At 70.0% G+C, this 57671-nt stretch carries 45 protein-coding genes and 2 pseudogenes (1 of these 47 running past the window's edge); 26 read left to right on the top strand and 21 right to left on the bottom strand.

Annotation, left to right across the window (positions count from 1 at the left end; all coding sequences use genetic code 11):
• The 3 genes from sucB to OP79_RS33175 all read right to left on the bottom strand — a co-directional run.
• A protein-coding gene (gene sucB, locus OP79_RS33185; protein ID WP_033325473.1) for a 2-oxoglutarate dehydrogenase, E2 component, dihydrolipoamide succinyltransferase crosses the window boundary here: on the bottom strand, positions 1-928 show its 5' portion. Its footprint begins 881 nt before the window's first position; 928 of the gene's 1809 nt are visible here — the first part of the coding sequence; it begins with the start codon at positions 926-928; its stop codon lies beyond the left edge, outside the window.
• 57 nt (positions 929-985) lie between these two features.
• Positions 986-2374 carry a dihydrolipoyl dehydrogenase gene (gene lpdA, locus OP79_RS33180; protein WP_033325471.1) on the bottom strand — a complete coding sequence of 463 codons (1389 nt, stop codon included), beginning with the start codon at positions 2372-2374 and terminating at the stop codon, positions 986-988.
• A gap of 284 nt (positions 2375-2658) precedes the next feature.
• On the bottom strand, positions 2659-4203 hold the full coding sequence (locus OP79_RS33175) for a leucyl aminopeptidase (RefSeq protein WP_033325470.1): 1545 nt from the start codon (positions 4201-4203) through the stop codon (positions 2659-2661).
• A 549-nt stretch (positions 4204-4752) separates the two neighbouring features.
• Between OP79_RS33175 and OP79_RS33170 the strand changes: the two genes are divergently transcribed.
• The 4 genes from OP79_RS33170 to OP79_RS33155 all read left to right on the top strand — a co-directional run bounded on the left by OP79_RS33170 (position 4753) and on the right by OP79_RS33155 (position 10520).
• On the top strand, positions 4753-6732 hold the full coding sequence (locus tag OP79_RS33170) for a hypothetical protein (RefSeq protein ID WP_051745107.1): 1980 nt from the start codon (positions 4753-4755) through the stop codon (positions 6730-6732).
• A gap of 103 nt (positions 6733-6835) precedes the next feature.
• Entirely contained in the window at positions 6836-8356 is a 1521-nt protein-coding gene (gene pelF / locus OP79_RS33165) for a GT4 family glycosyltransferase PelF (RefSeq protein WP_033325468.1), read from the top strand.
• The gene (locus tag OP79_RS33160) at positions 8353-9876 is read left to right on the top strand and encodes a hypothetical protein (RefSeq protein ID WP_033325467.1); all 1524 of its coding nucleotides are present in this window, start codon (positions 8353-8355) and stop codon (positions 9874-9876) included. The genes pelF and OP79_RS33160 overlap by 4 nt, the downstream gene beginning before the upstream one ends.
• Positions 9873-10520, top strand: coding sequence for a spherulation-specific family 4 protein (locus OP79_RS33155; protein ID WP_033325466.1), 648 nt, complete (start codon positions 9873-9875; stop codon positions 10518-10520). The genes OP79_RS33160 and OP79_RS33155 overlap by 4 nt, the downstream gene beginning before the upstream one ends.
• Positions 10521-10773: 253 nt before the next feature.
• Here the strand turns inward: OP79_RS33155 and OP79_RS33150 are convergent, their stop codons facing one another.
• Complete coding sequence (locus tag OP79_RS33150) at positions 10774-11589, bottom strand: adenosylcobinamide-GDP ribazoletransferase (RefSeq protein ID WP_033325465.1); 816 nt, start codon at positions 11587-11589, stop codon at positions 10774-10776.
• A gap of 57 nt (positions 11590-11646) precedes the next feature.
• On the opposite strand from OP79_RS33150, the gene OP79_RS54315 reads away from it, so the two are divergent.
• Positions 11647-12414, top strand: a complete 768-nt coding sequence (locus OP79_RS54315) for a hypothetical protein (protein WP_033325464.1) — start codon at positions 11647-11649, stop codon at positions 12412-12414.
• A 114-nt stretch (positions 12415-12528) separates the two neighbouring features.
• Here OP79_RS54315 and cobT read toward each other — a convergent pair whose 3' ends face one another.
• Positions 12529-13650 carry a nicotinate-nucleotide--dimethylbenzimidazole phosphoribosyltransferase gene (cobT, locus tag OP79_RS33140; RefSeq protein WP_033325463.1) on the bottom strand — a complete coding sequence of 374 codons (1122 nt, stop codon included), beginning with the start codon at positions 13648-13650 and terminating at the stop codon, positions 12529-12531.
• A gap of 219 nt (positions 13651-13869) precedes the next feature.
• Between cobT and OP79_RS33135 the strand changes: the two genes are divergently transcribed.
• Complete coding sequence (locus tag OP79_RS33135) at positions 13870-14838, top strand: class I SAM-dependent methyltransferase (RefSeq protein ID WP_033325462.1); 969 nt, start codon at positions 13870-13872, stop codon at positions 14836-14838.
• Positions 14839-15019: 181 nt separating this feature from the next.
• Here the strand turns inward: OP79_RS33135 and OP79_RS33130 are convergent, their stop codons facing one another.
• Positions 15020-16228, bottom strand: a complete 1209-nt coding sequence (locus OP79_RS33130) for a bifunctional adenosylcobinamide kinase/adenosylcobinamide-phosphate guanylyltransferase (protein WP_033325461.1) — start codon at positions 16226-16228, stop codon at positions 15020-15022.
• 156 nt (positions 16229-16384) lie between these two features.
• Here OP79_RS33130 and OP79_RS33125 point away from each other — a divergent pair, with 156 nt between their 5' ends.
• The gene (locus tag OP79_RS33125) at positions 16385-16600 is read left to right on the top strand and encodes a hypothetical protein (RefSeq protein ID WP_033325460.1); all 216 of its coding nucleotides are present in this window, start codon (positions 16385-16387) and stop codon (positions 16598-16600) included.
• A 71-nt stretch (positions 16601-16671) separates the two neighbouring features.
• Here OP79_RS33125 and OP79_RS33120 read toward each other — a convergent pair whose 3' ends face one another.
• Positions 16672-17373 (bottom strand): class I SAM-dependent methyltransferase, encoded by a 702-nt coding sequence (locus OP79_RS33120; protein WP_033325458.1) that lies wholly within the window; start codon positions 17371-17373, stop codon positions 16672-16674.
• An 83-nt stretch (positions 17374-17456) separates the two neighbouring features.
• Positions 17457-18083 carry a DUF3043 domain-containing protein gene (locus OP79_RS33115; protein WP_033325456.1) on the bottom strand — a complete coding sequence of 209 codons (627 nt, stop codon included), beginning with the start codon at positions 18081-18083 and terminating at the stop codon, positions 17457-17459.
• A gap of 301 nt (positions 18084-18384) precedes the next feature.
• On the opposite strand from OP79_RS33115, the gene OP79_RS33110 reads away from it, so the two are divergent.
• The 5 genes from OP79_RS33110 (at position 18385) to OP79_RS33090 (ending at position 24985) form a co-directional block, all read left to right on the top strand.
• Positions 18385-19191, top strand: a complete 807-nt coding sequence (locus OP79_RS33110; RefSeq protein ID WP_033325455.1) for a PspA/IM30 family protein — start codon at positions 18385-18387, stop codon at positions 19189-19191.
• 40 nt (positions 19192-19231) lie between these two features.
• On the top strand, positions 19232-19519 hold the full coding sequence (gene pspAA / locus OP79_RS33105; RefSeq protein WP_033325453.1) for a PspA-associated protein PspAA: 288 nt from the start codon (positions 19232-19234) through the stop codon (positions 19517-19519).
• 195 nt (positions 19520-19714) lie between these two features.
• On the top strand, positions 19715-21010 hold the full coding sequence (locus OP79_RS33100) for a sensor histidine kinase (RefSeq protein WP_078492160.1): 1296 nt from the start codon (positions 19715-19717) through the stop codon (positions 21008-21010).
• Positions 21007-21690, top strand: coding sequence for a response regulator (locus tag OP79_RS33095; RefSeq protein ID WP_033325451.1), 684 nt, complete (start codon positions 21007-21009; stop codon positions 21688-21690). The genes OP79_RS33100 and OP79_RS33095 overlap by 4 nt, the downstream gene beginning before the upstream one ends.
• 175 nt (positions 21691-21865) lie before the next feature.
• Entirely contained in the window at positions 21866-24985 is a 3120-nt protein-coding gene (locus tag OP79_RS33090; protein WP_033325449.1) for an efflux RND transporter permease subunit, read from the top strand.
• 47 nt (positions 24986-25032) lie between these two features.
• On the opposite strand, the pseudogene OP79_RS58630 reads toward OP79_RS33090, so the two are convergent.
• Positions 25033-25131 (bottom strand): annotated as a pseudogene (locus OP79_RS58630) (DUF397 domain-containing protein); the annotation flags it as partial.
• 62 nt (positions 25132-25193) lie between these two features.
• Here OP79_RS58630 and OP79_RS33085 point away from each other — a divergent pair.
• Positions 25194-25370 (top strand): hypothetical protein, encoded by a 177-nt coding sequence (locus OP79_RS33085; RefSeq protein WP_211270911.1) that lies wholly within the window; start codon positions 25194-25196, stop codon positions 25368-25370.
• 66 nt (positions 25371-25436) lie between these two features.
• Here OP79_RS33085 and OP79_RS33080 read toward each other — a convergent pair whose 3' ends face one another.
• From OP79_RS33080 to OP79_RS50660, 6 genes are read right to left on the bottom strand one after another with little or no spacing between them, the layout of a single operon-like run.
• Complete coding sequence (locus OP79_RS33080) at positions 25437-26882, bottom strand: purple acid phosphatase family protein (RefSeq protein ID WP_169786231.1); 1446 nt, start codon at positions 26880-26882, stop codon at positions 25437-25439.
• Between the two features lie 23 nt (positions 26883-26905).
• Positions 26906-28075 (bottom strand): endo-1,3-alpha-glucanase family glycosylhydrolase, encoded by a 1170-nt coding sequence (locus OP79_RS33075; RefSeq protein ID WP_078492158.1) that lies wholly within the window; start codon positions 28073-28075, stop codon positions 26906-26908.
• Positions 28072-29061, bottom strand: coding sequence for a hypothetical protein (locus OP79_RS33070; protein WP_157857395.1), 990 nt, complete (start codon positions 29059-29061; stop codon positions 28072-28074). The genes OP79_RS33075 and OP79_RS33070 overlap by 4 nt, the downstream gene beginning before the upstream one ends.
• Positions 29058-30320 (bottom strand): alkaline phosphatase family protein, encoded by a 1263-nt coding sequence (locus OP79_RS33065; protein WP_033325443.1) that lies wholly within the window; start codon positions 30318-30320, stop codon positions 29058-29060. Before OP79_RS33065 ends, OP79_RS33070 begins: the two co-directional genes overlap by 4 nt.
• Positions 30317-31840: an ArnT family glycosyltransferase gene (locus tag OP79_RS33060; protein WP_078492157.1), complete on the bottom strand. Its 1524-nt coding sequence runs from the start codon at positions 31838-31840 to the stop codon at positions 30317-30319. The genes OP79_RS33065 and OP79_RS33060 overlap by 4 nt, the downstream gene beginning before the upstream one ends.
• Entirely contained in the window at positions 31837-34296 is a 2460-nt protein-coding gene (locus OP79_RS50660) for a glycosyltransferase (protein WP_051745105.1), read from the bottom strand. The genes OP79_RS33060 and OP79_RS50660 overlap by 4 nt, the downstream gene beginning before the upstream one ends.
• Positions 34297-34716: 420 nt before the next feature.
• Between OP79_RS50660 and OP79_RS50655 the strand changes: the two genes are divergently transcribed.
• Entirely contained in the window at positions 34717-35091 is a 375-nt protein-coding gene (locus tag OP79_RS50655; RefSeq protein WP_157857394.1) for an ANTAR domain-containing response regulator, read from the top strand.
• Positions 35092-35488: 397 nt separating this feature from the next.
• On the opposite strand, the gene OP79_RS33045 is transcribed toward OP79_RS50655, so the two are convergent.
• The gene (locus OP79_RS33045; RefSeq protein WP_245685539.1) at positions 35489-36979 is read right to left on the bottom strand and encodes an AAA family ATPase; all 1491 of its coding nucleotides are present in this window, start codon (positions 36977-36979) and stop codon (positions 35489-35491) included.
• Positions 36980-37213: 234 nt separating this feature from the next.
• On the opposite strand from OP79_RS33045, the gene OP79_RS33040 reads away from it, so the two are divergent.
• Positions 37214-39421, top strand: a complete 2208-nt coding sequence (locus tag OP79_RS33040; protein WP_033325439.1) for a protein kinase domain-containing protein — start codon at positions 37214-37216, stop codon at positions 39419-39421.
• Positions 39422-39439: 18 nt separating this feature from the next.
• Here the strand turns inward: OP79_RS33040 and nadA are convergent, their stop codons facing one another.
• On the bottom strand, positions 39440-40624 hold the full coding sequence (gene nadA / locus OP79_RS33035) for a quinolinate synthase NadA (protein ID WP_033325437.1): 1185 nt from the start codon (positions 40622-40624) through the stop codon (positions 39440-39442).
• Between the two features lie 436 nt (positions 40625-41060).
• Between nadA and OP79_RS33030 the strand changes: the two genes are divergently transcribed.
• A complete protein-coding gene (locus OP79_RS33030) occupies positions 41061-41417 on the top strand; it encodes a HesB/IscA family protein (protein ID WP_033325602.1) in 357 nt (118 codons plus the stop codon).
• Between the two features lie 125 nt (positions 41418-41542).
• Here the strand turns inward: OP79_RS33030 and OP79_RS33025 are convergent, their stop codons facing one another.
• Both OP79_RS33025 and OP79_RS33020 read right to left on the bottom strand, forming a co-directional pair.
• Positions 41543-43324, bottom strand: coding sequence for a hypothetical protein (locus OP79_RS33025; RefSeq protein ID WP_245685538.1), 1782 nt, complete (start codon positions 43322-43324; stop codon positions 41543-41545).
• 320 nt (positions 43325-43644) lie between these two features.
• Positions 43645-43872 carry a hypothetical protein gene (locus tag OP79_RS33020; RefSeq protein ID WP_033325434.1) on the bottom strand — a complete coding sequence of 76 codons (228 nt, stop codon included), beginning with the start codon at positions 43870-43872 and terminating at the stop codon, positions 43645-43647.
• Positions 43873-44006: 134 nt separating this feature from the next.
• Here OP79_RS33020 and OP79_RS33015 point away from each other — a divergent pair, with 134 nt between their 5' ends.
• On the top strand, positions 44007-44981 hold the full coding sequence (locus tag OP79_RS33015) for a carbohydrate kinase family protein (RefSeq protein WP_033325432.1): 975 nt from the start codon (positions 44007-44009) through the stop codon (positions 44979-44981).
• Between the two features lie 35 nt (positions 44982-45016).
• Here the strand turns inward: OP79_RS33015 and OP79_RS33010 are convergent, their stop codons facing one another.
• Positions 45017-46399 (bottom strand): cysteine desulfurase/sulfurtransferase TusA family protein, encoded by a 1383-nt coding sequence (locus OP79_RS33010; protein ID WP_033325430.1) that lies wholly within the window; start codon positions 46397-46399, stop codon positions 45017-45019.
• Between the two features lie 384 nt (positions 46400-46783).
• On the opposite strand from OP79_RS33010, the gene ctaC reads away from it, so the two are divergent.
• The 4 genes from ctaC to OP79_RS32990 all read left to right on the top strand — a co-directional run bounded on the left by ctaC (position 46784) and on the right by OP79_RS32990 (position 51412).
• Complete coding sequence (gene ctaC, locus OP79_RS33005; RefSeq protein ID WP_425428640.1) at positions 46784-47782, top strand: aa3-type cytochrome oxidase subunit II; 999 nt, start codon at positions 46784-46786, stop codon at positions 47780-47782.
• A complete protein-coding gene (gene ctaD, locus OP79_RS33000; protein WP_033325429.1) occupies positions 47779-49512 on the top strand; it encodes an aa3-type cytochrome oxidase subunit I in 1734 nt (577 codons plus the stop codon). Before ctaC ends, ctaD begins: the two co-directional genes overlap by 4 nt.
• Positions 49509-49907, top strand: coding sequence for a cytochrome c oxidase subunit 4 (locus OP79_RS32995; protein ID WP_033325427.1), 399 nt, complete (start codon positions 49509-49511; stop codon positions 49905-49907). The genes ctaD and OP79_RS32995 overlap by 4 nt, the downstream gene beginning before the upstream one ends.
• A 212-nt stretch (positions 49908-50119) precedes the next feature.
• Positions 50120-51412: a L,D-transpeptidase gene (locus OP79_RS32990; protein ID WP_425428639.1), complete on the top strand. Its 1293-nt coding sequence runs from the start codon at positions 50120-50122 to the stop codon at positions 51410-51412.
• Positions 51413-51527: 115 nt separating this feature from the next.
• On the opposite strand, the gene OP79_RS32985 is transcribed toward OP79_RS32990, so the two are convergent.
• Positions 51528-51926: a response regulator gene (locus tag OP79_RS32985; RefSeq protein ID WP_033325425.1), complete on the bottom strand. Its 399-nt coding sequence runs from the start codon at positions 51924-51926 to the stop codon at positions 51528-51530.
• 209 nt (positions 51927-52135) lie between these two features.
• Here OP79_RS32985 and ctaE point away from each other — a divergent pair, with 209 nt between their 5' ends.
• The 5 genes and pseudogenes from ctaE to trpD all read left to right on the top strand — a co-directional run.
• Positions 52136-52756 carry an aa3-type cytochrome oxidase subunit III gene (gene ctaE / locus OP79_RS32980; protein ID WP_033325423.1) on the top strand — a complete coding sequence of 207 codons (621 nt, stop codon included), beginning with the start codon at positions 52136-52138 and terminating at the stop codon, positions 52754-52756.
• A gap of 65 nt (positions 52757-52821) precedes the next feature.
• Positions 52822-53631, top strand: coding sequence for a cytochrome bc1 complex diheme cytochrome c subunit (gene qcrC / locus OP79_RS32975; RefSeq protein WP_033325421.1), 810 nt, complete (start codon positions 52822-52824; stop codon positions 53629-53631).
• On the top strand, positions 53628-54689 hold the full coding sequence (qcrA, locus tag OP79_RS32970; RefSeq protein ID WP_033325419.1) for a cytochrome bc1 complex Rieske iron-sulfur subunit: 1062 nt from the start codon (positions 53628-53630) through the stop codon (positions 54687-54689). The genes qcrC and qcrA overlap by 4 nt, the downstream gene beginning before the upstream one ends.
• Positions 54686-56314 (top strand): cytochrome bc1 complex cytochrome b subunit, encoded by a 1629-nt coding sequence (gene qcrB, locus OP79_RS32965; protein ID WP_033325417.1) that lies wholly within the window; start codon positions 54686-54688, stop codon positions 56312-56314. Before qcrA ends, qcrB begins: the two co-directional genes overlap by 4 nt.
• 130 nt (positions 56315-56444) lie before the next feature.
• Positions 56445-57416: pseudogene (gene trpD, locus OP79_RS32960) on the top strand (anthranilate phosphoribosyltransferase); the annotation flags it as partial.
• Positions 57417-57671: the final 255 nt, after the last annotated feature.

Genomic DNA, 57671 nt, shown 5'->3' with positions numbered 1-57671 from the left:
GGTCGACGCCGTTCTCGGCGGCGAGCTTGCGCACCAGCGGGGTGACGTACGCGCCCTCGTCGGCGGGCTGCGCGGCGGCCGGAGCCGCCGGAGCCGGAGTGACGGGAGCGGGCGCGGCCGGCGCGGGAGCGGCCGGAGCCGCTGCCTGGGCCGGAGCGGGGGCGGGGGCGGGTGCGGCCGGAGCCGGAGGGGCCGGAGGCGCAGCCGGGGCAGCGGGCTGGGCCGGAGCCGGGGCGGCAGCGGCCGGGGCGGGCTGGGCCGGAGCCGGAGCGGCGGCCGGAGCCGCGCCCGGGGCGCCGATGACGGCGAGCTTGGCGCCGACCTCGGCGGTCTCGTCCTCGGCGACGGTGATCTCGAGGAGCACACCGGAGGTGGGCGCCGGGATCTCGGTGTCGACCTTGTCCGTGGAGACCTCGAGCAGCGGCTCGTCGGCCTCGACGCTCTCGCCGACCTCCTTGAGCCAGCGCGTGACGGTGCCCTCGGTGACGGACTCGCCCAGCGCCGGGAGGACCACGTCGGTGCCCTCGGCGGTGCCGCCACCGGCGGCGGCCTCGGCCGTCGGGGCCGGAGCCGGAGCTGCGGCCTCGGCGGACGGGGTGGCCTCGGGGGCGGGAGCGGCCGGGGCCGGGGCAGCCGGAGCCGCGGGGGCCTCGGCGGCGGCCGGGGCCGGAGCGGCAGCGGGCGCACCCGTGCCGTCGTCGATGACGGCCAGCTCGGCGCCGACCTCCACCGTCTCGTCCTCGGCGACCTTGATGGACGCCAGTACGCCGGCGGCGGGCGAGGGGATCTCGGTGTCGACCTTGTCGGTCGACACCTCCAGCAGCGGCTCGTCGGCCTCGACGCGCTCGCCCTCGGCCTTCAGCCAGCGGGTGACAGTGCCCTCGGTGACGCTCTCGCCGAGCGCCGGAAGGGTTACGGAAACCGCCATGGTTTCTGTTGCTCCTTAACGAATTGCGGAAGTCTGTGTCGTCGCGCCCGAGGGCTGTCAGTCGTGCGAGTGCAGCGGCTTGCCGGCCAGGGCCAGGTGGGCCTCGCCGAGCGCCTCGTTCTGCGTCGGGTGAGCGTGGATGAGCTGCGCGACCTCGGCGGGCAGCGCCTCCCAGTTGTAGACCAGCTGGGCCTCGCCGACCTGCTCGCCCATACGGTCGCCGACCATGTGGACGCCGACGACGGCACCGTCCTTGACCTGGACGAGCTTGATCTCGCCCGCGGTCTTGAGGATCTTGCTCTTGCCGTTGCCCGCGAGGTTGTACTTGAGAGCGACGACCTTGTCCGCGCCGTAGACCTCCTTGGCCTTGGCCTCGGTGATACCGACGGAGGCGACCTCCGGGTGGCAGTACGTCACCCGCGGCACACCGTCGTAGTCGATGGGAACGGTCTTCAGACCGGCGAGACGCTCCGCGACCAGGATGCCCTCGGCGAAGCCGACGTGCGCGAGCTGGAGCGTGGGGACCAGGTCACCGACGGCCGAGATGGTCGGCACGTTCGTGCGCATGTACTCGTCGACCAGGACATAGCCGCGGTCCATCGCGACGCCCTGCTCCTCGTAGCCCAGGCCCTGCGAGACCGGGCCGCGGCCGATGGCGACGAGCAGCACCTCGGCGTCGAAGGTCTTGCCGTCGGCGAGGGTCACACGGACGCCGTCCTGCGTGTACTCGGCCTTCTCGAAGAAGGTGCCGAGGTTGAACTTGATGCCGCGCTTGCGGAAAGCGCGCTCAAGAAGCTTGGAGCTGTTCTCGTCCTCGACCGGTACGAGGTGCTTGAGGCCCTCGATGACCGTGACGTCCGTACCGAAGGACTTCCAGGCGGAGGCGAACTCGACGCCGATGACGCCGCCGCCGAGGATGATCGCGGACTGCGGGACGCGGTCCAGCGTCAGCGCGTGGTCCGAGGAGATGATGCGGTTGCCGTCGATCTCCAGTCCCGGCAGCGACTTCGGCACGGAGCCGGTCGCGAGGAGCACGTGGCGGCCCTGGACGCGCCGGCCGTTCACGTCGACGGAGGTGGGGGAGGACAGTCGGCCCTCGCCCTCGATGTACGTCACCTTGCGGGAGGCGACGAGACCCTGCAGGCCCTTGTAGAGGCCGCTGATCACGTCGTCCTTGTACTTGTGGACGCCCGCGATGTCGATGCCCTCGAAGGTGGCCTTCACGCCGAACTGGCCGGCCTCACGCGCCTGGTCGGCGATCTCGCCGGCGTGCAGCAGGGCCTTCGTGGGGATGCAGCCGTTGTGCAGGCAGGTACCGCCGAGCTTGTTCTTCTCGATCAGGGCGACGTCAAGGCCCAGCTGCGCTCCGCGCAGGGCCGCGGCATAGCCGCCGCTACCGCCGCCGAGGATCACTAGGTCGAAAACGGTGCTGGCGTCGTTCGCCACGTCACGTCCTCCATGCATGTGCGCCGTACGCCGGTCTCCCGACCGGGCGGCGGCTGGTGTCCGGCCGCTCTTTCTTCGGCCCTGTGGTGGGGCCCTGTCCTGCCGAGACCCCATCTTTGCACTTGTCCGCGGGAACGTGGACGCCGGGCCGGTGTGTGAGACGTCCCACGCTCACTTGTGAGGGGGCGGTAGGGCAGCCCACCCAGGGGCGCGGGGAACTGCGCGATCAACCACATACAACCCGCAGTCGCGCAATACCCCGCAGCCCCGAGCTCTCAGGCGCTTCAGCCCAGATCCCCCGAAGCTGCCAGCTCGGCAACCCGCACCAGCGTGCGCACAGCCGACCCCGTGCCCCCCTTCGGCGTGTAGCCAAAGGGACCGGACTCGTTGAAGGCCGGGCCCGCGATGTCGAGGTGCGCCCACGTGATCCCCTCGCCCACGAACTCCTTGAGGAACAACCCGGCGACCAGCCCACCCCCCATCCGCTCACCCATGTTGGCAATGTCGGCGGTCGGGGAGTCCATCCCCTTCTTCAGGTGGTCCGGCAGCGGCATGGGCCACGACGGCTCACCGGCCTCCTCCGCGGCCTCGACGATCGCGGAACGGAACGCGTCGTCGTTGGCCATCACACCGAACGTGCGGTTGCCCAGAGCGAGAACCATCGCCCCGGTCAGCGTCGCCACGTCGATGATCGCGTCCGGCTTGTCCTCGGACGCCTTCCACAGCGCGTCGGCGAGGACGAGGCGGCCCTCGGCGTCGGTGTTCAGCACCTCGACGGTCTTGCCGCTGTACATCCGCAGCACATCACCGGGCCGGGTCGCCGACCCCGACGGCATGTTCTCGGCGAGCGCCAGCCACCCGGTGACGTTGACCTCAAGACCCAGTCGCGCGGCGGCGACGACCGCCGCGAACACGGCCGCGGCCCCGCTCATGTCGCACTTCATCGTCTCGTTGTGCCCGGCGGGCTTCAGCGAGATGCCGCCGGAGTCGTACGTGATGCCCTTGCCGACGAAGGCCAGGTGCTTCTTCGCCTTGGAGGAGGTGTACGACAGCTGCACCAGGCGGGGAGCGGACGCGGACCCGGCACCCACGCCGAGGATGCCGCCGTATCCGCCCTTCTCCAGGGCCTTCTCGTCGAGCACCTGCACCTTGATGCCGTGCTCCTTGGCCGCGGCCTGCGCGACGGCGGCGAAGGCCTCCGGGTTCAGGTCGTTCGGCGGGGTGTTGACGAGGTCACGGGCGCGGTTGAGCTCCTGGGAGACGGCGGCGGCGCGCTCGACGGCCGCCTTGTACGCCTTGTCGCGGGGCTTTCCGCCGAGCAGCGCGACCTCGGCGAGCGGGGCCTTGCCGTTCTTCGCGTCCTTCTTCCCGTCCTTGCCGTTCTCCTTGTACGTGTCGAAGGAGTACGCCCCGAGCAGCGCGCCCTCGCCGATGGCGCCCGCGTCGGCGGCGTCCGTGATCGGCAGGGCGAACGCGGCCTTCTTCGAGCCGGCCAGCGCGCGGGCGGCGGCACCGGCGGCGCGGCGCAGCGTCTCCGTACCGAACGAGGCGTCCTTGTCGGGCTGCGAACCCAGACCGACCGCCAGCACGACCGGCGCCTTGAAGCCGGACGGTGCCGGCAGCTTCGTCACCTCGCCCTCGCCGCCGGAGGCGCCGAGGGTCTCCAGAACGCCGGCGAGTCCGCCGTCGTACGCCTTGTCCACGGCCTCGGCGCCCGGCGCGACAACCAGGTCCGATGACTTGGCGGAGCCGCCCTTGGCGACACCGACGACGATCGCGTCGGCCCGCAGGCCGGGCGCTGCGGCGGTGCTGAGAGTGAGAGCAGTCACGGTGGTGAAATCTCGCTTCCATTGAATTGCTGTGGCAGGGGGTCCTTGCACTATGAGCGTCCGATCAGGTCGCATGGTCTGGTGCCGTGCATCGCAAGGCGCCGGAAGGTCCTCGTAGCGGAGCTACTAGGACCTTCGGCAACGCGGCGAGGTGCGGTGCCAGGCCGCGCGCCCCGGACGGGCATAGTGCAAGGACCCCCAAGGGGGGTGGCTCGGCCGGGCCCGACGAAGGAGCCTAGGAGACGGCGGATCGGCAGGCTGGACCGGACCGGAGGAGTACCGGACATGAGCCTACGCTCGGTGGCGGGTTTCGCTCATTCCAGCGGCCGTTCACCCCGCCGTGGCGGAGGGGCCACTTCTCGGCCCTCACATGAGGTGACCTGAGTCACACTCGTCGTATTCGGTGTGAGTGATCCGCTCTCCGCTTTGCATGATTTCCACGGATCCTCCCTCGGCTGACCACATGAGGATCCGTCAGGGGAGGAAGTCACCGTGGCGCAGAGAGCGCGCAGTTGGAAATCCGCAGCCGTTGGCCTGGCGGCGGCGGGCATGCTGGCGCTGGGCCTTGGAGTACCCGGAGCGTCCGCGGCCGAGGAGCCGCGTATCGATCTCAGGGTGCTGGTCGTCGACAACGGCGACAGCCCCGTCGAGGCCATCACCGAGGAGCTGAAGAGCACCGGCATCCCGTACACCACCGTCGACCTCGACGAGGCGGACCGCCCGACGATCGACGAGGCGTTTCTGAGCGACACGGTGGACGGTGTCCCGCGCGCCAGATACCAAGGCGTCGTCCTGCCCAACGAGGCGCCGTTCGGGGCGGGTTCGGCAGAGCAGGCCGCCCTGGAGTCGTACGAGAGGACCTTCGGCATCCCCCAGGTCGACGCCTACACCTGGGCGCACCCCGGCGTCGGCCTCGACTACACCGACCAGGGCGGCTGGGCCGGCACGCTCGACGGCCGTGAGGCCTCGGTCACCGAGGCGGGGCAGGCGGGGTATTTCGGCTACCTCGACGGGCCGCTGAGGTTCGAGGACAACTCCGGCTCCGTGCAGGAGAGTTACGGGTACGTTGCCCGGCCCCGCGAGGGCTTCACCAGTTACGTCGACGTCGCCGTGCCCGGCGGCACCGGCCGCGGCAGCCTGGTCGGCGAGTACGCCCACGACGGCCGCCGCGAACTCGTCGTGACCTTCGCGTACAACGACGACCAGCAGCAGTTCCGGGTCCTGGCCCGTGGAATCGTCGAATGGCTGACTCAGGGCGTACACCTGGGGCAGAGCAGGAACTACTTCTCCGTCCATGTCGACGACGTCTTCGCGCCCGACAGCCGCTGGGACACCGAACGCAACTGCACACCGGGCGACTTCGACTGCGTCGGCGGTGACGGTGAGGGGACCACGCCGATCCGGATGACCGCGGACGACGCGGTGCACGCCGCGCAGTGGCAGGAGACCAGCGACTTCACCCTCGACATGGTCTACAACGCGGGTGCCGGCGAGGAGTGGAAGGCCGAGAACGGCGGCACGGACGCGCTGACCGACCAACTCCTCGCCGACAAGGGCGAGTACCGCTGGATCAACCACACGTACACGCACCCCTTCCTGGGCTGCGTCCAGGACACCAGCACGGTGCCGTGGAGCTGCGCCAAGAACGCGGACGGCACGACCCAGTACATGAGCCGCGCCGAGATCTCGGCGCAGATCAGCGACAACCAGCAGTGGGCGGCGGCTCACGGACTCCCGGTCGACTCCACCGAGTTGGTGACCGGGGAGCACTCGGGTCTGAAGACGCTGCCACAGCAGCCGGACGACAACCCGAACCTCGCGGGTGCCCTCGCCGACAACGGCGTCGAGTGGATCGCCTCCGACAACTCCCGTGAGCCGCAGCAGCGTTCGGTGGGCGCCGCGCTGACCGTGCCGCGCCATCCGATGAACGTGTACTACAACGTCGGTACGGCCGCCGAGATGACCGACGAGTACAACTGGATCTACACCTCCACGGCCGACGGCGGCAGCGGCGTCTGCGAGAACAACCCCACCTCCACCTGCCTGGACGACCCGCTCGACCCGGCCACCGGCTTCGAGTCGTACATCGTCCCGCAGGAGGCCCGTATCGCCCTCGGGCACGCCGTGCACAACGACCCGCGCCCGCACTACGTGCACCAGTCCAACCTGGCCGAGGACCGGCTGCTCTACCCGGTCCTGGACAAGGTGCTCGCCGACTACCGCGCGCTGTTCGCCGACAACACCCCGCTGGAGAACCCGCGGCAGAGCGCGATCGGCACGGAGTTCCAGCGCCGCGCCGACTGGCAGCAGGCCGTCGCCGACGGTGACGTCACGGCGTACCGCGTCGGCGACACGGTCACCGTCTCCGCCCCGTCCGGGATCGACATCCCGGTGACCGCGCCGGAGGGCACGCTCAAGCAACTCCCGGCCGGAACCACCGAGTTCGGCACTCCGTACGCGGGCGAACGCTCGGCCTGGACCACGCCGGAAGCCTCACAGACCGCCCTCACCTTGAGACTGCCCGCCTAACGACAGAGCAGCGCAAGAGCACGAGCAGCACGAGGCGTGCCCCGGCCAAGACCGGCCGGGGCACGCCACCGAGCCGTAGACATGTTCCAGGGGGAACCCCACGATGACCACCGGCCGTCATGTCACCATGCTCACGGAGGGCACGTATCCGCTGGTCCACGGCGGGGTCAGCACCTGGTGCGACCAGCTCGTGAAGGGCATGCCCGAGGTCGAGTTCAACCTCATATCGCTCGCCGGCAGCGGTCGCGAACCCGTGACCTGGGAGCTGCCGTCCAACGTCTACCAGCACACATCCATACCCCTGTGGGGCACCCGCCCCGGCTCCCGGCGCCCACCACGCGGGCGCGCCCGCCGCCGCTTCATCGACACCTACGAACGGTTCCTGCTGTCCTTCCTCGACCCCGAGGCGCACTGCGACTTCGGCGAGGCGCTCTACGAACTCGCCAGGCTCGCCCGCGAAGGACGGCTGTCGGCGGCCCTGCGCACCGAGGCCGCGCTGCGCTCGCTGATGTGGATCTGGACCATGCCGCATCTGCCGACCGCCGCCGCGCAGCCCACCGTGCACGACGCGCTGACCGCGACCGACCTGCTGGAGCACGCACTGCGCCCGCTCGGCGTACGGCTCCCCGAGGGCTCCGTCTCGCACTCCACCGGCAGCGGCCTCGCCACCCTTCCCGCCCTGGCCGCACGGGAGTTGGACGGCATACCCTTCCTGCTCACCGAGCACGGCATCTATCTGCGCGAGCGCTATCTCGGCTACCGCAGCGAGGCCCAGCGCTGGCCCGTCAAGGCCCTGATGCTCGGCTTCTACCGCGAACTCAACACCCTCGGCTACAAGTCAGCCGATCTGATCACCCCGTGCAACCAGTACAACCGCCGCTGGGAGGAGCGCGGAGGCGCCGACCCCGACAAGATCCGTACCGTCTACAACGGCGTCGACCCGCACGCCTTCCCGCACGCCGGACCCGAGCCGGAGGTGCCCACGCTCACCTGGTGCGGCCGTATCGACCCCATCAAGGACCTGGAGACACTGATCCACGCGTACGCCATGGTGCGCGCCGAACTCCCCGAGACCAGGCTGCGGTTGTTCGGCCCCGTGCCGGCCGGGGGAGAGGCGTACAAGACCAGGCTGGAGAAGCTCGCCGCCGAGCTCGGTGTGACGGACGGGCTCAGCTTCGAGGGCCGGATCAGCGAGGTGTGGCGCGCGTACGCGGCCGGGCATGTGGTGATGCTGTCGTCGATATCGGAGGGCTTCCCCTTCTCGATCATCGAGGCCATGTCGTGCGGGCGGACCACGATCTCCACCGACGTGGGCGGGGTGAGCGAGGCGGTCGGCGACACCGGGCTCGTGGTGCCGCCGCGTGAGCCCGAGAAGATGGCCGCGGCCGCACTCACGCTGCTGAAGGACGACGAATGGCGCCTGGCCCTGGGCCGGTTGGCGCGCCAGCGCGTCATCGACCGGTTCACCCTCCGCCGTTCCGTGGACGCCTTCCGCACCATCTACCACGAGCTCGCGGGCCTGCCCGAGGTGTACGAGCCCACAGTCGAGACCGTCGTCGACTGGACCGTCGAGCTGCGCGACCCCTGGTACCAGGCTGTCGCCACGGACGGGACGGGCTGGTGAGCGGATCGATCCGGATGCCCCCGGGGATGCACGGCGACACCCTCCCCACCGTGCCGCGCCGACGCCGGCCCAGCTGGGCGGGTGCCGACCCGGTGGACGAACTCGCCACGCGCCTGGAGGAGTTCGTCGCCGCCGCCGTCCACCCCGACGAGATCGCCGCGCTCCTGGAGTCCGACGGCATGTCGGACGACCAGATACGCGAGAAGTACGGCTGCAAGGACTCCTTCTCGCTCGCCGAGGAACTGTACGCACGCGTCGAACGCCGCCACCCCGAACCGGCGGGCCCGGCCCACGACCCCTGGCGCACAGGCCTGTTGGGCTGCCTGCTCAGAGGCGTCGTCTTCGCACTGCCCGGACTCGGCTACGTCCTCGGGGCGCCCCTCCTCGCGGGCCCTGAGGACGGACTCGGTCTCCCGGCCGGTACGGCGCCGCTGCTGGCCGGCGCCCTGTGCGGCTGGGCCTGGAACCAGGGCCTGGCCCATCGGGCGTACTCCTGGCTGGGGCTGGGCGACCGCACCGCCTCCCGCCGCTCACTCCTCCTCGGCGCTCCGGTGGGCGCCCTGCTCGGCTCGCTGGTCGCCCTGGCCGTCGCCTCGGACCATCTCGGCGCGGTCGCCTTCGCGGCCGGGCAGTCCTGCTACCTCGGGGCGGCCACCGTGCTGCTGGTGATGGGCCGCGAACGGGCCCTGCTGGCCGCCCTGCTGCCCATGACGGCGGGCGCCCTCCTGGCACTGGCCCGCCCGGTGCCGGACGTCGCGAGGCTGGCACTGCTCCTCGGCTCCCTGGCCGCGGTCTCGGCGCTCGCCGTGCGCGAAGTCGCCCCGGCCGTACGGGAGCCGGGGGACGGGAAGCGGATCAGCTGGGCGGCGGGGTTCGCGGCGCTGCTGCCTTTCCGAAGCGACGGGAAACGGCCACGCCCCGGCGCCGCGCCCTGGCTCGGCGCCTCGCTGCCGTACGCCTTCTTCGGGGTGGGCAGCGGCGTACTCGTCGTGTACGTGGCGCTCGGCGACGTCCTGGCCGAGGGCGCCGGGGCGGACGCCGCGATCGCCGCACCGGCCGCCGTGGCGCTCACGCTGAGCATGGGGCCCGCCGAGTGGCTGCTGTACCGGTTCCGCAGCGGAAGCCTCGCCGGGCTGCGCTCCAGCCGTACGTCCCGTGCGTTCTGGCGGACCACCGCGGTCACCCTCGTGAAGTGCCTCAGCGGCTATCTCGCGGCGCTGTTCGTGCTCAGCCTCGCCACCGCCGCGCTGTGGCCCGACGCGCCGGGCCTGGGCGGCGTACGGCTCACCGCCCTGATGCTCCTCGGCGTGGTCCTGTGGACGGGCCTGCTGCTCCAGTCGTTCGGCGCGGTCCTGAGCGCCGCTGTGGTCTGCTGCGCCGCGGGGCTCGCCCAGAGCATGGCGCTGCTGGTGGACGGTGCGGACCCGCACCTGGTCGGCCTCGTCGTGTACGCCACGGCCGCCGGGGTGCTGGCGGGCCTGGTGTGCTGGCTGCTGGGCAGAGCGACGGCCCACCGGTGAGCCGTTTGCTGGTCCCGTACTACGAGCACCCCTCCGTCCGCCCCACCGAATGGGAGGCGATCGTCGCCGCAGCGCCCCGCCTCTACGGAGTCGTACTGAACCCGGCCAGCGGCCCCGGAGAACACCCCGACCCGGCGTTCGCCGAGATCGCGCAGCGGCTGCGCGCGGCCGACGTCCGGGTCTTCGGATACGTCGACACCGCCTACGGCCGAAGACCGCGCGCCGACGTCGTCCGCGACCTGACCCGACACCGCGACTGGTACGGCACGAACGGCGCCTTCCTCGACCAAGTCGCCACCGGGCTCGGCGAGTTCGGCTACTACCAGCGGCTCGCCACCGCCGCCTGGAGTGCCGGCTGCGACACCCTGACCTTCAACCACGGGGTGGCGCCGCATCCCGCGTACGGCAGGCTGGCCGACGTCCTCGTGACCTTCGAGGGCACGTGGGAGGCGTACCGCAGCCTGCGGCCGGACCCGTGGCCGGGCGGTACACGCACCCGCCTGTGCCACCTTGTGTACGGGGTGCCGGCGGGCGCTCGCGTGGGCGAACTGGCGCATGCGCGGGGGGCGATGGTGCACTGCGGGGTGCCGGGGACGGGGGCGCATCCGTGGGGGACGCTGCCGCATGCGCTGGGGCTGGGGTGAGGGTGACTCGCCCCCGCCGCCCTTACCCGTCCCATACCGAGGGGCTCCGCCCCTGGACCCCGCTGGAGCTGCGCCCCAGACCCCCATCGGCCTGAACGGCCTCGTCCTCAAACGCCGGACGGGCTGATTGATGCGGGCCCGGGCTGGGGTCCGGGGCGGAGCCCCGAAGGGGGTCTGGGGGCGCAGCCCTCAGCGGGGTCCGGGGCCGGCCCCGGGATGGGACGGGTAGGGGCGGCGGGGGCGAGAAACCCCCTCAGCTCAGGACCAGAACGACCAGCGCAGTCGTCGCCGCCGTCTCCGCGAGTGCGCCGAACACGTCACCCGTGACGCCGCCGAAGCGGCGGACGCAGTGGCGGAGCAGAAGTTCGGCCGCCGCGCAGGCGACGAGCACGGCGAGCGCACCGCGTATGACGCCGTACATCCCGTCGTACGCCCCCAGCAGCGCGCCCGCGCCCGTGACGACGGCCGTCGCGACGAGGGCGGCCTGCAGGGGAACCGTCCCCGCGACCGCCGCGCCCAGGCCCTCGGGGCGGGCCGGTGGCACCCCCGCGCGGGCGGCGAGGGTGAGCGCGAGCCGCGCGGCGGTCGCCGAGACGACGGCCGCGTACATGCCGCCGGTCCAGGAGGACCCGTACACCTCGGCGAGCGCCGCCACCTGCGCGAGGAGGACGAAGACGAGGGTGATGACCCCGAACGGCCCGATGTCCGACTGCTTCATGATGCGCAACGCGTCCGCGGCGGGTCTGCCGCTGCCCAGCCCGTCCGCCGTATCGGCAAGCCCATCGAGATGGAGGCCGCGCGTGAGCACGGCAGGTATCGCGGTGGTGGCCACGGCGGCGAGCAGCGGGCCGGCGCCCAGGAGCAGGAACAGCCAGCCCGCCAGGGCCGCGCACAGGCCGACGACCAGACCCGCGGCGGACGCGCAGAGCATGCCCGTACGGGCGGCTTCGCGGTCCCAGCGGGACACCGTCACGGGGAGCACGGTGAGGGTGCCGAAGGCGAAGCGGAGGCCGTCCGGCCAGGGATTCGCGGAGGGCTCGGGCGCGGGCTCGTTCTCGGGCTTGGACACGGGCGGCAGGGTACGGCACAGCAGGCAGCGGGCCTGATCCGGTCGCAGGATGGGTCCATGGGTGACTGGTGGTACCGGAACATTCTCGAGCCGGGGAAGCTGCCACTGCTGCTGGCGCTCGCCTCGTTCGTGCTCACGTTCGTGATCACGCGGGTCATCACCCGGCTCATCCGCGCGGGCAAGGGCCCGTTCCGCAACGTCAAGACCGGCGGCGTGCACATCCACCACGTCGTCCCCGGAGTGATCCTGACCGTCGTCGGCGGCTTCGGCTCGGTGGCGGGCGGAGGGCACGGCTTCGGCACGATGGTGAGCGCGGTGCTCTTCGGGATGGGCGTAGGCCTGGTGCTCGACGAGTTCGCGTTGATCCTGCATCTCGACGACGTCTACTGGAGCGAGCAGGGCCGCAAGAGCGTCGAGGTCGTGGCGATCACGGCGGCGCTGGGGGGCCTGGTCCTCCTCGGCTTCGTGCCGTTCGGCGTCAACGACCTCAGCGAGGAGGAACTGCAGGACCGCGGCGCGGTCATCAGCAGCGTGGCGGGCAACTTCCTCATCGCCCTGCTCGCCCTCAGCAAGGGCAAGGCCCGCCTCGCGATCTTCGGCGTGATCGTTCCGCTCGTCGCCCTGATCGGCGCCGTCCGCCTCGCCCGCCCCGGCTCCCCGTGGGCCAAACGCTTCTACCGCCGCCGCCCGCGCGCCCGCGCCAGATCAAGCCTGCGCGCCTACCGCCACGACCGCCGCTGGTCCGGCCCCCGCCGCCGACTGGAGGACTGGATCGGCGGCAGACCGGACCCGACCCCGAAGTCCGGCGCGGCACCGCGCCCCTAGGGAGGCCGCAGGCCTCTCAGGGACGCGGGGCGGTGACATATGCGGCTCCGCCGCGCGGGCGCGACCAGCCACAACGAACCCGCAGCTTCGAAACCGCCTAACCCAGCGGAGCGCTCAGGCCCCGTCAGGGCCCTGCGGCTCCAGGCTCGTGGGTTCCTCCGGGTCCTCCGCGCCCTTCGTCTCCTCCGGGGCGGGCGTCTCCGGAAGCTCAGCGGCCAGCGCAGCCGCAGCCTGGACCAAGGGAAGGGCAAGCAGCGCCCCCGCGCCCTCGCCGACCGTGACCCCGTGGTCCAGCAGCGGCTCGAGAGCCATACGGTCGAGGGCCTTCGCCTGCGCGGGCTCCCCGCTGTTCTGGCCCGCGAGCCACCAGTCGGGAGCACGGAAGGCGACCCGCTGCCCGACCAGCGCGCAGGCGGCGGAGACGACACCGTCGAGGATCACCGGCGTCTTGCGTACCGCGCTCTGCAGCAGGAAACCCGTCATCGCCGCGAGGTCGGCGCCGCCCACCGTCGCGAGCAGCTGCAACTGGTCCCCGAGTACGGGCCGGGCCCGCCGCAGCGCGTCCCGTACGGCCGCGCACTTGCGCATCCAGGCCAGGTCGTCGATCGCGCGCCCGCCGCGCCCGGTGACCACGGAGGCGTCGGTCCCGCACAGCGCGGCGATCAGTACGGCCGCGGCCGTCGTCCCGCCGACGCTCACATCGCCGAGGACGACCAGATCGGTCCCGGAGTCCGCCTCCTCGTCCGCGAGGGCGACCCCCGCGCGGAACGCCGCCTCCGCCTCCTCGATGGTCAGCGCGTCGTCCACGTCGATCCGTCCGGAGCCGCGCCGCACCCGATGCCGTACGACCTCGTCGGGCAGTGTCTCCGGCTCGCAGTCGAGCGCCATGTCGATCACGCGTACGGGCACGCCGAGCCGCCGGGCCAGCACCGCCGCGGGGCTCGCGCCGTCGAGCACGGCCCGCACCAGCTGGTCGGCGCTGCCGGGCGGCCGGGCGGAGACACCGAGTTCGGCAACCCCGTGGTCACCCGCGAACAACAGCACACGCGGACGCTCGATCGCCCGCACCGGCACGGCCGACTGCGCGGCCGCCAGCCACTCACCCAGTTCGTCGAGACGCCCGAGGGACCCGGGCGGCACGATCTGCCGCTCCCGGCGCGCCTCGGCGTCCCGGCGCATCCCGCCGTCGGGGCGCTCGATCAGGTCGGTGAAGTCGTCGAGATTAAGCGAGCTCATTCGCCGAACAGTACCGGCAGAGGCCGCACCCGACCTTGGACGGGCCGCCCACGCGACAAGGCCCCCGTCAGCACCCTGTCACGGCAGGTGAAGCGACGACTCCACTACGTCATTGCATCGGTGAGGGGGATCCCCTACGTTCCGTTTTGCAGTGAATTGCCGTACGGGCCTTACGGGTCGTACCGCGTCGTACCGCGTCGTTCTTGGCAGGAGCCGCTCATGCCCCCCACACCACAGGCCGGCGCTACGCGCCGCATCGCGTATCCCCGCGAACTCGCCCTGGATCCCGGCAGGTTCCACGAACCCCGCAGGCCCGACTGCCCCTGGTGCGGCTCACGGCGGCTGCGCACCCGGCTGCGTACGCCGGACCTGCTCCAGCGCAAGCCCGGCACCTTCGTCCTCGACGTGTGCGAGGACTGCGGCCACGCCTTCCAGAACCCCCGCCTCACCACTGAGGGCCTGGCCTTCTACCAGCGGGACTTCCCCCACGAGACCCTGCCCCTACGCATCCTCCGCACCCGGGCCGGACGCGGACGCCACCTGGCCGTGGCCCGCGCGATGCTCCCGTACGGCGAGCCCGAGAGCTGGCTGGACGTCGGCACCGGATACGGCCGGTTCCCGGCCGCCGCCAGAGAGGTGCACCCGTACACGGCCTTCGACGGGACCGACCCCAGCGCACGCGTCGAGAGGGCGCGGGCGCTGGGCCGCATCGAGGAGGCGCACCGCGGCCGGCTGCCCGGCCTCGTCGAGCGGCTGCGGGCCCGCTACGACGTGGTGAGCATGCTCCACCACCTGGAACACAGCCCCGACCCGCGCGAGGAACTGCGCGCCGCGCTCGCCGTGCTGCGGCCCGGCGGGCATCTGCTGGTCGAAGTCCCGGACCCCGACTGCGCGTTCGGCGCACTGCTCGGCAAGTGGTGGCTGCCGTACGGGCAGCCGCGGCATCTGCATCTCGTGCCGCTGCGCAATCTGCTCGGCGAGCTGGACGGGCTCGGCTGCACGGTCGTCTCCGTCGACCGGCGGGCGCCGCATGTCCCGTACGACCTCACCGGAGCGGTGGCGCTGCGCTTGGCAGGGCGGGGGTTTGCTCCTGTGCTGGCCGTTCCGTTCGCCCTGGACCGTGCCCTGGCCCCGCTGCTGCGCCGCACCCGCTTCTCCAACTCGTACCGCGTGCTCGCGCGGCGCTGAGCCTTTTGACCGCTCCGCGGAGTTTTTCCCACCCACCCGCCCATGTTGATCGCTCCGCGATCCCCGAATCCCCGCCGCTCCGCGGCCCTCTTCCCTCGCCCACCCGCCCGTTTTCAGATCGCTCCGCGATCCCCGGATCCGGCCGCTCCGCGACCCCCCGATCCCGGCCGCTCCGCGACCCTCACCCCCGCAGCGACACCGCCTGCCCCGCCACCACCAACAACACGTGCTCGCACTCCGCCGCGAACCCCGCGTTCAACCGACCCAGTTCATCGCGATAGCGGCGGCCCGAAGGCGTGGCCGGGACGATCCCGGACCCGACCTCGTTCGAGACGGCCACGACAGTGCGACGAGTCTCGCGGACCGCGGCCGTCAGCTCCTCCACCCGGGCCCGCAGGGCGGTTTCGCCGCCGCCGGCCCACTCGTCGTCGTCCCAGGCGTCGACGGAGTCCATCGCGTCCGTCAGCCACAGCGACAGACAGTCGATCAGCAGCGGCGGCCCGTCCTCTTTCAGGAGCGGTACGAGATCGCAGGTCTCGGCGGTACGCCAGGACGCGGGGCGCCGCTCACGATGGACGCTCACCCGCGCCGCCCACTCGCCGTCACCGTCGCGGGCACCACCGGTCGCCACGTACAGCACATCCGGGAAGGCCTCCAGACGCCGCTCCGCCTCCACCGACTTCCCGGACCGCGCTCCGCCGAGGACCAGCGTCCGGCGCGGTACGTCGGGCACGTCCTCGTACACGCCCACGATCAGCGTCGTCCCGTCCGGCACCGCCCGCGCGCCCGCCGCCGCGAGCCGCCGGTGCAGTTCCGGGCCCGGCGGCACATCGTGGCCGACATGGACCGCGATCACGTCGGTCGTGGGTCCGACGGCCCCGGCCGCGCGCAACCGGGCCAGCGCGTCCGGCCGCCCGAGAACATCGGCGACCACCATGTCGTACGACCCGTCTGCCGCCCCTGTCCTGTCGAGCCCCGAGGGTGCCGCGCCCGGCGGCAGATACAGCAGCCGCTGCCCGTCGGGCCCGGTCACCGCGTACCCCGTCCCGGGCGCGTCCAGCGGCACCGCCCGCACCCGATGCCCGGTCAGCAGCGCCAACTCCCGCCCGTCCGGCACCCGTCCGGGCTGCGGCAGCCCCGCGGGCACCTCGACCGCCGGCCCGTCATGCGGATGCGACAGCAGCACCTGCCGCACACCGCCCAACGACCGCCCCACCCGGGCAGCCGCGAACGCCGCCCCGGGAGTGAGGTCGAGCAACAACGTGCCGTCGACGAGAGCGGCGGTGGCAGCCCGTGCCTCCCGCCCGAGCGCAGCCGCGCAGGCCGCACAGGGACAACCGGGACGGGGCAGACCATCGGGAGCACCGGTCCCGAGCAGAGTGAGTTCCACGGGGGTGATTTTTCCGCCTCGGCCTACCGCCTGCGCGACAGGGGCCCCTTTAGGGACGCACCCTTTGGACGCGCGAACCCCGAACCTGCGGCGGAGCGCCTAGTCTGGGACGCAACCCGATCTTGCTCGGTACTGGTTCGGTACTTGGGAGGCGACATGGCGGCATGGACGTGGCGGTTCGAGAAGGCCGACGGGGCGGAGGTCCAGCCCGCGGTACAGCCCGAGGAGTTCACCACGCAGGGAGACGCCGAGTCCTGGATCGGTGAGCACTGGAAGGCGCTGGCCGACGGAGGAGCGGACCAGGTACGGCTGTTCGAGGACGCGACGGAGATCTACGGCCCGATGAGCCTGCACGCCGAGGCTTCTTCGTAGGCGTATCGCAACAGGCACAGTGGCCGCGACCGTACGGTACGTACGGTCGCGGCCACCGAAGCTTCAGGGGCTCAGCCCCGCACCCCGCACAGGTGCAGCAAGGCCGCAACTCCCCGGTAAGGATCCGTCCGCCCGGCCCGCTCCTCGGCGGCCAGCAACGCTTCCACGTCGTCCGGAACGGGCGCGTCGTCCGCGGCCAGATCCGTGAAGACCCGTACCCCGTACCAGGTGTGCAACGGCGCCCCGATCCCGGCCAGAGTGCCGGTGAGCGTGTCGAGCCGGTCCGCGCGTACGTCGAGGCCGAGCCGGTTCGTATAGGCGCTGGTGCCGAACGCGGCCAGCGCACCGGGCCAGTCACCGGCGAGGCCCGGCCGCATGGCGAGGGCGTCCCCGTTCCGTACGAGCAACGACAGCAGTCCGCCGGGGGCCAGCATCCGGGCCAGGCCGGCGACCAGGGCGTCGGGTTCCTCGACGTACATGAGCACGCCGTGGCACAGCACCACATCGAAACTGCCCGGCAGGAAGTGGACGCCGGTCTCCCGCCCGTCCCCCTCGAAGAGCCGCACCCGGCTGCGTATCCCCTCCGGCTCGGCGGCGAGCGCCTCGCGGGCCGTGGCGACCATCTTCGGGTCCTGCTCAAGGCCGGTGACCTTGTGCCCGGCCCGCGCCAGGCGGAGCGCCTGGGTGCCCTGACCCATACCCACGTCGAGCACCCGCAGCCGCTGCCCCACGGGGAACCGCCCGGCTATCTGCTCGTCGAGCTGCCGGGCCACCAGCTCCTGGCGTACGACATCGCGCAGGCCGCCCAGCTTGCTCAGCCAGGCATCCGCCGCACCCCCCGCGAAAGCTGCCGCGCTCAGGGCCGCTCTCCGCGCTTGACCTGCGGCTTCGGCAGCCGGAGGCGACGCATCTGGAGGCTGCGCATCAGCGCGTAGGCGACCGCGCCGCGCTTGGACTCGTCCGGGTGGCGCTCGTTCAGCTGCTTCTTCAGGCGGATCGCGATGCCGATCGAGTCGACCACGATCATCACGATGACGAAGAGCCACAGCAGCAGAGCGATGTTCTGCAGCTGCGGTATCTGGACCATGCTCAGTACGAGGATGACCACAGCCATCGGCAGGAAGAACTCGGCGACGCAGAACCGCGAGTCGACGAAGTTGCGCGCGTACTTCCGCACCGGGCCCTTGTCACGGGCGGGCAGATAGCGCTCGTCACCGCTGGCCAGCGCTTCGCGCTGCTTCGCCAGCGCCGCGCGGCGGTCTTCGCGCTGCCGCTTGGCCGCCTCCTTGCGGTTCGTCGGAGTACTGGCGACGCTGCGGCGCTGGGACTGGGCCTCACTGCGCTTGGGCGTGGGGCGACCCTTGGGGGCCTGCGGGTCGCGGGGCTGCTTGGAGTCGGTCACCTGCGCCTTGTCGGCGAGGGCCTTCTCTTCCTTGGCACGGCTTCGGAACACAAAACCCAAGGGTAAGGGGTTCGCAGGCATGGACCACAGTCCTGCGGGGAACGATCCGGCAACACCGGTCGTCTGTAGGGGCACAGGGGGGACACAGAGAGGGCGTGGCCGACGGTTCGCCCCCAGTGCGCCTGAGGCAATCCCGAAGTTGTCCCGTACCTAACCCTGGGAGGCACCTACTCCCTACGCCGGAGCGGTGCCGACCACAGTCGTCCTTGGGGATGAGCGCATCCGTCCCCGAACAGTGCGGTAATAGATGCAGAGCCCGTACCGTGGGTTCTGTTGCAGTCGCTGGAGCTGGAAGTCCGTCAGAAGGGGGCGCGCGAAGCCCATGAGCGGTGTCATGAAGCGTATGGGGATGATCTTCCGCGCGAAGGCGAACAAGGCCCTTGACCGGGCCGAGGACCCGCGCGAAACCCTCGACTACTCGTACCAGAAGCAGTTGGAGCTGCTGCAGAAGGTGCGCCGCGGAGTCGCCGATGTGGCGACGTCCCGCAAGCGCCTGGAGTTGCAGCTGAACCAGCTCCAGAGCCAGTCCTCGAAGCTGGAGGACCAGGGCCGCAAGGCCCTCGCCCTCGGCCGGGAGGACCTGGCCCGTGAGGCGCTGTCGCGCCGTGCCGCGCTCCAGCAGCAGGTCACGGACCTGGAGACGCAGCACCAGACCCTCCAGGGAGAGGAGGAGAAGCTCACGCTCGCCGCCCAGCGGCTGCAGGCCAAGGTCGACGCCTTCCGTACGAAGAAGGAGACCATCAAGGCCACGTACACCGCGGCCCAGGCACAGACCCGGATCGGCGAGGCCTTCTCCGGCATCTCCGAGGAGATGGGCGACGTCGGCATGGCCATACAGCGCGCCGAGGACAAGACGGCGCAGCTCCAGGCGCGGGCCGGCGCCATCGACGAACTGCTCGCCTCCGGTGCCCTCGACGACTCGTCCGGGCTGCAGAAGGACGACATCCAGAGCGAGCTGGACCGGCTGTCCGGCGGCACGGACGTGGAGCTGGAGCTCCAGCGCATGAAGGCCGAGCTGGCCGGCCCCTCGTCGCAGCAGCAGGCGATCGAGGGCGGTACGGGCCAGTCCCAGGACCAGTCCCAGTCACAGGACCAGCCGCGGGACACTCCGCGCTTCGACAAGCAGTGAGTCCCACGCCGTAGTAGTCCCACGCCTTGAGGAGGGCGTCGTGATCGTACGGATCATGGGGGAGGGACAGGTGAGGCTGGACAACGCCCACTTCACCGAACTGAACAAGCTGGACGACGAGCTCCTCGCGGAAATGGAGTCCGGCGACGAAGAGGGCTTCCGGCGCACGCTGGGAGCCCTCCTCGCAGCGGTACGCCGCCTGGGCACCCCACTTCCCGACGACGCCCTCGAACCCTCGGAACTGATCCTCCCGTCCCCGGACGCAACACTGGAGGAGGTCCGGGAAATGCTGAGCGAGGACGGCTTGATCCCGGGCCAGCCGCTCTAGCTCCGGTGCAGGGAAGCGCCCCATAGGGGCGCGGGGCTGTGTTGATATGCGGCTCCGCCGCGCGGGCGCGACAAGCCACAACGAACCCGCACTCGCCAGTGATCCGAACCCACCACCCCCATAGGCGCCCAGCTCAACCCCCGGTTACCGCCACCAACCGTTCCGCCCCACGCAGTGGCCCCGTACGGTAAACGCGTGAGCACAATCAAGCGCACCGCAACCTGGCTGCGGGCCCACCCGCTGGCAGTGGACGGCGCGCTGGCGGCAGCCGTACTGGCGTGCATGATCGTCGGGTCGTTCGTCGCCCCGGACAAGTACGACCACGGCAAAACCTGGGGCACGCAGACACCCGACGCGCTGGGCCTCACCCTGATGACGCTGGCCGCCGTCACCCTGGTCTTCCGCCGTCGCGCCCCCCTGCCGGTGCTCGCGGTGACAGGCGCCCTCTCCCTCCTGGAGCTGGTCAGCGGCGACCCGCGGACCCCGGTCGTCATGTCCGCCGTCGTCGCCCTCTACACCGTGGCGTCGGCGACCGACCGGCCCACCACCTGGCGGGTCGGACCGCTCACCATGACCGTCCTGACGGGCGTCGCGATGCTCGCCGGCTCCATGCCCTGGTACGAGCAGGAGAACCTCGGCATCTTCGCCTGGACCGGCATGGCCGCCGCCGCGGGCGACGCGGTCCGCAGCCGCCGCGCCTTCGTGCACGCCATAAGAGAGCGCGCCGAACGCGCCGAACGCACCCGCGAGGAAGAGGCCCGCCGCCGCGTCGCCGAGGAACGCCTCCGCATCGCCCGGGATCTGCACGACGTCGTCGCCCACCACATCGCACTCGTCAACGTCCAGGCCGGAGTCGCCGCCCACGTCATGGACAAGCGCCCCGACCAGGCCAAGGAAGCCCTCGCCCACGTACGCGAGGCCAGCCGCTCCGCGCTCAACGAACTCCGTGCCACCGTCGGCCTGTTGAGGCAGTCCGGCGACCCCGAGGCGCCCACCGAACCGGCTCCGGGACTGAACCGGCTCGAGGAACTCGTCGGCACCTTCCGCAGCGCGGGCCTGCCCGTCGAGGTGGCCCGCACCGACCAGGGCACCGCCCTGCCCGCGGCCGTCGACCTGGCCGCGTACCGGATCATCCAGGAAGCCCTCACCAATGTGCGCAAGCATGCGGGTACGGAGGCGAAGGCCGAGGTCAGCGTCGTACGCGTGGGGCCGAACGTGGAGATCACCGTGCTGGACAACGGGCCAGGCGACGACGCCGAGGCCCGGCAGGACAAGAACGGCGGGCACGGGCTGCTCGGCATGCGCGAGCGGGTCTCCGCGCTCGGCGGCAGCTGCACCGCCGGACCCCGCTACGGAGGCGGCTTCCGGGTCCATGCGATCCTGCCGGTCAAGAGCCGCACCGCCGACAAGGCCGGGGACACCGCCTCGGTGAACGTACCGAAAACGGCTGCGGCATCCAGGAGAACGGCACCCACGGGGGACCCCGCATGACCATCCGCGTCCTGCTCGCCGACGACCAGGCCCTGCTGCGGAGCGCGTTCCGCGTGCTGGTCGACTCCGAGCCCGACATGGAGGTCGTCGGCGAGGCCTCGGACGGCGCCGAGGCGGTGCGGCTCGCGCGCGAGGAGCGGGCCGATGTCGTCCTGATGGACATCCGCATGCCCGGCACGGACGGTCTCGCCGCCACCCGGCTGATCAGCGCCGACCCCGGCCTCACGCACGTACGCGTGGTCATGCTGACGACCTTCGAGGTCGACGAGTACGTGGTGCAGTCGCTGCGGGCCGGGGCCTCCGGCTTTCTCGGCAAGGGGGCCGAGCCGGACGAGTTGCTCAACGCCATCCGGGTCGCGGCGAGCGGTGAGGCGCTGCTGTCGCCGGTGGCCACCAAAGGGCTGATCGCCAAGTTCCTCGCGCAGGGCGACGGAGCGGACGACGACCGGGACCCGGCCCGAGCCGAACGCCTCGCGGCGCTGACCGGACGGGAGCGCGAGGTCCTCGTCCAGGTCGCGGGCGGCCACTCGAACGACGAGATCGCCGAACGCCTCGAGGTCAGCCCGCTCACCGTGAAGACCCACGTCAACCGCGCCATGGCCAAGCTGGGCGCCCGCGACCGGGCCCAACTGGTCGTCATCGCCTACGAGTCGGGGCTGGTACGTCCAAGGGTGGAGTGAGCCCCGTCCGCCCGTACTGCGCCCGCAGTAGGGGCCGGATAAGGAACGGGACCTGGGAGCGACGGATCGGCTCTCGACGGTGGCTCAGGGTGTAGGGGTGGGCACTCACTTGTGCCCTTCTTGCCGCTCCAGCACACACAGCCACCCCCAGCCACAGAAGAGAGATCCGCCACCCATGTCCTGGCTGTCCAGGTTCAGCCTCGCTCAACGGGCCCTGATCGGGCTGATGTCGATCGTCGCGTTAGCTTTCGGAGCGATCGCGATCCCGCAGCTCAAGCAGCAGTTGCTGCCCACCATCGAACTGCCCATGGTGTCGGTGCTCGCGCCGTACCAGGGCGCGTCCCCCGACGTCGTCGAGAAGCAGGTCGTCGAGCCCATCGAGGACAACCTCGAAGGAGTCGACGGCATCTCCGGCGTCACCTCCACCGCCAGCGAGGGCAACGCCCTGATCATGGCGTCCTTCGACTACGGCAACAACACCGAGCAACTCGTCGCCGACGTCCAGCAGGCCGTCAACCGCGCCCGCGTCCAGCTCCCGGACGATGTGGACCCGCAGGTCGTCGCCGGTTCCACGGACGACATCCCGACCGTCGTGCTCGCCGTCACCTCCGACAAGGATCAGCAGGCCCTCTCCGACCAGCTCGACCGCACGGTCTTGCCCGAGCTGCGCGACATCGACGGCGTCGGCCAGGTCACGGTCGACGGCGTACGGGACCTCGAGGTCACCGTCACGCCCGACGACGCCGAGATGGCGCGCGCGGGGGTCAACCCTGCCGTCCTCGGCCAGGCACTTCAGGCGGGCGGCGCGACCGTCCCGGCCGGCTCCTTCGACGAGGACGGCAGCAACCGCACCGTCCAGGTCGGCGGCGGCTTCACCTCGCTCAAGCAGATCCAGGACCTGATGGTCACCGGCGAGGGCGTCAAGAAGCCCGTGCGCCTCGGGGACATCGCCACGGTCGAGGAGCAGCCCGCCACGGCGCAGTCCATCACCCGCACCGACGGCAAGCCCAGCCTGTCCGTGGCGCTGACGATGGACCACGACGGCAGCGCGGTCGCCATCTCCGACGCCGTCCAGGACAAGCTGCCCGACCTGCGCAAAGACCTCGGCTCCGGCTCGACGATCACCGTGGTCAGCGACCAGGGCCCGGCGGTCTCCAAGTCCATCTCGGGCCTGACCACCGAGGGCGCGCTCGGCCTGCTGTTCGCGGTCGTGATCATCCTGGTCTTCCTGGCCTCGGTCCGCTCGACCCTCGTCACCGCGGTCTCGATCCCGCTGTCGGTCGTCCTCGCGCTGATCGTCCTGTGGACCCGGGACCTCTCGCTCAACATGCTGACACTGGGCGCCCTGACGATCGCGATCGGCCGCGTCGTCGACGACTCGATCGTGGTCCTGGAGAACATCAAGCGGCACCTCGGCTACGGCGAGGAGCGCCAGGAGGCGATCCTCAAGGCGGTACGGGAGGTCGCGGGCGCGGTCACGTCCTCCACCCTCACGACGGTCGCCGTCTTCCTCCCCATCGGCCTGACCGGCGGCATGGTCGGCGAACTGTTCGGCTCCTTCAGCCTGACCGTGACGGCGGCACTGCTGGCCTCACTGCTCGTCTCGCTGACGGTCGTACCGGTCCTCTCGTACTGGTTCCTGCGCGCCCCCAAAGGCACGCCCGCGGACGCCGACGAAGCACGCCGCAAGGCCGAGGAGAAGGAGGCCCGCAGCCGGCTCCAGCGCAGTTACGTCCCTGTCCTGCGGTTCGCCACCCGGCGCCGCCTCACCAGCGTGGCGATCGCGGTGGTCGTCCTCATCGGTACGTTCGCCATGGCGCCCCTGCTGAAGACCAACTTCTTCGACCAGGGTGAGCAGGAAGTCCTCACCGTCAAGCAGGAGTTGAAGCCCGGCACCAGCCTGGCCGCGACCGACGCGCAGGCCAAGAAGGTCGAGCAGCTGCTCGACGGTGTGCAGGGCGTCGAGGACTACCAGGTCACGGTCGGCTCGTCCGGCTTCCTGGCCGCGTTCGGCGGGGGCACGGACTCCAACCAGGCCTCGTACACCGTCAAGGTCGCGGACTCGGCCTCGTACGACGATGTCCAGGACCGGATCGAGGAGGGGCTCGGCAAGCTCTCCGGGATCGGTACGACGACGATCTCGGCCGGTGACGGCTTCGGCGCCCAGGAGCTGAGCGTGGTCGTCAAGTCCGCCGACGCCGAGGTGCTGCGCGAGGCCGCGGAGGAGGTGCGGGACGCGGTCGCCGGGCTCGACGACGTCACGGACGTGACCAGCGACCTCGCCCAGTCCGTGCCGCGGATCTCCGTCAAGGCCAACTCCGACGCCGCCGCGGCCGGCTTCAACGACACGACGCTCGGCGCCGCCGTCGCCCAGGCGGTACGCGGCACCCCCAGCGGCAAGGCGATCCTGGACGACACCGAGCGCGACGTGGTCATCAAGTCGGCGAAGCCGGCCCAGACGCTGGACGAGCTGAAGAAACTCCAGCTCGGTCCCGGCGTGGTACTCGGTGACATCGCCACGGTGGAGCTGGTCGACGGCCCGGTCTCGATGACCAGGATCGACGGTCAGCGCGCGGCGACGATCACGGCGAAGCCGACGGGCGAGAACACGGGCGCGGTGAGCGCGGACCTCACGACGAAGCTCGACGCGCTCAAGCTCCCCGACGGGGCGACGGCGGAGATCGGCGGTGTCTCCCAGGACCAGGACGAGGCGTTCGCCTCCCTGGGCCTGGCGATGCTCGCGGCGATCGCGATCGTCTTCATGCTCCTGGTGGCGACCTTCCGGTCCCTGATCCAGCCGCTGATCCTGCTGGTCTCCATCCCGTTCGCGGCGACGGGCGCGATCGGTCTGCTGGTCGCCACGGGTACCCCCATGGGCGTACCGGCGATGATCGGCATGCTGATGCTCATCGGCATCGTGGTGACGAACGCGATCGTCCTGATCGACCTGATCAACCAGTACCGCAGGCAGGGCTACGGAGTGGTCGAGGCCGTACTGGAGGGCGGCCGCCACCGCCTCCGCCCGATCCTGATGACGGCGTTGGCGACGATCTTCGCCCTCCTCCCCATGGCCCTGGGCATCACGGGCGAGGGCGGCTTCATCGCCCAGCCTCTGGCGGTGGTGGTCATCGGTGGCCTGATCACGTCCACGCTGCTGACACTGCTGCTGGTCCCGACGCTGTACGCGATGGTGGAACTCCGCAAGGAGCGCCGGGCGAAGAAGCGCGCGGCGAAGCGGGCGGCTCCGCCGTCCCAGCCGGCGGAGTCCGGGGAGCCGGAGCCGGCGAACGTCTGATGGATTGATGGTGCCCCGTACGTTCGCGTACGGGGCACCATCGTGCGTTACGCCTTCAGGGAGTTGACGAACCCGTCCCAGGCGGCGGCTGGGACGACGAGTACGGGGCCGTGGGGGTTCGCTGTCGCGGACGGGGACGACGCCGGGGAAGTCGTCGGTGATCTCGACGCATGCCCCCCGTTGGCGTTGCTGTAGCTGCTCCGATGAGTTGGAGACGGAACTGCTCGGCTCGGCCGCGTACGTCCTGGACGCGGCCAAGTCGCTGTTCGACGAACCGGGCGCGGGGAAACGGGAGTTGCGCTTCGCCGGTGTACGACTGGCCGAAGCGTTGGGGGACGCGTTGCGGATCGCGGTGAGCAGAGGGGCGCGGCTGCCGGAGGGCTGACCGCTCAACGCATGGGTGGAGTAAGGGAGGCATTGACACCGTGGCGGCGTACTGCTGCCGGCCGTGTCAGGGGGTGACCGTGTAGTTCTGCACGTCGAAGGCCAGGCCCAGCGCGTTGGTGGGTGTCACCGTCACCGATGTGCCGTCCACCGAGACCTTCAGGAAGTGGTAGACCTGCGCGTCGTCCGTCGGGACGGGTGCGGTGCCGCAGGCCGAGCCGCGGTTGCGGCTGTAGGACCAGCCGACGGCGTACGCATCCGTGCTCGAACAGCCTTCGGCGCCCACGGAGCTGACGTCCGCGCCTCCGCCGCCCGTCACATACGTGACCGGAGTCGTCGCGTTGCGCTGGTAGATGTGCGAGTGGCCGTTGAAGACGAGGTCGACACCGGCGTTCGCGAGCGTCTGCTCGACGTCCGCGAGATAGCTGTCGCTGGGCTCGCTCGCGCTGTCCGAGTGCAGCGGGAAGTGGAAGAAGGCGAACTTCGCCCCGGTCGGATGGGCCGCGAGATCCGCCTTCAGCCACTCGTACTCGGCGGATCCGTGCTGCCAGTGGGCGTGCGCGTCCTGCTCGTAGATCTCGCAGTGCGAACCGCAGGAACCGCCTGTCGCGTTACCGGTGTTGGAGTTCCCCCACGCCGTGGTGAGGACGTAGAAGCGGATGCCACCGGTGGTGAAGGCGTAGTACGTCGTCGGGTAGCTGATCGCGTTCGAGCCGAGGTACGAGGGATAGTCGACCATCGCGAAGACCCCGCCCGACGAGGCCGTCAGCGCCGGCTGCTTCCACACCGACAGATAGGTGGCCGTCGAGCTGTGGTTGCCGACCGTGCCGAGGAGTGGAATCCGCATGCCGGGCTGTGCCCAGTAGGACGGCCCGAACCATGAACTCACATTGGGGCCGGTCTGGTTGAGGTCCCCGTACTGGGTCTGCGAGGTCCCCGGGTGAGTGTTGTCGCCGGTCTGGACGACGAAACGGGAGCCGCTGGATGCGATGAGACTCATGATCTGGGCCTGGTTCGCGTTCACCGAGCCGTCGTTGACCCCGCTGTTCGCGGTCTCGCCCGTGTCGCCGAGCACGGCGAAGGTGAAGGGCGCCGTCGAGGAGGCTGACTCCGGTGTGGTGAAGCTCGGTGTGGGCAGCGTGCCCAGAAGGTCCGTCCCGGACGCTGTGTAGACGCGATAGCAGAAGCCGGTGCTCGCGCTCAGGCCGGTCAGCGTCACCGAACTGGCGTACTCCCGGGTCGTCCCCACGGTGATCGGACTGCCCAGCGTCGCCGAAGTCGCCGTCTGAGCGGAGCAGTTGCCCAGCGGGCCGTAACGGACCGAGCCTCGGCTCTGCGTCGTGGTCGCCCAGTTCACCTGCACCGAGGTGGTCGTGGCGTCCGAGAGGTACGGCGCCCGGGTCAACTGTGAGCTGGCGCCCGGAAGTTCGGCGTGCGCCGGAGCGGTGAGCAACAGCGCCGTACTCGCCCCCACTGCGAGGGCGAGTACGGCGCGATGCGTTCTCCTGGGCATGGGCACTCTGAAGGTCGTTCTGTTCATGTTCTTCTCTCTCTTCTCGTCCTGACGCCCCGCAGCCGGGCCAGCGCCGCGACCGAGACCATCAGCAGCACTGCGCAGCCGACGATTCGCAGCAACCCGGGCCAGTAGCCGAGGGGTTCATGACGGGCGGCTCCCGAGGAGGCGGGCGGCACGGAAGGAGAGGCGGACGCGGGAACTCCGCGCAGCCGACGCAGTTCGTCCAAGGCCTGCGTCCCGTGTGCCACCGACGGCTCCACATGCGAGTTCTCGCTGAACTCGTTCCAGCTGATCAGCCCGAGCACATCCGGGCGTGAGGCCACGGCTGCCGCGTACTCGGTACGCAGCGTGCGGCCGTCGTCGCGCGGCACCGACTTGGTGCCGCCGACGAGGCGTGCGTCGAAACCGGGCGCGAACGGCGCCATCCAGTAGCCGCCCGCGCGGTGCGCGGTTTCGGCCATGGCGCGCAGCTTCACCGAGTGCCGGTCGTTGGTGTCCGGGTTCACCGACGACCAGTAGTACGCGTCCCCGTCGGTGACCCGTGCCAGCCTGCGGATGCCCTCCGGGTTCTTCTCCGTGCTGAGGACGAGCATCCCCTTGCGTACCGGCCCGGTGATCCGCGCGATGTCCGCGGTCGCGTACTCCCAGGTCCCGCTGAACACCGTCAGCGGCTTCCCGCCGAGCCGGAAGAAGGCAGGGTCGCGTGCGTAACGGTCGTGCAGAAGACGGAAATCGGCGGCCACCCGGGCCGCCGCGAGCGGACGGCGCCGGAAGTCGAGCCCCTGATAGATGACCGCCACCTTGAAGTCCTGCGCCCGTGCCTCGGTCAGCAGCAGCTCCAGACGCCGGTTGTTGACGGCACTGGACTTCCAGCTCACCACGAAACCGTCGATGCCGGCCGACCGGGCCCATCCGATATGGGTACGGATCACGGACGCGTCGTCGCTCGAGTACCGGCCCAGGCGCGGGTGGTCGGTCTTGGCCCGCTGCCAGGAGGAGCGCTGGAACCACTGGTAGTAGTACGCGAGGAGCGGCGTCCGGGTCCGGTCCGCCGAGCCCACGGTCACCGGTGCGCCGGCCCGGGACGCCACGGCGGACGGCGGAAACAGCAGCCCGGCCACGACCAGGGCCAGCCCGGCCACCACAAGGGCAGGGCCGACCCGCAGTGCGGTCCCTCTCCTCGACGTCACCCTTCATCCCACCGTCGGCGCAGTACCCGTCCCACCAGGAGCAGCCCGACCGCCACGGCCGCCACCGTCCCGACGGCCAGCACCAGATCCACCCGGCTGACCACGCGCATCTGCACGGCCTGGGTCCGCGAGAGCCGGATCTGCTGCGCGGCCCGCAGCCCCTTGCCCCCGGTCACCTCCACCTCGTACTGAGCGTGCGGCAGATCCCGTAGCGTCGCGGTCCCGTCCGTGCCGAACGGCATACTGCGTACGGTCCCGTCGGGCAGCGTGACGCGTGCTCCGCTGCCGGTCGCCGAACCGAACACGGCGTCCTGCGCCGAGACGGTCAGATCGTGGAAGGGCGTCGCGAAGGTCACGGACCGCTCCTCGGCGGGCCGGAACCGCTGCCGTCCGGCGTCGACCGTGTTCGCGCCGTACGCGTCGGCCGCCAGCAGGACGTAGCTGACCCGCCGCGAGGACAGCACACTCTTGCGGTACACCGGCAACAGCCCGTCCAGCCAGACCGGACGGCCCACCGGCAGCCGCCGCGTATGACCGGTGTCGCTGCGTACGGTCACCGAGGGCACCCGCTCCCGGGGCACGGCCCGGCCGTCCTGGTCCACACAGCGCACCGTCACCCGGAAGCGGGCCGTGAACGCCGCCGTCACGGTGTAGTCCGCCCGCAGCGGCAGCCCTTCGACGGTGCGCCGGAACGCCTGGTCGGGATCGCGCTGACCGGCCCACCGCGCGAAGGCGAACTTCCGCCCGCCTGAGCCCAGTTCACTGTCGTCGACCTTCAGGGTGTGCCCGCCGAAGTCGTGCGCCCCCGTGAAACGTGCCACCCCGTCCGTACCCGTGACGGCCGTCCGTCCGTCGAACACGAAGGGCACGCCCGCCAGTCGGGGAGTCGTCCGCACCGTGACGGTGACCGGGGGCGCCGCGAGTGCGGGAGTCGGCACCAGGACCAGGCTCCCCAGGACGACGGCGAGAAACACCAACCACCTCATGTCATACGCCACTTGGGCCGCACCGCCCCCCACAGCAACAACGCCACCACGGTGCACGCCCCGCCGTACACCGCGTACACGGGCACGGGCGAGGGCCGGTGTGCCACCGGAAGCGCGGCCTCACGCGCTTCGGCGGGGATGAGCTCGGCGCGCCGTGGCGGAGCACGGAAGTCGAAGGCGTCGCCGAGGCTGCGGGCCTGGGACACGCGTCCGCCCAGCTTCCTCAGCCCCCAGTTCTCCTGCACGAACCGCAGCGCGCTCGCCGCCTCGTACTGTCCGTGCTGCACCGCGCCGCGCGCCGTGTAAGGGCTGACCAGCAGCGCGGGCACCCGCAGCCCGAGCCCGGCCGGCGGCTTCACATGGTCGTACCAGCCGCCCGAGCCGTCGTACGACCACAGCAGCGCCGAGGACGACCAGTACGGACTGACCATCAACCCCGATGTCAGCTCGCGCACCAGCCGCTGTCCGGCCGGCACGGACCGCTCGGAGCGCTCGCCCGCGCCCGAGGAGGCGATGTACGCCACCGAGGGCAGCGTGCCGCGCTCCAGGTCCCGGTAGTACTCGCTGAGATCGGCGATGTGGGAGTTGAGCTTCGGGTCCTTGACGAAACGCGGGATGTCGAGGAGCGGCACCCGCACGGTCTGGGTGTCCGAGGCCGAGGCCGCCCGGTAGGTCTTCTTCGCGTCGTAGTTCTGGACGTAGAACTTCCAGCTGACGCCCGCCTCTTCCAGTCGGTCGAAGACGGTGGGGCCGTCCAGGTCCGCGGCGCCGGTCACCCAGTGGGCGCGGTTGGCGCGGGTGCCGTCGAGCGAGGAGGCGAAGTAGTGGTCGAACAGCTCGTAGCGATCGGCCGCGTTCCAGTAGAAGGGCACGTCCCTGCGGTCGTAGTGGCCCATCACCACCCGCCCGTCCCTGCCCTGCCGTTCGAAGGCGGCGACGAAGGAATCCATCCGCCCGCGGTTGTACTGCTTCCGTACCAGCCGCGGCCCCGCGCCGGGCGAGACGGGAGCGGCGCCGTGCAGCGGATACGGCGCGAGGAGACCGTCGCCCGGATGCTGCGGATCGACCGCCTGCCGGGTCTGCGCGGGCAGCCCCTCCGCTCCCGGATAGGTACCGAAGTAGTGGTCGAAGGTGCGGTCGCCCTGCATGAGATAGATGAAGTGATCAATGGGCGTACGGGTAGCGGGGGTTGCCGCGGTGGCCGGGCCGGTGGCCGCCGCCATGAGCAGCAGTACGATCGCGACGAATGCCGTCCTCATGACGCGTTCACCCGGTACACGACCACGACCCGCACCCCGTCCGCGTTGCGCGCCGTGAACACCGCGTCACCGTGGTAACGCCCCACCAGGTCCTGCAACTTGGCAGTGAAGAAGGGTGTACGACGAGCCGTGTAGGCGTCCCACACCAGGTACTGGAAACGGCCCTCCCGCAGGGCACGGTCCGGGTTCGGGACGGGCCGGTAGCTCGGATTGCGGCGAGCGGGATCCGGTGAGACGGACAGCGCGGAGACCGGGTGCAGCCCGTAGTACTGCACCACGTTCGCCATGGACGGTCCGATGGCGAGAAGCCGCGAGCCCTCGGGCGCGTGCGTACGCACCCACAGGCCCGCCTCGCGTCCGCCCGGCAGCCCGCCGGTTCCGGCCAGGAACCGGGTCCCCGTCTGGGGTGCGGTCCGCAGCCAGGACGGGACGGCGACCGACACGACCACCAGACAGACGGCCATGACCGCCGCGACCCGCTGGGCGCGCACCACGCGCGGCAACGAGGTGAGCGTCCGCCCGGCCAGCACCGCGAACACCGGTGCCGCGGGCAGCAGATACTGGAAACCCTTGACCGGCCACACGGTGAAGAACAGCGTGGGCACGGCCACCCAGCACACCAGCAGCCGCTCCCGCCAGGTGTTCTCGCGCCGCAGCCACACCAGCCCGGCCACGGCCGCGAGCACCACCAACGGGCCGACGGCCCAGGGAACTTCCCACGCGTAGAAGTAATAGGGGTGATTGGCGCGCCGGAACATCTGCCACAGCAGATAGTTGCCGCCCGCCTTCGAATGCCCGGCCAGCAGCTGCGACAGCGGATGCGCCACCGCCACCGCCCCGACCGCTCCGAGCGCGGGCAGCAGATGCCGCCAGCGGATGCGTACGGCCGGGGTCAGCGCGAAGAAGGCATACAACGAACCCAGGAAGACGAGCGACGTCTCCTTGGCCAGGACCGTGAGCCCCAGCACGCCGCCCGCGGCAAACAGCCAGCGTGGCGTGGGCGATTCGGCGTAGCGGATCACGCAGTACAGCGCGCCCGTCGCGCACAGGACCATCGGCGCGTCGAGCAGCACCTGACGGCTGACGACGACGTGGTACGGCATCACGGCGAGCAGCAGTGCACCGATGAGCGCGGCCCGCCGCCCGTACAGCCGGTGGCCCAGCGCGTACGTCAGCCAGACCGTCGCCACGCCGAGCAGCGCCGGCACCGCGCGCGCCATCCAGTCGCTCTCGTGGATGCGCAGCGCGAGCGAGACCAGCGACTGGAACAGAATGGGATGAGCCCTGAACACCGGGAAGAGCGAGCCGAGTTGATCGTCTCCCGCGAGGGACGCCGACGTGCCCGTGTACACCGCCTCGTCGCTGTTGAACCCGGTGCCGGTCAGTCGGTAGAAGCGGAGAAGCGCGGCGGCGAGCAGCACGCCGACGAGGGGCAGAGCCGCTCGGACCCCGGTGCCGGAGAGTGCCGGCACCGGGGCGGTTCGGGGTGCTTCCCCGGGGAGCACGGACCGTTCGGTCATGCGGCGGCGCCGCCGGGCAGCAGCCCCCAGCGCGGCCAGGCCTCGGCCACGGCCTGGGACACGTGCTGCGCCTGTTCACCGGCCAGCAGCCTCGGGATCTCGTCGGCCCAGCCGAAGCTGTCCGACGCCAGCACGCGGGTGCGGACGCCGGAGAGGAAACCGGCGAGGATCTCCCGCTCCCGGGCGCGCAGTTCGGTGTGGTCGAGACCGCCGATCCGCAGCGCGGGCGCGAGATAGCGGTACGGCGGGAAACCGTACGCGTCCTCGGTGTTGACGAGCATCCGCTCCAGGGCGTCGGCGGAGTCGAGGTCGTACAGGGCAGGTGTGCCGCGCTCGATGACGAAGAGGTCCTTCACCTCGGTGCTCGTTCCGAGCCGGCACGGCACGAGCCGGTCGACGGTGTACTTCGGCGGTGGAATCAGGATCTGGGTGATCGCGTTGATGCCCATGATGGGCAGGTTGAAGCGGGCCAGCATCAGCGCGATGGACCGCCCGCCCTTGGAGTGCAGCCGCGACTGGAAGTTGAGCCGGCGCCACTCCTTCTTCGTGAGGTCCTCGGCCTGCACGGCGCGCAGCGTGTGCGCGCTGATGGTGAGCGGCTTCGGGAAGCAGACCGCGCGCCCGGTGGCGTCCACGACGGTCATGTCGTCCGACAGGAACCGTCCGCCCTGCTCTCGCAGCAGCCGCAGTATGGTCGCCGTCTTCCCGGTGTCGGTGAGCGCGGACAGCATCACCCCGTGCCCGTCGAGCTCGACACAGGCGGAGTGCAGCAGCATGCGCCCGCGGGAGATGAGCACGAACCGCAGCAGTGCCTCGACGACGTTCGTGTACACGACGTGCGGGGAACGGGCGAGCAGCGGACCCACCTCGACGGTGATCGGCGGACCGAGGCGTACCCGGAAGTTGGCGCCGAACCTGCCCAGGTGCTCTTCGTAGCGCAGGGCCGCCGAATCGCCGTGGTCCTCGGTGAGGGCGGCCCGTCGGCGGGGCATGCGCCGCCCGACGTCCCCGACGCGTACGGCGATGTCGACGTCCGCGTCCGGGATCCACTGCGCGCGGAAGAACTCCAGCTCGGGCAGCCGGATCTGGGAACCGATGGTGACGGTGCCGGCGACGTCGTACCGGTAGGGGAGGTAGACGGAGCGCTTGCGGCTGGGCGCCGCGGCGGTCTCCGCCTCCGTATCCACCAGCATCTTCACGGGATCGCGTCGATTGACCTTCTTCTCACCGCCCCGGTAGATCACGCGATCGCTGATCAGGAACCGGAGCAGGAAGAGGCCCACCAGCGTGAGGGCGTTCGCGGCGAGCACGCCCGTGCCCGCGACGACCAGCCATTGCAGCAGCGGCAGCCGGGCGACGAGCAGCAGGTTGTTCATGGCGAAGAACCGCCCGGCGCGCCCGTACCAGGTGCCTTGGCGCTGTCCCTTGCGGTAGACGACGGTATCGGTGAGGACGAAGTTCCAGGCCGTCGAGAACTGCGTCGCGAGCGCGGCGCCCACCAGGTGATGCACGCCGAGGACCTCGAAGAAGAGCCACAGCGCGGCGGTGTTGACCACGATCCCGGATGCTCCGACCGCGCCGAACGCCGCCATGCGCAGCAACTGCCGCTGACCGCCCGCCACTCCGCTGCGCAGCCGCCCCATGTGCCGTACGAAGGCGAGCCCTTCCCGCAGCGATGCCTTGGAGCGGCCCGCCTCGCGGGGGGCGAAGGTGTAGGCGACCTCGGCAACCCGGGCCGCCGGGTGCCGGATGAGGATCTCCAGCAGGATCTTGAAGCCGACGGGCCGCAGCAGGTCGGCGTCGATCGAGTCCCTGCGGAACGCGAAGAGACCGCTGAGCGGATCGCTGACGGTGGCCAGACGACGCGGGAAAGCGGCCTTGACCAGGCGTGTCGCGGTCGACGACGTCGCCTGCCGACTGCCGCCCGCCAGGCCCTCGGACTGCCCGGCACCGGCGTAGCGGGTGCCGACGGCGATGTCGACGCCCTCGCGCATCGCGGTCCGCGCGAGCAGCGCGGCGGCCTGAGGCGGATGCTGCAGGTCCGCGTCCATGACCAGGACCCAGGCGCCGCGCGCGGCCCGCATGCCGGCAACCACCGCCCCGGACAGACCTCCTGAGCGCCCGCCGGACGGACGGTGCAGCAGACGGACCGGGACCGGGGAGTCGGGCGCGAGGGCCGCGACCTCCTGGACCGTCGCGTCATCACTGTCGTCCACGAACAGGATTTCCGCACCCAGCGGGACGAGAGCCGGGGCGAGCCGGTCGAGCAGCAGCGGAACGCTCTCCTGCTCGTTGCGGGTGGGTATCAAGACGGTCAGCCGGGGCGCGGCACCGTCGCCGCGCGCTCCGCCGCCGAGCTCCTGGATGCCCGTATTGCCCGAGTCTTGGATATCGGCCACTTCATCGACATCGGCCACTTCGCGGGCCTGTGTACGGGAATTGATGACGTTCGCCATGGAGCTCCCCTGTGCGTGCCCGTGACGACGCAGCGCGACGGACACCGAAGCCGCCCGAGGACACGGGCGGAGAAGCAAGCGGTGGCCCTCTGCGACGTACGGTCTCGACGCGGCGCGGGGAGGTGTGGGACGTGCCAGAGGTACGGGTCATGTACCGGGCTCCATGGTCAGGAGCGGATCCAGAGGCTAGCAGCGAGCTCGTACGGTTCGTGCGCCATTCGGACTGTATCTGCCGGTAATTAGCCTGCTGTTTACCGGGGAAGGTCCCAGAAGCTCACTTCAGTCACCCCAGTCACTCCAGCATCACCAGTGCAGGTCAGACATAGCCGGACCCCCGCATTGATTACAAGAAGGTGAAACTCTGCGCATACTTCGTGATCGCTCCGTGGAAGCCGGCATTCCGCCATCACCATGACCCGTATGTCTTCCGACGGATCAGCAACGATGCCGGAAGTCCCCGCGCATGTCTCCGGGGGCTCGCCGCCCGCCTCCGCGCCGGACAACGCGGTCATGCTCATGGACGCCATGCGCGCGATTCTGGCGGTGATCGACGAGTTGGAGACGCTCAGGACCGAGAACCGGCAACTCAAAGAGGCCCTCGAGGGCCGCGCCCTCATCGAACGGGCCAAGGGCATGCTCATGGCCCGCAGAGGCTGCGACGAGGCCGGCGCCTTCCAGATTCTCGTCGCCCTCTCCCGCCAGCAGCACCGCAAAGTCCGCGCGGTCGCGGCGGACTTCGCCGAGGGGATCGCACCGGGCGGACCGGACGCACCTGCCACGCCGGTCCAGGCGTAGCCCTCGCGGATCAGTTCGCTCGGGTGGTGTGGGTGATCTCGGTGTGGACCGGGCCGGGGGCGCCATGAACAGGGTGTTGGCGGCGCGAGCGCCGCGTACCCGACGCATACCGGGCAATGAACGACCGCGAGGCCCGACCCTGGCCTGAAGACGCTCCGGCCTGGCGCCCAGGACGACCTGGCCGCCGCGCAGGTCGGCATTCGTCGAATGATCCGTGCAGGTAACCGTGTCGGCGATGAGGCTTGAGTGCCGCCGGACGGGCTCAGAATCCGTATCTGATCCCCGATTCGGTGAGGCCGTGACAGCAGCCGGCCTGGTACGGCCAGTCGTCAGCCCTTCCGTGGAGCGCGAGCCCTTGTCAAGGGACACCCCTCACTGGCGTTGCCCGACGGAGCGTCTACGCCCCGCCGTACAGGCGCCCCAGATCCACGAGGACCACTTCGCCGCGTTCGGCCGCTTCCTGCAGGGCCGAGGTGAAGCCGACGCCGCTGTAACAGGCCGGGCGGGTGTGGCTCGTGTCGATGCCTCGGGATGCGAGGAGTCCCAGGATGTGGCGGAGCCGGTCGAGGTGGCGTACGTCCATGGCCTTGTTCCACTTCGCCTCGCCGATCGACAGCAGGATGCCGTGGTCCTGGCCGACCGCGCCGCGTACGACGACGTCGACCTCGTGGGAGGTCCGTGCGGCAGGATCGGCGACGGTTCCCGAGGTGACGTCGATGGGCAGACCGCCGAAGGTGTCGGGTTCGGCGTGCCAGGCGACCCACTCGCGGCACAGGTGCTCGAAGTGAGGGCCGACGACCTTGCTCAGGAACGTGTCACGGGACAGGGACCAGGCCGCCGCAGGGTTGCTCTGGCGGGTCAGGCGGGTCTGGTTGGGGCGTATCACCGCGTGATGGAACGTGATCAGCGGTTCGGCGATGCGATACGCGCTGCGGTTGCCGCGGAAGGCGTCCGGTTCCACGGTCAGCAGTCCGCACCGCTTGAGCACCGTCAGTGGCTGCGAGATGTCTGTCGCCTTGCGGCCCACCGCGTTCGCGATGCCACCACTGGTGTGGTTGCCTGCCGCGACCGCCGCGAGAACGGAGTGGTAGAGCGCGCGATCGCGTACGTCGGGTTCGGCGGCCAGCAGGAACTCCGCCTCGCCGTACAGCGGACGGGCCGGGTTGAGGGCCGTACGGCAGACCCAGTTGTCGAAGTCGTCCAGTCCTGTCGGCGCGTCGTCGTCCACGAACTCCCGTCGGTAGGCCGGGGTTCCGCCGACCACCGCGTGGGTGACGACCGCGAGCCTTGGGTCGGTGATTTCCCAGAACCTGGCTGCCTCCCGGTAGCCCAGGGAATGCACGACGAGGTCGAGTCCCGCGCGGCCGTACAGCGGTGACGTACCGGACAGTAGCCCGCCCATGAACGACATCGCGCTGCCGCAGAGGAGGATGCGGGGGTGGCGGCGCAGATGACGGCCCGCGCGGACACCGATGGCCCGCTGGAGGCGGGATGGGAGGGAGGCGTCGCCCCGGACCAGATAGGGGAACTCGTCGATGACGATCGGGACGGGGCGCTGCGCAGCCAGGTCGAAGAGCAGTTCCAGGGCTTCGGTCCAGTCCTGAGGACGGAGCGGCACGGGAGCGTCAGTGAAGCGTGCGATCTCCTGGCCGAGGAGACTCAGTGCCTCGGCCCGCGTGCCCTCGACGGCGGCGAAGTAGAAGCCGCCGGTCGCTTCGGTGAGGGCTTCGAGCAGGAAGCTCTTCCCCCGTCTGCGACGCCCGGACACGACCGCGAGGCGCGGCCCTGGCTCCTCGTCGGAGACGAAAGCGGTCAACTCGCTCCACTCCCAGTCACGGTCGAAGATCTGGGGCGGCTTGGGGATGGAGCTGTGGGAACGTCGCGTCACAGGGCGCCTCGTTTTTAGTGGCGTACCTCTAAGAAGTACATCCCTAAAAACGAGAACACACGTCGATGGACACGGGCGAGCCCGCATTGCGGCACCCCGGGGACCGCGGGCGACGGCTGTACTGGAAGGCGGCGGTCGGGTTCCCAACTCAACGGTCCGGTGCTCGGCCGCCGTTGTGTGCCGTTACGTATCCTGTGGGCTCGAACTGCTTTACGGGGGAAGGGGATTCGGGCGGTGCCACTGCACAGGGACGACCCGAAGTCGGTCGGCGGGTACAAGCTGGTCGACCGGCTCGGAGCCGGGGGCATGGGGGTCGTCTACCGGGGCAGAGCCCGTTCGGGGCGCGAGGTCGCCGTCAAGGTGGTGCACGCCCAGTACGCCGCGGACGGCGTCTTCCGGGCCCGGTTCCGGCAGGAGATCGAGGCCGTCCGCAAGGTGAGCGGCGCCTTCACCGCACCGGTCGTGGACGCCGACCCGGAGGCGGCGCGGCCGTGGATGGCGACGCAGTACGTGCCCGGCCGCTCGCTCGCGCAACGGATCCGCGACCGGGGCCCGCTCCGGGACGCCGAGCTGCGGCAGCTGGCGCTCGGGCTGGTGGAGGCGCTGCGCGACATTCACCGGGCCGGGGTCGTGCACCGCGACCTGAAGCCGGCGAACGTCATGATGGCCGAGGACGGCCCCCGGGTCATCGACTTCGGCATCTCCCGCGCGGCGGAGAACCAGACCCTGACCGAGACCGGCCAGATGATCGGCACCCCGCCGTTCATGTCCCCGGAGCAGCTGACCGACGCCCGCACGGTCGGTCCGGCCTCCGACGTGTTCTCGCTCGGCGCGCTCCTGGTGTACGCCGTGACCGGACGAGGCCCCTTCGACACCGACAGCCCCTATCTGACGGCCTACCGGGTGGTCCACGACGAACCCGTGCTGGACGGGGTGGACGGGCCGCTGCGCACGGTCCTGGAGCGCTGCCTGGCCAAGGATGAGGCGGAACGGCCCGGACTCGACGAGTTGGGACGGGAGTTCGCGACAGTCCTGCCGGAGGGCGACGCGGGCGACCTGCCCACCGTGGCACTGGGCCGGGCCCCGCAGGCGGGGGCGGAGACCCGCCCCGGGACGGTGGCCGACCCGGGCGGCGACGGTCGGCCCGGCCTGCGGAGCCGTATCCGCCCGCTGTGGGCCGCGACCGGCACAGTCGGCGCGATCGTTCTCGGGCTGACGGCCTATCTGCTGATCGGGCCGGGACAGGCGGACGGCCAGGGGGCGGGGCTGCCCCAGGGCTGGAAGCCGTGGCAGACAACGGTGTACGAGAGCGCCCCGCGAGGCGCGAAGAAGGCCATGAAAGTGCACAACGGGACGGAGGGCGGGCCCGAGTGCCTGGTGCACGAGGACGCCGTCTACTGCGGGGGCGACGGAGTCCTTCCCGTACGCCTGGACGGCCGGACCGGCAAGACCGTCTGGCGCGCCGGCATCGCGCCCTCCGGCACCGACAGCGCGATGTACTCCGCCTATCCCCTCGGCGTCCGGGACGGCGTGGTCCTGGTACAGCAGCAGATCATCGGCGAATCCACCGGGACCGACCCGACCGACATCATTGCCCTCGACGCCGAGACCGGTGAGCGGCTCTGGCGCCGTACGGTGAGTGAGGGCTACGTCGACATGACCTTCTCCGGCGGCGTGGTCGTGACGCCGGACAAGAGCGGCCGCTCGCTGGTGGCCCTGTCGCCGCGTACCGGCGCCGAGCGCTGGACGAAGCCGCTGCCCGCGAACCACTACTGCGCGTTCACCGAGGCCGGCGAGGGCCTGTATCTGGAGTGCCTCCCGGAGACAACGGAACCTCGGAACCATCTCATCCTGCAGCTGAATCCGACCGACGGCTCGACACGGCGGCTGACGGGACCGAGCAACGGTGGCCTCCTCGGGGTCCTCGACGGCCGGCTGCTCTTCCTGCTGTCGACCGAGAACGAGGGAGGGGAAGAGCTGGTCAGCGAGGAGGCGCGGTACGACCGGATCCTGCTGGTCCATCCGGTCACCGGTGCCCGCAGCACGACGAAGCTGGCCAAGGAGTACGCGGGACAGGTGACCCTGGTGGACGGCACGCTGTGGTTCGCCGCCTCCAGCGGCCGGGTGACCGCCGTGTCGGCCCGCACGGGCAAGCCGCTGCGGCAGACCTCGACCAGCCTGGAACTGCCGAGCCTGCCCACGTACGACCCGCGGACACGGGCTGTGTACCTGGCCAGTGCCAGCGGCCGCGTGGCGGCCCTCGACGCGCGCGAGGGCACGCTGCTGTGGGAGACGCTGCCACGCGCCGAGAAGGTGTCGTCCGGCCTCGTTGTCGAGCCCGAGGTGCTGCTCCAGGAGGGGGCGCTGGTGGTGACCATCCCGGACGGCACGGTCTTCAGCCTCGACCCCGCTCACCCCGAGCGGAAGTCCGTCTCGGGGTGAGCGGGGCCGGGCACCGAGTTACGGCAGCGCCAGCATCCGCTCCAACGCCAGCTTCGCGAACTGCTCGGTCTCCCGGTCGACCTCGATACGGTTCACGAGGTTGCCCTCGGCCAGGGACTCCAGCGCCCAGACCAGGTGCGGCAGGTCGATGCGGTTCATCGTCGAGCAGAAGCAGACCGTCTTGTCGAGGAAGACGATCTCCTTGTCCTCGGACGCGAAACGGTTCGCCAGGCGGCGTACGAGATTCAGCTCCGTACCGATCGCCCACTTGGAGCCCGCCGGAGCCGCCTCCAGGGTCTTGATGATGTGCTCGGTCGAACCGACGTAGTCCGCCGCGGCCACGACCTCGTGCTTGCACTCGGGGTGGACGAGGACGTTCACGCCCGGGATCCGCGCGCGCACGTCCGCCACGCTCTCCAGCGAGAAGCGCCCGTGCACCGAGCAGTGGCCCCGCCACAGGATCATCTTCGCGTCGCGCAGCTGCTCGGCGGTCAGCCCGCCGTTCGGCCTGTGCGGGTTGTAGACGACGCAGTCGTCGAGCGACATGCCCATGTCCCGCACCGCGGTGTTCCGGCCCAGGTGCTGGTCGGGCAGGAAGAGCACCTTGTCGCCCTGCTCGAAGGCCCACTCCAGGGCCCGCTTGGCATTGGACGACGTGCAGATCGTGCCGCCGTGCTTGCCCGTGAACGCCTTGATGTCCGCGGACGAGTTCATGTACGAGACGGGGACGACCTGCTCGGATATCCCCGCCTCGGCCAGTACGTCCCAGCACTCGGCGACCTGCTCGGCCGTCGCCATGTCGGCCATGGAGCAGCCGGCGGCGAGATCCGGCAGTACGACCTTCTGGTCGTCGCCGGTCAGGATGTCCGCCGACTCCGCCATGAAGTGCACACCGCAGAAGACGATGTACTCGGCCTCGGGCCGCGCCGCCGCGTCCCGGGCGAGCTTGAAGGAGTCTCCGGTGACATCCGCGAACTGGATGACCTCGTCACGCTGGTAGTGGTGGCCGAGCACGAAGACCTTGTCCCCGAGCTTCTCCTTTGCCGCGCGGGCGCGCTCGACCAGGTCCGGGTCGGACGGCGAGGGCAGGTCACCGGGACACTCGACGCCGCGCTCGCTCCTCGGGTCGGCCTCACGGCCGAGCAGCAACAGGGCGAGGGGCGTCGGCTGTACGTCGAGCTCCTGGGTCTGGGCGGTGGTCACGAAACACGCACCCTTTCTGTTCTGCGGCTCGCTTGAATCACCTGGAACGATCAAGCAGGACAAGCCTTTTCGTCGAATTGACGTTATCTATCATAACCGCTTCACGTCAGTTTGACGACGGCCATAGTGTCGATGTGACGTGAATCCCGCCGCGTTCCGAGTCGGTGAGAGGCGGTGGACGGGCAGGTTGCGGGAAGGCGTACATCGAAGGCGTACACCCGGGGCTGTCCAGAGCGGTCCAGGGCCGTCCAGGAAGGCTGCTCCCGGGGGTTGTCCACAGGCCCGCGGCTTGTCCACAGGGCATTTTCCGGTCCCGACCGCATGTGCGAGCATGAAGGAGCAAGCGAAAGACACGCGCTCGGCCCGGAATGAATCCGCGGCCCCGCCGGTTGCAACCGTCGGCAAGCAGTCTCCGTACAACCCGGGAGAGAAGCAGATGTCCGTATCGGACGAGACCACCACCGTGAGCGACGGCATCCTCCTGTCGGACGCCGCCGCGGCCAAGGTCAAGGGCCTGCTCGAGCAGGAAGGCCGCGACGATCTGGCGCTGCGCGTCGCCGTTCAGCCCGGCGGCTGCTCCGGCCTGCGGTACCAGCTCTTCTTCGACGAGCGCTCCCTCGACGGAGACGTCGTCAAGGAGTTCGGCGGTGTGAAGGTCGTCACCGACCGTATGAGCGCTCCGTACCTGGGCGGCGCATCCATCGACTTCGTGGACACGATCGAGAAGCAGGGCTTCACGATCGACAACCCGAACGCGTCGGGTTCCTGCGCCTGCGGCGACTCCTTCAGCTGACCCGAGCCCGGCCTCGTACCTCGCGGTACAGAAGGCCGTGTCACGCAGAGAGGCGGCGCCCCCTCCAACGGGGCGCCGCCTTCGCGTACTCAAGGCCTACTCGGCGGGCGGTTTGCCCGGCAGGCCTACTCGGTCGGCTTGGGCAGGTCCTTCTCCAGCGGCAGCGCCTTGCCGTCCGTACTCACGACCTTGCGGTCCCCGAGCGGCTCCTTCAGCTCCACCGTCTTGTGGAAGGTCTTCGCGATCATGATGCAGACCTTGTCCTTCCACGGTGTCTCGGTCACCTTGACCGTCACGGCGTCGCCCGTCTCCTCGGCCGACGCCGAATAGTCGCTGCACACGCCGCCCGTGAAGCGCACGGTCAGCTTCGTGCCGTCCGCGCTGTAGCCCTCGACCTTGACGTCCCGCTGGGCCGGCGCGGCGCTCGGATCGTCACCGAGCTCCCCGGGCTTCGTGCTCGGAGCGCTCGGAGTGTCTTTCGGCTGGCCCGGAGACGTCAGGAACCTCGGCTCGACTGCCGGATGCGTCACCGTGAAGCTCTCCTCGGCCCCTTCGGTCCGTACCTCGAAGAGCCAGGACGGCACCAGCGCCTGCCGCCCGTCCACGAACTGCGACGCCAGGCCGAAGGTGGCGCCCTCGACGACCGCGGCGGGCGTGAACTTCAAGGTCGACGGCTCGCACGGGGCATTCTCCGTACCCTCCAGAGGGACGGGGGTGGCGCACCCGCCGATGCCCACGCGGCCGTCGCCCGCCGCGGACCGGTTCAGCAGGTCGAGCGTCTTCTCCGCGCCGAGGACGGGGTACGTGTCCCCCTTCGCCGGTGCCTTCAACTGGCCGCTGCCGCCCACCACTTGACCGTTCGCGCCGATCTGGACACCGGTCGTCCAGCCGTACGTCGGCAGCCCGCCGACCTTCGGCTCGGCGTTCACCACGCGCTTCGTGCCCATGAGCTGGCTCGCGTCGAGCTTCGCGTCGTCCTGGCCGGTCGCCTTCAGGACGGGCGCGGCGGCCTTCTTCGCGGCGTCCACGCTCACCGGGGCGACCTTGGGGTCCGGGGTGGTCGCGCCGCTCTCGCACACCGTGGTGCTCTCGCAGGGGTCGATGTCGGGGACAGAGCGGCTGTACGTCCAGGTGCCGGGCGCCTTCTTGCTCACCTGAAGGCCCGGTCCCGAACCGTCCTTGCCGACCCCGACCCTCCAGGCCTCGCCCTGAGCCGTCGGCTTGCCCGCCACGCCGAGGGCCTTCGCCAGTTCGGCGACCTCGGAGGCCGTGACCTCGCCCTTCGTGCGGTATACGGGAGCGGAGTCGGGGCCGTCGGGGGCCTTGCCCTCGAAGCGGTACTTCGTGCCGTTCGGGTCGGGCTCGCCGGGCGCGATGCCGGTCGTGTCGCCCGTACCGCTCTCGGTGTAGCCGTCCAGGGCGAGCGGCGGCGGATCGCCCTCGCCTCCCGGCGTACCGGACCCGCCCCGGTCGTCCGCCCCACTGCCACCCGCCGCACTCGTGGCGAAGTACGCCCCGCCGCCCCCGACGAGCAGCACCGCGGCCGCGACCGAGGCGGCGACTGCCACCGAACGCCTCCGGCGCGGCCGGACGGGCTCGTCCCGAACAGCTTCGTCCCGAACGACCTCGTCCGGGGCGGCCTGGTCCTGACCGGCCTCGTCCTGGCTGGCATCGACCCCGACGGGTTCGACCCCGACGAGTTCGTCCCGGGCAGCCTCGTCCCCGACGGGTTCGTCCCGGGCGGCTTCCTCCCCGACGGGTTCGTCCCGGGCGGTTTCCTCCCGGACGGTCTCGTCCGTGGCAGCTTCCTCCCGGACCGTCTCGTCCCGGGCGGCGTCGTCCCTGACAGTTTCGTCCGTGGCGGCTTCCTCCCGGACGGCATCGTCGTCGGGTCGCTCGGTGTTCACCGCATCGCTCCTTCTACCGCACCGCGGTCCCATGAGACCCAGCCCTGACAGGGCAGGGCGCAGCAGGGTCGTATCCCGTCTCCCCTTTACGGGGGACAGCCATGGGACGCGGCGGGGGAGCGCTTGGTTCCCTCCTTGGAGCCGTTCGTGGCGTCGCGCCCGTTCAGGGGCGCGAGGCTGTGGCATATGCGGCCCCGCGCCCCTAGGGAGGCCGCAGGCCTCTCAGGGGCGCGGGGCTGTGTCGATTTGCGGCTCCGCCGCGCGGGCGCGACCAGCCACAACGGACCCGCAGATCAGAACCGCCGAACCCAGCGGAGCGCTCAGTCCCCGTAGTCCGACATCGCGTCCAGCAGGCGGGCGGACTTCGGCGGAACCGTTACGCCGTGGATGAGTGACGGGGAGACCGGGAGGGGAGTGATCCGGGCGGGTGCGGTCCAGTGCGGCACCATCCGGGCGCAATCGCCGCGCAGCTCCGCGAGGCCGCCCTCGAGGTCGAGACCGCCTTCGAGGCCCAGCGGAGCGGAGCCGTGGATCTTGAGGTTCGTCATATCGGAACCGTATGCACCGCATGGCCTACGGCAAAAGCCCTACTATCGGGTAGTTCTTCCCGCTTCGAAGTTGCGGAGCCGACCCGATAGCGTGAACTGTCAACTCTCCCTCCTCGCAGGAGCGTGTCCTAGCCGTGCGTATCGCAGTTACCGGCTCCATCGCCAACGACCACCTCATGACCTTCCCCGGCCGATTCGCCGACCAGCTGGTCGGCGACCAGCTGCACACGGTCTCCCTCTCGTTCCTGGTCGACAAACTGGACGTACGCAGGGGAGGTGTGGGCGCCAACATCGCCTTCGGCATGGGCCAGCTCGGCTCCCGGCCGATCCTGGTCGGAGCCGCGGGCGGCGACTTCGACGAGTACCGGGCCTGGCTGGACCGGCACGGCGTCGACACCGAGTCCGTACGCATCTCCGAGGTGCTGCACACCGCGCGCTTCGTCTGCACCACGGACGCCGACCACAACCAGATCGGCTCCTTCTACACCGGCGCCATGAGCGAGGCCCGGCTCATCGAGCTCAAGTCGGTCGCCGACCGGGTGGGCGGGCTCGACCTCGTCCTCATCGGCGCGGACGACCCCGAGGCGATGCTCCGGCACACCGAGGAGTGCCGGACCCGGGGGATCCCCTTCGCGGCCGACTTCTCCCAGCAGATCGCGCGCATGGAGGGCGAGGAGATCCGGATACTCCTGGACGGCGCGACGTACCTCTTCTCGAACGAGTACGAGAAGGGGCTCATCGAGTCCAAGACCGGCTGGACGGACGCCGAGATCCTCGCCAAGGTCGGCCACCGCGTGACGACCCTCGGCGCGCGCGGCGTCCGCATAGAGGCCGTCGGCGAGGACACCATCGAGGTCGCCACCGCCGAGGAGACGGTGAAGGCGGACCCGACCGGGGTCGGCGACGCGTTCCGCGCGGGCTTCCTCTCGGGCCTGGCCTGGGGCGTCTCACACGAGCGCGCCGCCCAGGTCGGCTGCATGCTCGCCACACTGGTCATCGAGACCACCGGCACGCAGGAGTACGAGCTGCACCGCGTCCACTTCATGGACCGCTTCACCAAGGCGTACGGCCATGAGGCGGCGGCGGAGGTCCAGGCGCACCTGGCCTGACGGCCGGCCTGACACCTGGCCGGACAGTCGCCCGGCTACGACGTACGGCGGACCACGTAAACCGAACCGTGGTCCGCCGGCTCCTCCCCGACGTACTCCTGACCCCGCATCGCGCACCACGCCGGGATGTCCAGGCGGGCCGCTTCGTCGTCCGAAAGGACGCGGATCGTGCCGCCCAGGGGGACGTCGTCGATGACCTTCGCGAGTTCGATGACCGGGATGGGGCAGCGCCTGCCGAGGGCGTCCACGGTGAGGGTGTCCTCGACGGCGGGGGCCTTCGGGGTGTGGACCGGGGCGCCCAGTTTCTGGCGGACCGTCGAGACCGCGGCCGGCAGTACGCGCAGGAAACGGTCCACATCCTCCTCGGGCGTGCCCAGCGGCAGCGACACCCGGACGTTGCCCTCCGTCAGTACCCCCATCGCTTTCAGCACATGGCTCGGCGTCAGCGTGCTGCTCGTGCAGGACGATCCGGACGACACCGAGAAGCCCTCGCGGTCGAGCTCGTGCAGCAGTGTCTCTCCGTCGACATAGAGACAGGAGAAGGTGAGCAGGTGGGGGAGCCGGTGCACCGGGTCGCCCACCACCTCCACGTCCGGGACCAGTTCCGGCGCCCGTGCGCGGATCCGGTCCGTCAACTCCCGCAGCCGGGCCGACTCGGCGGCAGCCTCCGCGCGCACCGCACGCAGTGAGGCCGCCGCGGCGACGATGCCGGGGATGTTCTCGAAGCCGGGAGCGCGGCCCGACTCCCGTTCGTCGACGGGGCCTTGAGGGGCGTACCGCACCCCCTTGCGTACGACGAGCAGCCCGACACCCGACGGCCCGCCCCACTTGTGGGCGCTGCCCGTCAGCACCGACCAGTCACCCTCGACCGGCCCCCAGGTCAACGACTGCGCCGCGTCCACCAACAGCGGTACGCCCGCCTCACGACACGCGGCGGCGACGGCGGCGACCGGCTGCTCCGTACCCACCTCATGGTTGGCCGACTGCAGACAGGCGAGCGCGGTGTCGGGGCGGAGGGCGGCGGCGTACGCGTCGGGGAAGACGGCACCCGTGCGCAGTACGGGCACTTCGGTCACCGACCCGCCCTCGGCCCGGTGGACCTCCGCCGCATGCAGCACCGAAGAGTGTTCGACAGCGGACACGATCAGGTGGCGCCCGACACGGCGGCGTCCCGCCAGTGCCCCCGCGATCCCGGAGTGCACGGCCCGCGTACCGGAGGACGTGAACACCAACTCGTCCGGACGGCAGCCCACCGCTTCGGCAGCGGCCTCACGCGCCGCGTCGAGCAACAGCCGGGCGCGGCGTCCCTCGCGGTAGAGACGGGCGGGGTCGGCCCACCCTTCGTCGAGCGAGGCGACAAGGGCCTGCCGAGCAACGGGATGAAGAGGGGCGCTGGAAGCAGCGTCGAAGTAGGCCACACAACAACGCTACTTCCAGCAGGGCAGCGGACCTGAGGGCAGCGAACCCAAGGGGCGCGGGGTTGTGTCGATATGCGGCCCCGCCGCGATGGGGGTCCCCCCAGGCCCTTGAGGCACTGGGGGAGCAGCCGAGAGTGGGGGAGCGAGCAACCACAACGCTCCCGCACACGCACACAAAGCCGCACCCCCGAGCTATTAGGCGCCCCAACCACCCTTCGGCTGACCGGCGGCACATAGGGGCCCCCTCCCCGCGAACCCCCGGAGAGCGTCGGCTAGGGTTTGGTCCGCATAAACATCCAAACCCCTGCCCGACGCAGGGCGGCGACCGACCACCGAGAAGGCCGCAGCCAACACGCGCGGGCGAGACTCTCGGGAAGGCGCTACGTGAGTCCCAACGGCTCCGACCTCCCCCACGCCCTGGGGGGCGCGGGCGGTACCCCCACGCCGCAGCGCCCGATGCGGCGGAAGCTGCTGCAGGCACTGACTGCGGGCCTGGTCCTGGCGACAGCCTCTGGTTGCTCGTACAACTGGGAAGACTTCCCCCGCCTTGGTATGCCCACCCCGACCACGGAAGAGGCTCCGCGGATCCTCTCCCTGTGGCAGGGCTCGTGGGCCGCAGCACTCGCCACGGGCGTGCTGGTCTGGGGCCTGATCCTGTGGAGTGCTTTCTTCCACCGGCGCAGCCGCACCAAGGTCGAAGTTCCCCCGCAGACCCGGTACAACATGCCCATCGAGGCGCTGTACACGGTGGTCCCCCTCATCATCGTCTCGGTGCTGTTCTACTTCACCGCCCGCGACGAGTCGGAGCTCCTCAGCCTCGACAAGAAGCCGGATGTCACGGTCAACGTCGTCGGCTACCAGTGGAGCTGGGGCTTCAACTACGTCGAGGACGTCGAGGGTTCGAACGGCGACGCGAAGACCGACAAGAACCTGGACGCGATTCCGCAGCGGTTCAAGGACGACTTCCCGGCGAACGCCGGCGGTGTCTACGACGCCGGCACGCCCGGCTCGGAGAACCCGCAGACGGGCAACCCCGGCCCGACCCTCTGGCTCCCCAAGGGCAAGACGGTCCGCTTCGTCCTCACCTCACGTGACGTCATCCACTCCTTCTGGGTGGTGCCGTTCCTGATGAAGCAGGACGTCATCCCGGGCCACACCAACTCCTTCCAGGTGACCCCCAACAAGGAGGGCACCTTCCTCGGCAAGTGCGCCGAACTGTGCGGCGTCGACCACTCCCGGATGCTCTTCAACGTGAAGGTCGTCTCTCCCGAGCGTTACGAGGCCCACCTCAGGGAGCTCGCGGAGAAGGGCCAGACCGGTTACGTCCCGGCCGGTATCGAGCAGACGGACCACGAGAAGAACCGGGAGACGAACCAACTGTGAGCATCCTCAACGAACCTCAGGGTGCCGCGCCGGAAGACACGTACCAGAACGAGGTCCCGGTACGGCGGAAGCAGCCCGGCAACGTCGTCGTCAAGTGGCTCACCACCACGGACCACAAGACGATCGGCACGCTGTATCTGGTCACGTCGTTCGCGTTCTTCGTCATCGGCGGCGTGATGGCGCTGCTGATGCGCGCCGAGCTGGCCCGCCCCGGCAACCAGCTCATGTCGAACGAGCAGTTCAACCAGGCGTTCACGATGCACGGCACGATCATGCTGCTGATGTTCGCCACCCCGCTGTTCGCCGGTTTCACGAACTGGATCATGCCGCTGCAGATCGGTGCCCCCGATGTGGCGTTCCCGCGGCTGAACATGTTCGCCTACTGGCTGTACCTGTTCGGCTCGCTGATCGCGGTGGGCGGCTTCCTCACCCCGCAGGGCGCCGCGGACTTCGGCTGGTTCGCCTACTCGCCGCTGTCGGACGCGGTCCGCTCGCCGGGCATCGGTGCCGACATGTGGATCATGGGTCTGGCGTTCTCCGGCTTCGGCACCATCCTGGGCGCGGTCAACTTCATCACCACCATCATCTGCATGCGCGCCCCGGGCATGACCATGTTCCGCATGCCGATCTTCGTGTGGAACGTGCTGCTCACCGCGGTGCTGGTGCTGCTCGCCTTCCCGGTGCTGGCCGCCGCGCTGTTCGCGCTGGAGGCGGATCGAAAGTTCGGCGCCCATATCTTCGATGCCGCCAATGGTGGCGCGTTGCTGTGGCAACACCTCTTCTGGTTCTTCGGGCATCCAGAGGTGTACATCATCGCGTTGCCGTTCTTCGGCATCATCTCCGAGGTCATCCCGGTCTTCTCCCGTAAGCCGATGTTCGGCTACATGGGCCTGATCGGCGCGACCATCGCGATCGCCGGCCTGTCGGTCACGGTGTGGGCGCACCACATGTACGTCACCGGCGGCGTGCTGTTGCCGTTCTTCTCCTTCATGACGTTCCTGATCGCCGTGCCGACGGGCGTGAAGTTCTTCAACTGGATCGGAACGATGTGGAAGGGGTCGTTGTCGTTCGAGACCCCGATGCTGTGGGCCACCGGCTTTTTGATCACCTTCACCTTCGGTGGTCTGACCGGTGTCATCCTGGCCTCGCCGCCGATGGACTTCCACGTCTCGGACTCGTACTTCGTGGTGGCGCACTTCCACTACGTGGTGTTCGGCACGGTGGTGTTCGCGATGTTCTCCGGCTTCCACTTCTGGTGGCCGAAGATGACCGGCAAGATGCTCGACGAACGCCTCGGGAAGATCACCTTCTGGACGCTGTTCATCGGCTTCCACGGCACGTTCCTGGTCCAGCACTGGCTGGGTGCCGAGGGCATGCCGCGGCGGTACGCGGACTATCTGGCGGCCGACGGCTTCACCGCGCTGAACACGATCTCGACGATCAGTTCCTTCGTGCTCGGCCTGTCGATCCTGCCGTTCTTCTACAACGTGTGGAAGACCGCCAAGTACGGCAAGAAGGTCGAGGTCGACGACCCGTGGGGCTACGGCCGCTCGCTGGAGTGGGCCACGTCCTGCCCGCCGCCGCGGCACAACTTCCTCACCCTGCCGCGGATCCGCAGTGAATCCCCGGCGTTCGACCTGCACCACCCGGAGATCGCCGCCATCGACCAGCTCGAGAACGTCGGTCCCGCCGAGAAGTCCCTCGCAGGTGGCAAGGAGGCCGGCAAGTGAAGATCCAGGGCAAGATGTTCATCTGGCTGGCCGTCTTCATCCTCGTCATGGCGATCGTCTACGGTTACTGGTCGGAGGAACCGGCCGGCACCACGGCGCTCTTCCTGGGCTTCGGCCTGAGCATCATGATCGGCTACTACCTGGCCTTCACGGCCCGGCGGGTCGACGTGGGCGCCCAGGACAACAAGGAGGCCGACGTCGCGGACGACGCCGGTGAGATCGGCTTCTTCAGCCCGCACAGCTGGCAGCCGCTCTCCCTCGGCATCGGTGGCGCACTCGCCTTCATGGGCGTCATCTTCGGCTGGTGGCTGCTGTACTTCTCGGTGCCGATCATCATGATCGGCCTGTGGGGCTGGGTCTTCGAGTACTACCACGGCGAGAACCGCACCCAGTAACACGCGCTCGGCGCTCTGGAGCCCGGACACTCCGTCACGGAGGGTCCGGGCTCCCTCGTCTGTCGGGCAGGGCATCCCCCACACGGGCCACTCGCCGCGCCGCAGTGGTCGTGCGTTCCTATGTTGAACGCATGAGCCCCTCTGCATTTTTTCGAGGCGCCGCTGCGTCCGATATGCGCCTGCCGGCGCGTGGCGGTGTCGAGAAGCCGACCGTGCTCGACCCTTCGGGCCTCCGCGCGCTCGGACTCTCGACACCGTCGCGCCCGCGGCGAGTCCCCACCATCACCAGCTGCACCCTGCTGCTGGTCACCCTGGGCGCGGGCGTCACGGCCTGCGACTCCGAGGGTCACCCGCTCTCGGCCAGGCCGTACGACGCGGCGGAACAGATCTCCTTCAACGCCCCGGTCGGCAACGGCAAGAAGGCCGACCCGGACAAACCCTTGGAGATCACCGCCGAGGGCTCCGGCGGACGCATCACCGACGTGACGGCCACGGACGCGGCCGGGCGGTACGTGGCGGGCGAACTCTCCGCGGACGGCTCCCGCTGGCACAGCACCTCACCGCTCGCCGCGGGCGCCCGCTACACGGTGCGGGTGAGCACGGAGAACGGGGACGGGGCGCCCGGCCGCAAGGTCCTCGCCTTCGACACCGGCAGGCCCACCACGAAGAAGCGGCTGGGCGTCAAGTTCGGCCCCGACGCGGGGACGTACGGTGTCGGCCAGCCCGTCACGGCAGAACTCAGCGCTCCCCTCAAGGACAAGGCGGCCCGCAAGGTCGTCGAGCGTGCCCTCAAGGTCGTCTCACAGCCCGCCGTGGAGGGTGCCTGGCACTGGGTGGACGCCAAGACCCTGCACTACCGCCCCAGGGAGTACTGGCCCGCCCACGCCACCATCCGCGCGTACAGCAACCTCTCCGGCATCAAGGTCGCCGAACGGCTCTGGGGCGGCAAGGCCAAGCCCCTGAAGCTCACCACGGGCGACCGCGTCGAGGCCGTGACGGACGCCGCCGCGCACTCGATGGCGGTCCGTCGCAACGGCAAGGTGATCAAGCGGATCCCCATCACCACCGGCAAGCCCGGCTTCGAGACCCGCAACGGCGTAAAGGTAGTGCTGGGCAAGGAGTACTTCGTACGGATGCGCGGCACCAGCATCGGCATCGCCGAGGGCAGCGCGGAGGACTACGACCTGCCCGTGTACTACGCGACCCGCGTCACCTGGAGCGGCGAGTACGTCCACGCCGCCCCCTGGTCCACCGGCTCCCAGGGCTCCGCCAACGTCAGCCACGGCTGCACCGGCATGAGCACCGCGAACGCCGCCTGGTTCTTCAAGACCGTCCGCCCCGGCGACATCGTCAAGGTCGTCAACTCGGAAGGCGACATGATGACCCCCTTCGACAACGGCTTCGGCGACTGGAACCTCGACTGGCAGAAATGGCAGAAGGGCAGCGCGCTGGTGGAGGGCCCGCGCCCGGAGGACCGGGCACGTCTAACTCCGGTTTCGGCATGAGCGGACGTTCACGGTGTGAGCGGACGTTCAGGGGCGCGCCCCTCAGGGGCGCGGGGAACTGCGCGATCAACCACAACGGGCCGGCAGCCGCCAAACTACCTACTGAACCGAGCTCTCAGGCGCTGAGCGCCTTCTGCCGCAACAGGGAAGCCAACGCCGACGCGAACTCAACAGGCTCCACCGGCAGGATCGCCGTGGCGTCCGCCCGAGACCACGTGGCCAGCCACGCATCCTGCGGCCGCCCGATCAGCAACAGCACGGGCGGGCAGTTGAACACCTCGTCCTTGATCTGGCGGCACATCCCCATGCCGCCCATGGGCACGGCCTCACCGTCCAGCACACAGACGTCGATGCCACCCCGGTCCAGCTCCTTCAGAACCGCCGCAGGAGTCGCACACTCGATGAACTCGACCTGAGGAACATCACTCGCCGGCCGGCGCCCCGTGGCGAGCCGCACCTGCTCCCGCGTATTGGAGTCGTCGCTGTAGACCAGCACCGTGGCGGTCGCCTGCATTGTTCCTCCGTGACTTCGGGACTCGCGTCGTAAGAACGTCGTACGGACATGGGTCATACGGTCATGGACCGCTGCGCGGATGCTACTCCCTCGGACACCTGCTACACACCGGTCCGTAGCCCGTTCCCTGAGCCATCCGAGCAGCGCACAGCGCACGGACACTCCGAACAGCACCCCCCGGGGTGAGGGCGGGATAAGCGACCGACATAATGTCGGTCGTGGCGACAGCAACGACAGTAGAAACCGGGCACGCGCACCCGTCGGTCAATCGGCCGAACCTCACCAGCGTCGGAACCATCATCTGGCTGAGTTCCGAGCTGATGTTCTTCGCGGCCCTCTTCGCGATGTACTTCACCCTGCGATCGGTGACCGGGCCGACTCACTGGAAGGAGATGGCGGACACCCTCAACTTCCCGTTCTCGGCGGCCAACACCACGATCCTGGTGCTCTCCTCCCTCACCTGCCAGCTCGGCGTGTTCGCCGCCGAGCGCGGCGATGTGAAGAAGCTCCGGATGTGGTTCATCGTCACCTTCGTCATGGGTGCGGTCTTCATCGGCGGTCAGGTCTTCGAGTACACGGAGCTGGTCAAGCACGAGGGCCTCTCGCTCTCGTCCGACCCGTACGGCTCGGTGTTCTACCTGACCACCGGCTTCCACGGCCTGCACGTGACGGGTGGTCTCATCGCCTTCCTGCTGGTCCTGGGGCGTACGTACGCGGCCCACAGGTTCACGCACGAGCAGGCGACCGCCGCCATCGTCGTGTCCTACTACTGGCACTTCGTCGATGTCGTCTGGATCGGCCTCTTCGCCACGATCTACATGATCAAGTAGCCGGGCCCGCTCCCGCGCACTGTCCAGAAGCACCGACGCAGAAGATCCTGACACCGGGGTAATCCGTGAAAAAGCTCTCCGCACGACGACGCCATCCGCTGGCGGCGGTCGTCGTCCTACTCATCGCGCTGGCGGCCACCGGGGGGATCTACACCCTGGTCGCGCCCCCGGACAAGGCCAAGGCCGATGAGACCGCCCAGACCCTCACCATCGAAGAGGGCCAGAAGCTCTATGCCGTGGGCTGCGCCAGTTGCCACGGCACGGGCGGTAAGGGCACCACCGACGGGCCGAGCCTGGTGGGCGTGGGTGCCGCGGCCGTCGACTTCCAGGTCGGTACCGGCCGTATGCCGGCGCAGCAGCCCGGCGCTCAGGTGCCGAAGAAGAAGAACATCTACTCGCAGGCCGAGATCGACCAGCTCGCGGCGTACATCGCCTCGCTGGGTGCCGGTCCCACCGTGCCGACCGAGAACCAGTACAGCCCGGAGGGCGCGGACATCGCCGAGGGCGGCGAGCTGTTCCGTACCAACTGCGCGCAGTGCCACAACTTCACCGGCAAGGGCGGCGCGCTGACGAACGGCAAGTACGCCCCGACGCTGGAAGACGTCGATCCGAAGCACATCTACGAGGCCATGGAGACCGGCCCGCAGAACATGCCGTCCTTCCCCGACACCACGCTGACGGAGCAGAACAAGAAGGACATCATCGCGTACCTGGACGAGGTCAACAGCGACAAGTCGGAGAGCCCCGGCGGACTGGAGCTGGGCGGCCTCGGACCGGTCAGCGAGGGCCTGTTCGGCTGGGTCTTCGGTCTCGGTGGACTGATCGCCGTCGCCGTGTGGGTCGCCGCCCGGACCGCAAAGGCCAGGAAGTCATGAGTAGCCAAGAAACTCCACAAGAGAACGTGCCCGCCGAGCGGGCCGACGACGAGCACGGTGCGGTAGCCGTCCCGGGCGAGAAGCATCCGTTCGCGGACCCGGGACTGCCGCCCCACGAGCACCGGATCCAGGACATCGACGAGCGGGCCGCCAAGCGGTCCGAGCGTACGGTCGCCCTCCTGTTCACGCTGTCGATGCTGTCCACCGTCGCCTTCATCGCCGCGTTCGTGGCGATCCCGGTCGACAAGTCGGTCTACATCTGGCCGCTCGGTCACATCAGCGCGCTGAACTTCGCGCTCGGTATGACCCTCGGTGTGGCGCTGTTCGCCATCGGTGCGGGCGCGGTCCACTGGGCCCGCACCCTGATGTCCGATGTGGAACTCGCCGACGAGCGGCACGCGATCGAGGCCACGCCCGAGGTCAAGGCCAAGGTCATGGAGGACTTCCGGCAGGGTGCCAAGGACTCCGCGCTCGGCCGCCGCAAGTTGATCCGCAACACGATGTTCGGCGCGCTGGCCCTGTTCCCGCTCTCCGGCGTCGTCCTCCTGCGCGACCTCGGTCCGCTGCCGGAGGACAAGCTGCGGCACACGCTGTGGCGCAAGGGCAAGCTGCTCGTCAACATGAACACGGACGAGCCGCTGCGTCCCTCGGACGTCGCGGTCGGTTCACTGACCTTCGCCAAGCCCGAGGGCCTGGAGGAGCACGACCACGGGTTCCAGAACGAGATCGCCAAGGCGGCCCTGATGATCATCCGGATCCAGCCGGAGGACATCAAGGACAAGCGTGAGCTCGAGTGGTCCCATGAGGGCATCGTGGCGTACTCGAAGATCTGCACCCACGTCGGCTGCCCGATCTCCCTGTACGAGCAGCAGACGCACCACGTCCTCTGCCCCTGTCACCAGTCCACCTTCGACCTCTCCGACGGTGCCCGAGTGATCTTCGGCCCCGCTGGTCACGCCCTGCCGCAGCTGCGGATCGGTGTGAACGACGAGGGCTACCTCGAGGCGCTCGGCGACTTCGAAGAGCCCGTCGGTCCTGCTTTCTGGGAGCGCGGATGAGCACCTCACACGACGACGACCGCCGCAAGGCACCCGCGGGCGAGCGGGTCGCCGACTGGGCTGATGGCCGCCTCGGCATCTACGGCCTGGCCAAGGCCAATATGCGCAAGATCTTCCCGGACCACTGGTCCTTCATGCTGGGTGAGATCTGCCTCTACAGCTTCATCATCATCATCCTCACGGGTGTGTATCTGACGCTGTTCTTCCACCCGTCGATGAACGAGATCGAGTACCACGGCAGTTACGTGCCGATGCAGGGCCAGATGATGTCGGAGGCCTTCGCCTCCACGCTGGACATCAGCTTCGACGTCCGCGGCGGTCTGCTGATCCGGCAGATCCACCACTGGGCGGCGATCATCTTCCTGGCCGGCATGTTCGTGCACATGATGCGCGTCTTCTTCACCGGCGCCTTCCGCAAGCCGCGTGAGATCAACTGGCTGTTCGGCTTCCTGCTGTTCGTCCTTGGCATGTTCACCGGTTTCACCGGCTACTCGCTCCCGGACGACCTGCTCTCCGGCACCGGTGTCCGCTTCACGCAGGGCGCGATCCTGTCCATGCCGATCGTGGGCACGTACATCTCGATGTTCCTGTTCGGCGGGGAGTTCCCGGGCGGCGACTTCGTCTCACGGTTCTACTCGATCCACATCCTGCTGTTGCCGGGCATCATGCTCGGGCTCGTGGTCGGCCACCTGATCCTGGTCTTCTACCACAAGCACACGCAGTTCGCGGGCGCCGGCCGGAGCAACAAGAACGTCGTCGGGATGCCGCTGCTGCCGGTCTACATGGCCAAGGCCGGAGGCTTCTTCTTCCTGGTCTTCGGGTTCATCGCCATGCTGTCCGCCGTCGCGTCCATCAACCCGATCTGGGTACTGGGGCCGTATCGCGCGGACCAGGTGTCCACGGGCGCCCAGCCCGACTGGTACATGGGCTTCGCCGAGGGACTGATCCGCGCCATGCCCGGCTGGGAGATCAATTTCGCCGGCCATACGCTCGTCCTGGGCGTGTTCATCCCGCTGCTGCTCTTCGGTGTCTTCCTCATGATGATCGCGGCCTATCCGTTCATCGAGTCCTGGGTCACCGGGGACAAACGCGAGCACCACATCCTGGACCGGCCGCGCAACGCCCCGACGCGTACCGCCTTCGGTGTCGCCTGGATCACCGGCTACATGATCATGCTGATCGGCGGTGGCAACGACATCGTCGCCACGCACTTCCATCTGTCGATCAACGCGGTCACCTGGTTCGTCCGGATCGGGTTCTTCGCCGGACCGGTCATCGCGTTCATCGTCACCAAGCGGATCTGCCTCGGCCTGCAGCGCCGCGACAAGGACAAGGTGCTGCACGGCCGCGAGTCGGGCATCATCAAGCGCCTGCCGCACGGTGAGTTCGTCGAGGTCCACGAGCCGCTCAGCCAGGAGCAGCTGCATGTGCTCACCGCGCACGAGCAGTACGAGCCGGCCGAGATCGGCCCGACGGTCGACGAGAACGGCGTCGAGCGCAAGGTGAAGGCTCCGCAGAAGCTGAAGTCCAAGCTCAGCAAGGCGTACTACGGGGAGGACGGCCAGATCCCCAAGCCGACCGCCGAGGAGTACCGGGAGATCACGAGCGGCCACGGCCACCACTGATCGCTGCGCTCGCCACGCGCGGTTCCAAAGAGCCCCGTCCATTGCATGGACGGGGCTCTTTGCCGTCCCCGGGGCTGGATAGGGTGGGTGCCAACCTTTCGGGACGGACGATGACGACCAGGAGCGGCTGATGAACGCTGTGACCCCCGCTGGAGGCGACACCGCGGCGGGCCGTTCCTGGCCCGCGCTGCTGAACGGACTGCTGGACGGGCGCGACCTGACCGCGGACGACACGGCCTGGGCGATGGACCTGATCATGCGCGGCGAGGCGACCGACGCCCAGATCGCCGGGTTCGCGGTGGCGCTGCGGGCCAAGGGTGAGACCGTCGGCGAGATCACCGGGTGCGTCCGGGCGATGTACGAGCACGCGAACGTGATCCAGGTGCCGGGGGAGACGGTCGACATCGTCGGTACGGGTGGGGACGGCGCCAGGACGGTCAACATCTCCACGATGTCCGCGATCGTCATCGCCGGTACCGGCGCGAAGGTCGTCAAGCACGGCAACCGGGCGGCGTCGTCGGCCTCCGGAGCCTCGGACGTACTGGAGAAGCTGGGTGTCAATCTGGAGCTGACGCCGAAGCGGGTCGCCGAGGTGGCCGAGGAAGCCGGGATCACCTTCTGTTTCGCGGCGAAGTTCCACCCGGCGATGCGCCATGTCGGCGCCGCGCGGGGACAGCTGGGTATCCGGACGATCTTCAACTTCCTTGGGCCGCTCACGAATCCTGCCCGAGTGAAGGCGCAGGCCGTCGGGGTCGCCGACGCGCGGATGGCGCCCATCATGGCCGGCGTGTTCGCCGAGCGCGGCAACTCGTCCCTGGTCTTCCGCGGCGACGACGGCCTCGACGAGCTGACCACCACGTCCACGTCGCGCGTCTGGGCGGTACGGGACGGCAAGGTCCGCGAGGAGACCTTCGATCCGCGGGATGTGGGGATCGAGTTGGTGCCGGTGGAGGCGTTGCGAGGCGCTGACGCCTCGTACAACGCCGACGTGGCGCTGCGCTTGCTGAACGGGGAGACCGGGCCTGTACGGGACGCTGTGCTGCTGAACTCGGCGGCGGCGTTGGTGGCTCTGTCGCCGGGTGACGGTCCGCTCGCGGACCGCGCCGTTCCCCGCGCCCCTGGGGTGGGTGGTGGGTGCGGGGTCGTGGGCCGGTGCGTCAGCCCGTCGCAGGCCGGGCATACGGCCCTGGCCCGGTACAGGGTGCGGGTTCTCCGAGACCGGAGCTAAGCGACGGGCATACGACGCACCGGCCCACGCCCCCTCCCGCCGGAGGGAAACTGCGGGTAGTTGGGGGCGCGGGCTTCCCCCGGGGGCGGGCTTGTGCGGCGAGCGGGCTTTCTCGGGGCACGGGCAGGC

This window comes from Streptomyces yerevanensis (assembly GCF_000716805.1).
Taxonomy (GTDB): domain Bacteria; phylum Actinomycetota; class Actinomycetes; order Streptomycetales; family Streptomycetaceae; genus Streptomyces; species Streptomyces flaveus.
The sequence above is the reverse complement of the archived record's forward strand: the minus strand, read 5'-3'. Positions and strand labels throughout refer to the sequence as shown.

Bases quoted from the DNA above. Each gene is read 5' to 3' on its own strand.
- OP79_RS33170 (WP_051745107.1), top strand. From the start codon at position 4,753: ATGCTGGCGCTGGGCCTTGGAGTACCCGGAGCGTCCGCGGCCGAGGAG.
- pelF (WP_033325468.1), top strand. From the start codon at position 6,836: ATGACCACCGGCCGTCATGTCACCATGCTCACGGAGGGCACGTATCCG.
- OP79_RS54315 (WP_033325464.1), top strand. From the start codon at position 11,647: ATGGGTGACTGGTGGTACCGGAACATTCTCGAGCCGGGGAAGCTGCCA.
- cobT (WP_033325463.1), bottom strand. From the start codon at position 13,650: ATGAGCTCGCTTAATCTCGACGACTTCACCGACCTGATCGAGCGCCCC.
- OP79_RS33135 (WP_033325462.1), top strand. From the start codon at position 13,870: ATGCCCCCCACACCACAGGCCGGCGCTACGCGCCGCATCGCGTATCCC.
- OP79_RS33125 (WP_033325460.1), top strand. From the start codon at position 16,385: ATGGCGGCATGGACGTGGCGGTTCGAGAAGGCCGACGGGGCGGAGGTC.
- OP79_RS33115 (WP_033325456.1), bottom strand. From the start codon at position 18,083: ATGCCTGCGAACCCCTTACCCTTGGGTTTTGTGTTCCGAAGCCGTGCC.
- OP79_RS33110 (WP_033325455.1), top strand. From the start codon at position 18,385: ATGAGCGGTGTCATGAAGCGTATGGGGATGATCTTCCGCGCGAAGGCG.
- OP79_RS33095 (WP_033325451.1), top strand. From the start codon at position 21,007: ATGACCATCCGCGTCCTGCTCGCCGACGACCAGGCCCTGCTGCGGAGC.
- OP79_RS33090 (WP_033325449.1), top strand. From the start codon at position 21,866: ATGTCCTGGCTGTCCAGGTTCAGCCTCGCTCAACGGGCCCTGATCGGG.
- OP79_RS33080 (WP_169786231.1), bottom strand. From the start codon at position 26,882: ATGCCCAGGAGAACGCATCGCGCCGTACTCGCCCTCGCAGTGGGGGCG.
- OP79_RS33070 (WP_157857395.1), bottom strand. From the start codon at position 29,061: ATGAGGTGGTTGGTGTTTCTCGCCGTCGTCCTGGGGAGCCTGGTCCTG.
- OP79_RS33065 (WP_033325443.1), bottom strand. From the start codon at position 30,320: ATGAGGACGGCATTCGTCGCGATCGTACTGCTGCTCATGGCGGCGGCC.
- OP79_RS33060 (WP_078492157.1), bottom strand. From the start codon at position 31,840: ATGACCGAACGGTCCGTGCTCCCCGGGGAAGCACCCCGAACCGCCCCG.
- OP79_RS50660 (WP_051745105.1), bottom strand. From the start codon at position 34,296: ATGGCGAACGTCATCAATTCCCGTACACAGGCCCGCGAAGTGGCCGAT.
- OP79_RS50655 (WP_157857394.1), top strand. From the start codon at position 34,717: ATGTCTTCCGACGGATCAGCAACGATGCCGGAAGTCCCCGCGCATGTC.
- OP79_RS33030 (WP_033325602.1), top strand. From the start codon at position 41,061: ATGTCCGTATCGGACGAGACCACCACCGTGAGCGACGGCATCCTCCTG.
- OP79_RS33020 (WP_033325434.1), bottom strand. From the start codon at position 43,872: ATGACGAACCTCAAGATCCACGGCTCCGCTCCGCTGGGCCTCGAAGGC.
- OP79_RS32985 (WP_033325425.1), bottom strand. From the start codon at position 51,926: ATGCAGGCGACCGCCACGGTGCTGGTCTACAGCGACGACTCCAATACG.
- ctaE (WP_033325423.1), top strand. From the start codon at position 52,136: ATGTCGGTCGTGGCGACAGCAACGACAGTAGAAACCGGGCACGCGCAC.
- qcrA (WP_033325419.1), top strand. From the start codon at position 53,628: ATGAGTAGCCAAGAAACTCCACAAGAGAACGTGCCCGCCGAGCGGGCC.
- qcrB (WP_033325417.1), top strand. From the start codon at position 54,686: ATGAGCACCTCACACGACGACGACCGCCGCAAGGCACCCGCGGGCGAG.